The following is a 55,594-nucleotide window of genomic DNA, read 5'->3' on the forward strand; positions in this document are numbered from 1 at the left end:
AACGCTGGATCGTTTTGCCGTTCTTGGCCAAAAGTTGAGCTGGGCCCTTCTAGCAGCTCGGTATCATTCCTATCTAAAATCCACGGTAAACGCACATTCGGCAACCCTTTACGCAAATCAATCGTTGCATCTGGATCTGTATAGACACCCGAACAATCATAAACATACACATCTGGGTTTTTTTCTGCGCCAAAACTAGACGCTGTATCCGCTAATGATATTTTACGCATCGGCACGTTGATATCATCACGCGAGCCTTTAATATAAACTTTTTCTGAATTTGGCAAAGGCGTTATAGCTGCCTGCTGCAATGCTTCGGTTTTCTTCTGGAATTCTTCTGGAATGGCGCTCATAACGACCTCTTTGATGCACGTGTATTGATATTAGGGTAGCCTTCATCTTATCACACACTGCTATAATTAATTTCCAATAAAAAAGGCTTTATTACCCATATGAAAAAAATTTCTGCTACTGAACTAAGCTCACTGCTTGAGCAACCTAATCACTCCTTATTTTTGCTTGATGTTAGAGAGCCTAACGAGTTTGAATATTGTCATCTACCAAACAGCCATTTAATACCAATGCAGAGCATCCCTAATCGTCTAGATGAACTGCCAAAAGACAGCCCTATTATTACTATCTGCCATCATGGAATGAGAAGCCAACAAGTAGCTCAGTTTTTGCTCCAAAATGGCTTTACCGATGTTATTAACTTGACCGGCGGTGTTAATGCTTGGGCCGCTCAGGTCGATAATTCTATGCCAACTTATTAAGCTAATGGAAACCTTGCCAGACCTACTTAGCGCCCCATTAGCCGCTTTGTCAGTTGGGTTAAACCCTTCTATTCCGTCTGTTAAGGCAGGGTTTTACTTTGCCAACCCCAGAAACCGATTTTGGAAAGCACTCAATCAGTGCGGTTTTTTTGATGAACATATCGAGGCCAGTTTTAAAGGCTGCCAATACCTACACACTAAATACCGAATTGGCTTTACTGACCTAGTAAAGCGCCCAACCGCTGGCTGTGGCGACTTAAAAGCCCTTGACTACCGTAACGGTAGCTCTCGACTACAGCAACTCATCGACGATACACAGCCCGACATAGTTTGGTTCCACGGTAAATTAACCTGTCAAAAATACCTGCAATACAGCGAAGGCAAACCATCTGCCACCAGCTGGGGCCTGCAATCTTGGACGATTAACGCCAAACCCGTTTACGTATCACCCAATCCTAGCCCTGCAAATGCCGCTTTCTCACTAGCTGTTATTAGCGACAGCTATGCAGATTTTTTTAAACACTTATCATAACCTGCTCATGCTAACCGTTATTCAACGCGTCACTTATGCCAAGGTTACCGTTAATGATTGCCTCATTGGTGAAATTGGCCAAGGCATCGTCGCCCTTGTCGCCATTAAGGAAAACGATAGCGAAACCGAAGCAAAGCAATTGATTGATCGTATTTTATCGTATCGGATTTTTGCCGATAAAAACGGTAAAATGAACTTAAGCTTAAAAGATATTAACGGTGGTTTATTACTGATCCCACAGTTCACCTTAGCGGCCAATACCAAAAAAGGCGCTCGCCCCAGTTTTAGCTGCGTTGCAGCACCTCAACTATCAAAGCCGTTGTTCGAATTTACTACGCGTTATGCAAAACAACAATATGCCGCTGTTTCATGCGGTGAATTTGCTGCCGATATGCAAGTTACTTTATGCAATGACGGACCCGTCACATTTACATTAAAAACACGGAATGAAGATGGTTAAGAACCTGCCCAACATGCTAAAGTGTTGGCTGTTACTACTAGTCTCTTTACCAACATGATTTTTTTGAAAAAACTTCTTCCAAGTCTCGCTCTTTGTATTTTCCCTGTTTTAAGCATCGCCCAACCTATCGATTTGATGACGGCCTACAAACGTGCTCTTCAACATGATGCTGACATTCATGCTGCTTATAACCAGTTGCTATCCTCAAAAGAAGCAAGCCCACAGGCTTTAGCTGGGTTACTACCTAGCATTAACGCATCGGCGCTGTCTAACGATGTCCGCCAAGAAAGTGAAAGTAGTTTTTCGGGAACGGGGAAAAGCACAGACCAATTCCGTGATGAGGGCTTTGCAGTTTCCCTAAGACAGCCTCTTTTTAATTGGGCCAACTACACTCGCTACAAGCAAGCTAATAAACAGGTTTCTAGAGCCGAAGTAGAATATGAAATTGCGCAACAAGCACTAATTTTACGTTTAACCGAACGTTACCTTAACAGCCTTCAAGCCGAAGTAGCCTTAAACTTAGCAAACGACGATGTTAATGCTTTCACCCGTCAGCTTGAGCAAGCACAAGCTCGCTTTGAAGTTGGCCTTATCGCGATCACTGACGTACATAACGCCCAAGCTCGATATGATTTGTCTATTGCAACTCAAATTGCTGCACAAGATGACCTGTATTCTGCACAAGAGTCACTTCGAGAGATTATCCAAACCGACGAATTAGTACTGGCTCATTTAGCCTCTAGTTTCCCCTTATCTGCGCCTGAACCGAATGATATCAATCGCTGGGAAGAGTTTGCTGCCCTGCAAAACCTATCACTGGAAGTAGCTAAATACGATGTCAACATTGCTAAAAAAGAAATAGAGCTACAGCGCGCAGGCCACTACCCTACTGTAGATCTAGTCGCTTCTCACCAATATGCTGAAACCGGCGGTGGCAGCTTTGGAACTGGCTTAAGAAATGAATCCGATAGCATTGGCGTAGAACTAAATGTGCCTTTATTTGCGGGCGGAAGAACCAGCTCACTAACAAGGCAGGCAGCGTTTAACCATCAACAATCGTTAGATATCTTACAATCATTACAACGCACCACTCTAAGAAAAACGCGTGACGCATTTAGGGGCGTTACGGCCAACCTAAAACGCATCCAAGCCTTAGAGCAAGCCATTGTTTCAAACAAAAGCTCTTTAGATGCAAATGAAGTTGGCTTAGAAGTAGGGACCCGCACCATCGTTGATGTGCTTGATGCGCAAAGTAACTTATCACGAGCAAAACTTGAACTAAGCATTGCGAAAAAAGACTATATTCTTAATATTTTAAACCTTAAAAACAATGCTGGAACCCTTTCTGAGGCCGACCTTGGCATAATCAACAACTGGCTAGCACACTAGACACCGCTCATTATTAGCCGTAATAAAGAACACTAGCTACATAAGCATCATGGCGTTGCATTAAGTAACGCCATGTCTTTAATAGCCCATTTTTTGATCAGCCAAATAACAGCTGAACCGAACAAAACGCAGCCACTGGCCATAAATAATGAGGCATTATAATCACCCGTTGATGCTGCTAAATAGCCTGCGATAGTGGGCGCTATAATCTGCGGAACACCATAACTCATCGTTAACATACCCATCAGCTTTGCCGGCTTTGTCGGGTAAAATCGGCCCGCCATTGTCAACACAATGCTTACGATACCCACGAAAGTAAAACCATACAAAGCAGCACTTAATAAAGCAAACAGCAATGTATCGCTCAACGCGGGAAGCACGATACCTACCGCATGTATCAAAAATGCAAATAGCAGCGCATTCAAAATACCCGTTTTTCTTGAAATTAAATCCCAGATAATGCACGCTGGCGCGGCACAGGCGCCCAATACAAGAAATGCAATTTCACCTTGCCCCTTCAAAGCAGGCTGATTCTCGACTATTGCCACAATATACGTTGCGCTAATAACAAAGCCAAAACCTGCGCAAAAGTACACCAACAACATAAGCCCCAAGAACCGCTTACTGGGTGGTTTATCATCAAGAAGCTGCCCTTTTTCTGTTAGCTTGCTTGTAGCTGGAGGCGGTAACCATCGCCATGCAGGAATAGCTAACCCCGTCCCAACAAAACCGAGCAGCAACCATTGCTCTGACCAGCTGACTGACTTCGAGTATTCAAGTAATAAAGCTACAAGTACTATTCCTAACCCTATCCCAGAAAAGTGAATACCCATCTCGCTTCGATGGTGATGCCTAATCAACCAATTTAACATTAGGCCTGCGCCAATTAACAACCCGGCGGCCGTGCTAAAACCCGCAACAAAGCGCGAAACACCCCAAACCCAAGGGTTATCAGACAGCCCCATCATTATTGTTGTCATAATCGCAAGCAGTAAGCCTAGCCGGTAAATCCGGTCTTTAACAACGAGGTTTCCAACTAATGTCGCTGTTAACGCACCCAACATATAACCCACATAATTTATAGTCGCCAACCAACCCGCTAGCACCTTGGTTAATCCAGCCTGTTCAAACATGATAGGGATCATTGGCGTATAGGAAAAACGCGCAATACTCATTGTTAAGATCAGGCAAAAAATACCTGATGAAAGTACTTTAAAGCGGCTACTAACGAGACGCATTAACGATACTGACAATACGCTCTGCCACTTTATCCACCGCGCCTTTGTTTTGCTCAACAAAACGAAGGCCCTTCATTCCCATCTGATCTCGTTGCTCAGGGTGCTCGAGTAAGTCAACCACTTGTAATGCAAGTTCGTCCGCACCCATCACTTGAATCGCAGCGCCTTTTTTTAATAAGCACTCACTAATTTCGGTGAAGTTATGTACAAATGGACCAAAAAGAACCGGCACTGAATGAGCCGCCGCCTCAAGCATATTGTGCCCACCAGTTGGCACGAAACTACCACCAATAAATGCAACATCAACGGTTGCATAGTACAGTTTCAATTCACCCAAGGTATCCAGTAAAAACACGTCTGTTTTTACTGGCGATGATTTTTGCTCGCTTCGTCGCGTCACGGTATAACCACGTTTTTCACACAATTTTGCAACGGTGTTAAATCGCTCTGGGTGCCGAGGCACCAAAACTAACAAGCTATTCGGTAACTGTTTTTTAATTTGAGAAAAAGCATCCAATACTATTTCATCTTCGCCTTCATGCGTACTGGCAGCTATCCAACTAGGGCGCTGTTGAAACCAATCTCGCCTGATGACCTCTGCTTCTTCAAACAGATGGGCTGACATTTCTAGATCAAACTTAATATTACCTGGCACACTGATATTATTTTTATTTAAACCGAGATCAACGAACCGCTCTAAGGTCGCCTCAGTTTGCGCACAGACATGCGTAATATTCGCCAATGTTTGCACCATAAAAGCACCTAGTTTTGCATACCCCTTTGCAGACTTTTCAGAAAGTCGTGCGTTAACAATAATAGACGGCACAGCATTTTTCTGCGCTTGGTGAAGCATATTTGGCCAAATTTCTGTTTCTAGAATAATCGCTATGGCTGGTTTAAAACACCGATAAAAGCGCCACATCGCATCCGGCAAATCGTAAGGCAAATACACATGATGAACACGATAACCTAAAAATGCCTTTACTCGCGCAGAGCCCGTTGGCGTGGTTGTAGTAACCAAAATTGGCTTATCTGGATAAGCAGCTGCAATTTTATCAATCAGTGCAAAAGCTGCCTCTGCCTCACCGACAGACACGGTATGGAACCAAATAACCCCTTGCGGCTGACCTTTTTTATACCAACCAAAACGTTCTGCCCAACGGTTTAAGTATGCCGGTGCTTTGCGCCCACGGATTAACAGCCGTAAAATAAAAAACGGGGTCAGTAAGTACAATAAGACTGAGTACGCCAGTCGCATTAAACTAACCGGCGTTTAACCATTCCATGTAACACTTTACTCCTTCAGCCACGGTTTTGAATCTAACATCACAACCGGCCGCCCTTAACGCCGTTAAGTCTGCCTCTGTAAAGCTTTGATAATGTCCAATCAAATGGTCGGGAAAAGGAATGTAACTTAGGCTGCCTTTTTGGTGATAATCCAGTACGCCTTTCGCTACATCATTAAAAGGTTGGCTCTTACCCGTGCCACAATTATAAATTCCAGACACCGTTGGGTTATCCAAAAACCATAAATTCACGTCAACCACATCCGTCACATAAACAAAGTCACGTACTTGCTCACCATCTGCATAACCATCACAACCAGCGAAAAGTTTGATTTCACCTTTTTCAAGTAGTTGATTATTTAAGTGAAACGCTACACTCGCCATGCTTCCTTTATGCTGTTCACGGGGGCCATATACATTAAAATAACGCAGTCCAACTACTTGGCTTCTGGCCTCTTGCGGGCTTAATGCGTCTTGTGCTCTGACATATTGATCAAACAAGAATTTAGAATAACCATACACATTCAGTGGCGCTTCGTTGGATAAGTCTTCCTTAAAAACACGCCCACCGCCATAAACCGAGGCACTGGATGCATAAATAAACGGCACCTTATTTTCTTGGCAAAAATGGTAAAGGGTTTTCGAGTATTCATAATTGTTTTCCATCATAAACTGACCATCCCACTCAGTTGTAGATGAGCAGGCGCCTTGATGGAAAAGCGCTTCAATCTTAACCCCGTCGAGGTCCCCGCCTAATACACTATCTAAGAAATCATCTTTATCCATATAGTCGGCAATCCGGCCATCCACGATGTTCTTAAATTTTGTGCCGTCTTTTAAGTCATCAACGACTAAGATGTCGCTAATACCTCTAGCGTTTAAACCTTGCACTATATTGCTGCCAATAAACCCTGCACCACCTGTTACGATTATCATCTTCGTTTACCTTTTATCGCTTGTATCGCGTATATTTTTAATCAAATTGGTCGTTGAACAACCATCCACATAATCCAGCACATAGGTAGAACCACCTGCCTTGGCAACACAATCATGTCCTTCAATATCTTCAATTCGTTGATAGTCGCCACCTTTCACCAACACATCAGGCAAAATGCGACAAATATGCTCGCGTGGTGAATCTTCTGAAAAAGCGCAAACCCAATCTACACACGCTAATGCGGACAACATTTCTGCACGTGTTGCTAAATTATTAATCGGCCGCTCAGGGCCCTTTAAGCGAGACACCGAGGCATCATCATTCACTAAAATAATTAACCGATCACCCAACGCCTTTGCTTGCTGCAAATACCGCACATGTCCTGGGTGTAAAATATCAAAGCAACCGTTTGTTAGTACAATTTTTTCGCCATTCAAGCGCGCTGTTGAAATCGCTTCTGACAACTCATCTGCACTAACATAGCCGCGAGGCATGTCTTCTAAGGTGTGCAAAGTCGCCTGCAACTCTTGCTGAGTAATCGATGCCGTGCCTAATTTAGCCACCACTAAGCCGGCTGCTTGATTAGCCAATACGGTGGCTTCTGAAAAACTTGAGCCCGCAGCCAAGCATGCTGCTAATGTTGAAATAACCGTATCACCTGCGCCCGTCACATCAAACACTTCTTGCGCCTGCGTTGGTAAATGAATCGGCGGCTGTTGCGGCTGCAATAAGGTCATGCCTTTGTCACCACGGGTAACCAATAACGCCTCCAGCTCTAGCTCATTAAGCAAGGCAGCGCCACGAATAACGACATCCTCATCACTCTCACATTCACCTACCACGGCTTGAAACTCACTCCAATTTGGGGTAATTAACGTGGCCCCTCGGTATTTGCTAAAGTCTGTTCCTTTCGGGTCTATTAATACTTTTTTACCTGCTGCTTTTGCCGCAGCAATAAGTTGTGTTACAGACGCCAGCGTTCCTTTGCCATAATCTGACAAAATCACCACATCATGCGAGGCAAGTACCGCTGTATAGTGTTCTAGTAAGGCCTCTGCCGGCAAATCATGAAAACTGTCTTCAAAGTCCAAACGAATCAATTGCTGATGACGACTTAAAATGCGTAATTTGGTAATCGTTGGCTGATTAGCCAGTGTCATAAACTGACACACTACTTTTGCTTCTTCTAGCTGACTTTTTAACGATCTTGCTGCGTCATCATCACCGGTATAACCAAGAACTGACACTGCCGCATCCAAACCCGCAATATTTAACGCAACGTTTCCGGCACCGCCTGGGCGATCTTCTACATTTTTAACGTGCACAACAGGCACTGGCGCTTCTGGAGAAATACGCGAGGTATCGCCTTGCCAGTTTCTATCCAGCATCAAGTCTCCAACAACCAGTACTGACGCTTGGCTAAAATCAGGTAATTTCATCTTCGAATTCTTATTTAATAATCTACCGCCCATCATATCACGCAGCACACAAAGCAGAAAAAGCCTGCCCTAAATTAACAGATAATTTATAATTCAAGAAAACACGCATGAGGATACTCTGTTGAGCATTAAAATTTATCATAACCCACGTTGCAGCAAATCTCGCCAAACACTCCAACTACTTGAAGAAAAAGGCGTTCAACCAGACGTTATCGAGTACCTGAAGAAAGCACCTAGCCGAGCCGAACTAGAATCCATATTAAGCATGCTCAATATGGAGCCACGCGACTTAATGCGCAAAGGCGAAGCCATTTATAAAGAACAAAACCTAAAGGACAACAGCCTTAGCGATGAACAGTTAATCACAGCAATGCTGGAGAACCCTATTTTAATTGAACGGCCTATCGTCTTAGCGAATGGCAAAGCAGCAATTGGCCGCCCACCTGAAACCGTTCTGGAAATTTTATAAATGAACACCGAGGTCCTGGTTCTATTTTATAGTCGCCATGGCGCAACAGCTAACATGGCCAGTGTGATTGCTCGGGGCGTGGAAAGCATAGAAGGCGTACAAGCTAAAATTCGTACCGTGCCAGCCATTTCTAGCGTTTGTGAAGCAACTGAAGACAATATTCCAGCTGACGGTGCTTTATACGCCAACTTAGACGACCTTAAAAACTGTCACGGACTCATCTTGGGTAGCCCGACTCGATTTGGCAATATGGCTGCACCCTTAAAATACTTTCTTGATGGTACTAGCAACCTGTGGCTATCTGGCGCGCTGATTGGCAAGCCTGCTGCCGTTTTTACCTCAACCAGTAGTCTTCACGGGGGGCAGGAAACAACGCTCACATCAATGATGCTACCGTTGCTTCACCACGGCATGTTGCTGGCCGGGCTACCGTACTCTGAACCATCATTGTTAGAAACACAATCTGGTGGCACACCATACGGCGCCAGTCATCTAGCAGGCCCTGATAACTCGCGAAAACTAGATCAACACGAATCTGACTTATGCCTTGCTCTTGGCAAAAGAATCGCCCTACTCGCAAAAAAACTTAATTCATAATGACTTTACCCGGTAAAAAAGCAGCGTACTGGTTGCAACTACTCAGCTACCTTTGCTTAATTGGCTTCATAACCGCTTGGATCACCCTACTCGCGCCACCACAAACCTTCCCAGTAGCCTTGGTGCTTATCACCTGTGTTATCCCATTATTATTACCATTAAGGGGTGTTCTACATGGTAAAGAAAAGCCCGTTAACTGGGCGGCTTACTTAAGCCTGCTGTACTTTATACATGGCACAACCGAAGCGTTTGCAAGCTCAACTACTCGACTGCTTGGCCTTCTTGAAATTGTCATCAGCTTAACGGTATTTTTTAGCGCCTCTCTATATATTCGTCACATTAGCAAACATTAATGCACCCCCAACTGCCTCTGCCTTTCAAGTTAAAAGAAGCGTTTAACTTTGAGAGCTTTATTGCCACTGAGAATCAACTGGTCATTAAGTCCCTAAAAGATGCCGATGAACCGTTTATTTTTCTTTGGGGCGACATAGGAACCGGTAAGTCTCATTTATTACAATCGGCTTGCCAACGCCAAAGCCAACTGGGTGGCACAGCCAGCTATTTGCCAGCAAAAGAGCTACTGGGCACCTCGGCAAAAATACTGGAGGGCTTGGCGAACCTCGACCTAATTTGTATAGATGATATCGACATCCTATGTGAAAAGGCTGATTGGGAAGAGGCCTTATTTAACCTGTTTAATCAAATTAAACAGCAAACTGGGCGTTTAATTGTAAGCGCCACGGTATCGCCACAACATCTTCAGATCAGCCTTAACGATTTGCAAAGCCGATTAAATAGCGGCCTTCCACTTAACTTGGCCCCTCTTAGCGACGAAAGCACCCTACAAGCCTTACAAGCACGTGCTCAAAAACTCGGCTTAGAACTTAACCGTGAAACCGCTAACTATTTAATGACGCACTTTCCTAGAAATCTGCATACGCTCTGGAACTTGCTTAACACATTAGACAAAGCAAGCCTAGCAGCCCAGCGAAAGTTGACCATTCCTTTTTTAAAGTCCACGTTATCAAAATCGATATAAGCCATTATTGATTAAGGCTGTGTTCAGTTCGGGGAAATATGATATCGTTTTTAAAAACAAGGAGACGTTTCCATGAACAATTGGCTAAAACAAACGACGTTTATCATCGCTTTATTAACAACACCTCTTGTCAACGCAGGGCTTTTTGATTTTATTAAAGACATCGATACCAGCAAGCTCAGCATTCCAACATCCAGCCAACTTCCCGCAAATTTAAGTCAGACTGATGTTATTGCAGGACTAAAAGAAGCCCTTAAAAAAGGCACGACCGTTGCTGTTAACAATTTAAGCCAAGAAGGTGGTTTCTTGAACCATGAGGATGTAAAGGTCCCCATTCCAAGCAGCTTACAACCCATTGCCTCTTCACTGGAAATGCTTGGCCAAGGTCGTTTAGTAGACAGCTTCCAAGCCACGCTCAACAAGGCCGCCGAACAAGCAGCCCCTGAAGCGGCTACTATTTTTGCAAACACCATTCAAAACATGAGTATTGATGATGCGGCACAGATTCTCAATGGATCAGATACCGCTGCAACTGACTATTTCAAACAACACAGCTCCGAGCAATTACTTAACAAGTTCCTACCCATTGTTAAACAGTCAACAGATAGTGCTGGTGTTACCGCCAGTTACAAGCAACTTATCGCTAACTCAGGCTCGATCGGCCAATTAGTTTCCTCACAAACACCGGATCTTGACACGTTTGTTGCACAAAAAGCGGTTGACGCTATGTTTTTACGAATTGCCGAGCAAGAAAAGCTCATCCGTGAAAACCCTGCAGCCCGAACAACCGATTTACTAAAAAAAGTCTTCACCCCCTAACCAAAAACTAACCGAGGTATAAAATGGAAAACGTATTATCCGAAGAAACCCTTCTTCAAGTTCAAGAGCTACTCACCGTATACGGGCTTAAAATCATCGCTGCACTCGCAATATTTATTATTGGTAAGATGATTGCTAAGTCGATTAAGTCCGGCGTCATTAAAGCAATGAAAAAAGGCGGCTCAGACCCGATCCTTATTTCATTCACTACTAACATTATTTATACCGCTCTACTGGCTTTCGTCATCATTGCCTCACTGGGGCAACTGGGCATACAAACCACTTCCTTTATTGCCATCATTGGTGCTGCTGGTTTAGCGATTGGTTTAGCCCTTCAAGGCTCATTAGCAAACTTTGCCGCTGGCGTATTAATGATTATTTTTCGTCCCTTCAAAAAAGGCGATTTTATTGAAGGTGCTGGCGCTTCAGGTATCATCGAAGAAGTTCATATTTTCAATACCGTGATGCGTACTGGCGATAATAAAACCATTATCATTCCTAACGGCAGCTTAATGGGCGGAAATATTGTTAACTACTCAACCAAGCCAACACGACGTTTAGATTTAGTTATTGGCATTGGTTATGATGATGATATTAAGAAAGCAAAATCCGTATTAGACGAACTCATGCAAAATGAAACACGCATCTTAAAAGACCCCGCTCCAACCATTGGCCTACTCGAATTAGGCGATAGCAGCGTAAACTTCGCCGTACGCCCTTGGGTCAACTCTGCTGATTATTGGGGTGTGCATTTCGACTTACTCGAAAGCATCAAATTACGCTTTGATAGCGAAGGCATTAGCATTCCTTACCCACAACAAGACATCCACGTACACAATACAAGCGACGACAAGTAACGTCATTTAAAACGCTTACCAAAAGGGCTGGTTTACCAGCCCTTTTGCTTTTTGCAAAAAAATAACGGTAAGTCTCATTTAATATTGATTTATATCATAAACTTTACTATTGTGATGTACGTACTTTTTAACGCGCTTAGCGCATCACTTAACTACAAAGGCAATTATCATGGCACATGAATTACCCGCTCTTCCTTATGCAATTGACGCACTGGAACCTCATATCTCTCAAGAAACACTAGAGTTTCACCACGGTAAACATCACGCAACCTATGTTACTAAATTAAATGGTTTAATCCCTGGAACAGAGTTTGAGAACGCAAGTCTTGAAGAGATTGTCAAAAACTCTTCTGGCCCTATTTTTAATAATGCAGCACAAATCTGGAACCACACATTTTATTGGAACTGTTTAACGCCAAACAGCACTGAGCCAACAGGTGATTTATTGGCTGCCATCAATGAAGCATACGGTTCTGTTGACGCATTTAAAGCAGAGTTTACAGACAAGTCTGTTAATTTATTTGGCGCTGGCTGGTGCTGGTTGGTTAAAAATGCTGATGGCAAACTTGAAATCGTTCAAACCAGCAATGCGGGCACACCGTTAACCGCTGGCCAAACACCATTATTAACTTGTGACGTATGGGAGCACGCTTACTACATCGACTGTCGTAACGCTCGCCCTGCCTACATGGATAAATTTTGGGCATTAGTGAACTGGGATTTTGTTGCACAAAACCTATAGTCACGAGACATAATTATAAAAAGGCACCGAATCGGTGCCTTTTTTTATGTTTGCTTGTATAACTCACTGCTTTTATATTGATCATTGACGTGTCTCAATAGTACAAATAAAACCGCCGCCACCGGCAAAGCCAATAAGACCCCGGTCACTCCAAAAAACTGACCACCAACCATCACCGAAAATATGACCGTTACCGGATGCAAACCGATCTTATCGCCGACCAACACAGGGGTTAACACGAAGCTTTCTAAAACTTGTGCTACTGCAAACACTACTAAGATTGGCAAAACACCACTGACATCATGCAACTGAAAAACAGACGTAGCGCAGGCCAATACAAGCCCCACAATCAAACCTAGATAAGGCACAAAACTGACCAGCCCGATAATTAAGCTGATTAACAAGGAAAACTCCAGCCCCACTAGACTTAATCCAATATAGTAAATAACTGACTGGCTAGCCATTACTAAAAGTTGTCCCTTGAAAAAAGCGCCAAGAACAGCATCAACTTCGTGCGCAATACCCGTTAACTTATCTTCTAGCCGACGTGGAAACGAATGTTGAATGCGTTCTAATATCGCATTCCAATCGCGTAAAAAGTAAAACGTGACGAGTGGAATCAACAGCAGATTAGTCAGCGCCGACAAGAAAGCCATTCCAGACGAGCTGACAGAGCTCAAGATGCTTGCCACGACACTACCAGCACTGCCAATATTGTCTTGCAGAGTCTGTTGAATTTCATCTACATTCACGGAGCCATAGTGATTTAAACGAACTTGCAGCCACGGCAGCACCGTTTCTTTTACCCAACTGATAATAGCCGGTACTTTTTCAACCAAACTAGCAAACTGTTGCTCTATCAGCGGCACAAGCACGATGGCCACGCCTGCCAAAAGAGTAAAGATTACAACAAACACCAAGCTGACCGCCCATGATCGCTGCCACTTATGTTTTTCCAGCCACGTTGCCAGTGGGTCACCTAAGTAGGCTAATAATGCCGCACAAACAAATGGCATTAAAATGGGCAATAACACGTAAGCCAGACCAATAAAGGCAATGGCAACTAAATAGTACTTAGTGTTATCGTTTTTCATACTACTCCCGAACCTTCGCTTCCCATGCTTTAAACCCCCAGCTCCAAACATACTCCAAACCACTAATGACAGTAGTTGCAGCAACCGAATAAAGCGCAAACTCAATCCAACTGTGCGGTATAGGCACGATGCCTTGGCTGGCTATTAACAACACCAAATAAACGATCTGAAATGTCGTATTTAACTTACTAGAAAATGGTGGCGTGCCTTGAAACGTCTCAATCATCAAGTGATACGCTAGAGCGCCAAAAGACACAATGACGTCACGCAACAAAATCACAATAAATAGCCAAGCAGGCATTAAGCCTGTTAAGACGCATACTAAAAAGCAGGACACCAATAGCAACTTATCAGCTAATGGGTCTAGAAAAGACCCCAACTGGCTCGTCCAGTCATATCGCTTGGCTAAAAAACCATCTAATGCATCTGACAACCCAGCAATAATAAAAAGCGCCAAGGTCATCTGATACTGCTTGTTCCATAACAAATAGATGATTGGTAAAACTAATACAATCCTAATGACACTGATCAGGTTAGGAATATCGCGCCTATTCATTTAGTTGACTCGGTAGTAAAGAACTTTTTCCAATGGTTGAGCAGGCAAGCTATTGATATCGGCACTAACCGGGGCAACTAGTCTTTGAGAACTACCCAGTGACAAAACATCGTTCAATGCAATGGTCTGTATCAATACCGACTCATCACCTGTGATAACTAGGTTCAGCACCACCTTATTTCCCTGTAATTGCTCCCAGCTTAATTTTTTTACCATATCAAGTGATGATAAATAGCCTGTAGCGCGAGTAAATGCCAGCAGGTCATCAACTCCAATCAGCTCAATTGTCAGCTTTTTTTCCAAGCTGACAATACCCATCGGAGCGTAAATATCTGCTAGCTTTTCTGTCATTTCAATAAATACCGGCTGAAAAACAGTACTAACACCGGAGGATTTTTCCACCCCATCGTATTGCCGACCTTCACTTAGCCAAGTCCAGTTAAGCTGCCATATCCCGTTGGTTTTTAACAACCGAGCAAAGATTACCTGATTTGTACTATAACGTTGAGAAGCGAGCGCTATCTGCTCTGAAAAACCTGCCCTTATATCGTTAAAACTAACGGCTCTTTGATCTTCCAAATCTAACAAAGGTAGGGTCACTGCTAAGCCAGCATCTAACGACTCTTGTTTCAGCGCATCAGCCAATTCTTTGCCTGTGCTGCTATTGAGTATATAACGATCATTACCATCATCCACTGCTAACCATAACAACACATCCGGCCTATTAGCGCCCCAAACAGGCACATCAAACTGTTGCAAAGTTCGATCTAATGCAGTTTTTTGAAACCTAACGATCAACCAATATCCGTTATCTTGATCTCTTTTTTTATACTGGAACTGCTCTACATAGGAGCCAACATTCGATAAGGCTTCCAGTAACGGCGAATTATTCAATGTACTACGACGGCCAGAGACTTTACGTACTACTGTATGAAGCGCCTGTTTAATGGCCTGATTACGCACAGACTGAGACTGGTCATCAACTGCTACTTGCGCCGTGTATAGGCCCTCTAGCTGCACCGCATATGCCGGCACAGATAACAGTAACAATAAAATACTCACTAAAAAACGCATCATTACGCCCACACAACCTTAATTAATAATAAGCTATAGCATAATATAGTTAGCCCTATTACTGCCAACAATTAACTCAACTGATATAATCTAACTTTTTATGACCGAATACAGTTTATTTTGAACGATTCAAAGAATAGCCTAAGCTATAAAGACGCAGGTGTTGATATTGATGCCGGCACACAACTCGTCGAACGAATAAAGCCTATTGCTAAACGAACCCAGCGCGCAGGCGTCCTGTCAGGGCTGGGCGGCTTTGGCTCTTTATTTGAGCTACCACTCGATCGTTATAAAAAGCCCGTGCTTGTCTCCGGCACCGATGGTGTTGGAACAAAACTTAAATTGGCTATGATGCTGAACAAGCATGACACGATCGGCATAGACCTTGTTGCCATGTGCGTCAATGACATCATCGTAACCGGCGCTGAACCTTTATTCTTTCTCGACTATTACGCAACAGGCAAACTCAATGTAGACGTGGCCAGTGACGTAATTGCAGGCATTGGAAAGGGTTGTGAATTGGCCGGTGCCGCACTGGTTGGCGGTGAAACCGCCGAAATGCCCGGAATGTATCATGGCGAAGATTACGACTTAGCAGGCTTTAGTGTTGGTATTGCTGAAAAAGACAACATCATTGATGGCACTGAGGTTGCCGTTGGCGATATATTAATTGGCCTTGCCTCATCAGGCGCACATTCAAATGGCTACTCATTAATTCGCAAAGTAATCGAACTACAAGACGACCTAAATCAAACATTGGACAACAAACCTCTTACCGATGTTTTACTCGAACCAACGCGTATTTACGTTAAGACCCTACTTGATTTAATTAGCAAACAACCCATTCATGCCATCGCTCATATTACCGGTGGCGGCATCACCGAGAACTTGCCCCGCGTCTTACCTGACAATACAGTAGCCAATGTAAAACTAGGTAGCTGGCCAACTCTCGCGTTGTTCGATTGGCTTCAAGAAGAAGGCAATATTAGCGATGAGGAAATGCTTAAAACTTTTAATTGCGGCATCGGCATGGTCCTTTGCGTCGCAAAAGACAATGTAGACGCTGTTCTCGCTCAACTTGAATCAAGCGGAGAGTCTGCATTCATCATCGGCGATATTGCCCAAGCCGAGGGCGAACCCAAGGTTAACTACCTTTAATCATAATGAACTCCGACTATCGTATTGTCGTTTTACTATCGGGCTCTGGCACAACGCTCCAATCGATTATAGATACTGGCCTACCCGCCACTATTTCGGCGGTTATCAGTAACAAGCCCGGGGTTATGGGACTTAACCGTGCCAAAGAAGCCAGTATTCCAACCCATGTTTTAGATCACACCACTTATTCATCACGTGAAGCCTTCGATCAAGACTTGCAGCAACAAATTGATGAATACAAACCTGATTTAGTGGTTTTAGCTGGGTTCATGCGCATTCTTAGCGATGACTTTGTGAACCATTATTACGGCAGACTCATCAATATTCACCCCTCTTTGCTGCCAAAATACAAAGGCATGCACACACACCAACGGGTTATGGACGATGGCGAGCCACTTCACGGTAGCAGCGTACACTTTGTTAATACTGAGCTCGATGGCGGCCCTGTGGTTTTGCAAGCACGCTTACCGGTTCTTCCCAACGACAGCCCCGAGAGCCTTGAGCTTCGAATTAAAACGAAGGAACACCTTATTTACCCAACCGCCATTAGCTGGCTTGCCGAGGGACGAATTGAACTAAAAGGCAACGAAGTCTATATGGATGGAAAAAAAATGAGCGGCCCAGTCGTCATGGATTACATGTAATGTAAGCAGATGAATATATTACTAAAAAAAAACAGCCTATTTATTGTCGTCGTTTTTTTTAGTTTATTATCTACTCATACTTTTGCAGCTGACCAAACCCTTCCCACCTTTAAAGCCGAGTACAAACTAAGCCATAATAATATTGAAATTGGCCATGTTTCATTAAACGTTAAAATGTTAGCCAATGGCCAATATCAGCTTCTCTCATCCACTGAAACAAGCGGCTTGCTTGCCTTCGTACGTGACGATATCGTACTTGAAAGCAGTCGATTTGAGCTCACTGAACAGCAAGTAAAGCCTTTATCCTACGAATACCAACAAACTCTTGGCGATGACAAGAAAAACATAAAATTGCACTTTGATTGGCAGACAAAAACACTTACAAATTCGTCAAAAGGGCACGATTGGAGGCTAACGCTAAGCAACGGCGTCTTAGATAAAGCGCTTTTACAATTAGCCCTAATGCAGGACTTAAAAAACCCGGCCGAAAAGTCGTTGAGCTACCAAGTTGCCGATGGTGGAAAATTAAAAACCTACTCCTTTACTCAACTAGGCAACGAGCAAATTAAAGTAGCCGGAAAACAATACCAGACCATTAAACTTGCGCGTAAAAAAGACGATAAACCCTTGATTACCTATTATTGGTGCGCAAAGGAATTACATAACCTCCCCATTCTTTTACAGCGTAAAAAAACCTATGGGACTTTTGAAATGCGCCTGCTAAGTGCCCATTTTGACAATTAGCAACACAACGCCTCGTTAAGCTTTAGGTAATGTAACGCCAGTTTGTCCTTGATACTTACCACCGCGATCGCCATATGATGTTTCACATATTTCGTCGGCACCTAAAAACAATATTTGCGCGACGCCTTCATTAGCATAAATTTTGGCTGGCAAAGGTGTGGTATTCGAAAATTCCAAAGTAACATGCCCTTCCCACTCTGGCTCCAATGGGGTGACATTAACGATAATGCCGCAACGCGCATATGTTGATTTACCCAAGCAAATTGTCAATACATCCCGTGGGATCCTTAGGTATTCAACCGTTCTTGCCAAGGCAAATGAATTAGGTGGAATAATGCAAACATCCGACTTAATATCAACAAAGCTATTTTCATCGAAATTTTTAGGGTCAACCACTGCCGAATTAATATTCGTGAAAATTTTAAACTCATCAGAACATCGAATATCGTAACCATAACTCGATGTACCATAAGAAATAACCCGCCCCTCATCTGAGTGTCTCACCTGATGCGACTCAAAAGGCTCGATCATCCCTTTTTCATTCGCCATACGGCGAATCCAGCTGTCTGATTTAATACCCATAGCGAACCTAATTAATTAATAACAATGTTTGGAATTTTGCCACTAAAGTCTTTTGCTTTTACTGACAATGATGCGGCCAGTTTCCTAGCCATTTTTCTATAAATCACAGAAATTTGGCTGTCCGGGTCTAACGCAACGGTGGGGGTTCCAGTATCTGTGCTGGTTCGAATAGAGATATCCAACGGCAGCGCTCCCAAAAATTCAACACCATATTGTTGCGCCATCGCCTCGCCACCGCCTTGCCCGAAAATTGCTTCTTCGTGTTGGCAGTTTGAACAGATATGCAGACTCATATTTTCAATGATTCCGAGCACTGGAATATCCACTTTTTCAAACATTTTTAGGCCTTTCTTAGCATCAATCAAGGCGATATCTTGCGGTGTTGTCACCACGACAGAACCGGTTACAGGAACAGTTTGTGCCAAGGTTAAATGGATATCGCCGGTTCCCGGTGGCATATCAATAATTAAATAGTCAAGATCATCCCAATTTGTATCATTTAACAATTGACCTAAGGCTTGCGTAACCATCGGCCCACGCAAAATCATCGGTGTATCTTCGTCAACTAAAAAACCAACTGACATCACTTGCAGACCATGGCTTTCCATTGGCTGTATGGTTCGGCCATCTGGCGAACTAGGGCGACCACTAATACCTAACATGGTCGGTTGACTTGGGCCATAAATATCCGCATCAAGAATGCCGACACGTGCACCTTCTGCAACAAGCGCCAACGCTAAATTAACCGATGTTGTTGATTTGCCGACCCCTCCTTTTCCAGAAGCCACAGCCACCATATTCTTTACACCATTCATTAATTTAACGCCCTTTTGAACAGCGTGTGGTTTGATGATCCAGCTAATCGTTACCTCAACGCTGTTAATGCCATCGAGCTGCTGAAGATGCGCCGCAACCTCAGCCTCTAACTGCTCTTTAACGCCCGCAGCTGGGTACCCCAATATGAGCTCAACTCGAAGCTCACCATTGACCAGTGTTAAGTTTTTCAACGCCTTATTAGACACGATACTGTTACCCGTTAACGGGTCAATAAATTCTTTTAGGTGCTGCTCTATACCTGTTACTGACAATTCACTCATTTGTGCTCCAAATAGCCCTGCAATAAAACACTCTATTCTATACGTTTATTCGCAACTTTTGCGAATTTTAGGCACCGACTAAAAGCGCAAACCAAGCAACCATTTATAAGCCAGCCTCACATCATCGACAAGGGTTAATAAAATTATTAACACCTACGCGACTAATTTTAGTAGCATCTCCGTATCTCGTTTTCACAACACGTCTAACATCAATACTTTTAAGGACATCCATGAGCATCATTAAAAAAAGCGCCCTTAGCGCCCTTGTTATCACATTATTAACCCTTACAGCATGCACGCCAGAAGTTGGAAGTGACGCTTGGTGCACAGACATGAAAGAAAAATCTAAAGCTGATTGGACCGCTAACCAAACATCTGATTTTGCAAAAAACTGCGTTTTTAAATAACGTCATTTTAAATTCACAAACCGGACAACTTTTTTCATAAACTTAAAACATACCGTGTAAAGAATAAGCACAATGCCGAAGGCATTGTGCTTATTTTATGGGACAATACAGCCAAATAAACCAACGCCTATACAACACCATTTATTGTTAGGCTTACTTGCTCAACACTATCACCTTTATTTATGTCAAACGAAATAAGAAAAATTCTTGTTACCAGTGCTTTACCTTACGCTAACGGCCCTATTCATATTGGCCATTTAGTTGAATATATCCAAACTGATATCTGGGTGCGTTTTCAAAAACAGCGAGGACACACCTGTCATTATGTTTGCGCCGATGATGCACACGGCACACCCATTATGTTAAGGGCACAACAAGAAGGCATAACACCTGAGCAATTAATTGCAGACACATGGACTCAGCACAACGCCGACTTCCAAGACTTTAATATTGGTTTCGATAATTTTTATACAACCCATTCAGACGAAACACGCGACTTTGCCGAACTGATCTACAACCGCTTACATGAAAAGCAGCATATTCACAGCAAAACCATCACCCAAGCTTATGACCCGGTTAAGGAAATGTTTCTTCCTGATCGTTTTATCAAAGGCGAATGCCCAAAATGTGGTGCCGCCGATCAGTACGGTGATAACTGTGAAGTCTGCAGTGCAACGTATTCCCCTACCGATTTAATTAACCCTGTTTCAGCTGTTTCAGGTGAAAGGCCCATTGATAAAGAGTCAGAGCATTTTTTCTTTAAACTGGGCGAATTTGAAGCCATGTTAAAAGACTGGACTCAATCTGGTCATCTACAAGAACAAGTATCTAACAAACTAAACGAATGGTTTGAAGTGGGCTTGCAAGATTGGGATATCTCTCGGGATGCGCCTTACTTCGGTTTTGAAATCCCTAACGCACCAGGCAAATTCTTTTATGTTTGGCTTGATGCGCCGGTTGGCTACATGGGCAGCTTTAAGAATTTATGCGACCAAAATGGACTTGATTTTGACGAGTACTGGGGTAAAGACAGTAACACCGAGCTTTATCACTTTATCGGCAAAGACATTGTCTACTTTCATGCCTTATTTTGGCCAGCCATGTTAACAGGTGCTGGGTTTAGAACCCCAACCGCGATATTTTCTCATGGCTTTTTAACCGTTAATGGTGAAAAAATGTCAAAGTCTCGCGGCACCTTTATCAAAGCTCGCACTTATTTAGAGCACTTAAACCCTGAATATTTACGCTATTACTTTGCAGCAAAATTGAGCAACCGGGTTGAAGATATCGACCTTAACTTCGAAGACTTTAGCCAGCGCGTCAATACTGACCTTGTAAATAAAGTGGTAAACATTGCGAGCCGTTGCAGTGGCTTTATTAAAAAACGGTTTAATAATGAATTATCCGCTACGTGCTCCGAGCCTGAGCTATTCCAATCATTTGTTGAGGAAAACCACACTATTGCTGAACTGTACGAGTCACGCGAATACGGCAAAGCCATGCGCGCCATTTCTGCCTTGGCCGATAAAGCCAACCAGTATATTGACGAAAAACAACCATGGGTCATTGCTAAGCAAGACAATTGCGATGCTGAATTACACGACATTTGCAGTGTCGGCATTAATTTATTTTATGTTATTGCCAGTTACTTAAAACCCGTTGTACCAACGATGGTTGCTAAAGCTGAAACATTTATCAACGCCGGCGAGTTTGCTTGGCCAGATGGGTTATCGCCTCTAACCGCTCACACCATCAATAAATTCAAACCCTTGATGGCCCGTGTTGACGCAGATAAGCTCAGCGCTTTAATTGAAGCATCGAAAGAAAACTTACTCTCAACCCCTACTGCCGCAAAAAGCCCAGCGACTAAAAAAATTGAAAAGATAGCCAATACTATCGAGTTTGACGATTTTGCTAATATTGATTTGCGCGTTGCCCTTATTGAAAAAGCCGAGCACGTTGAAGAGGCTGACAAATTACTTCGTTTAACACTAAGTTTGGGTGATGAAAGCCGGCAAGTATTAGCAGGGTTAAAATCTGCCTATACGCCTGAGCAACTTGAAGGCCGACTCACTGTTATGGTCGCTAATCTTAAACCACGTAAAATGCGCTTTGGCGTATCCGAAGGCATGGTTCTAGCCGCAGGTCCAGGTGGTGATGAATTATGGATCTTATCGCCAGACAATGGCGCAAAACCCGGAATGCGCATTAAATAAAAACCAGTATGGTGCAAAAAGTTGAGCATTTAATAAAAAGCCCCTATAATTCTTAAATTGAATATTAAATACAATTTTCATTCTATCTGGTTATATGAGGCGCTAACAATCAACCATACGATTTGAACTAATGGCTATATACTAGTCAAAACCCTTTATTTACCCTATGTCTGAATACCTACTCATTTTAGTCAGCACCATACTAGTCAACAACTTTGTGTTGGTGAAATTTCTCGGCTTGTGCCCCTTTATGGGTGTTTCAAACAAGCTGGAAACTGCTATGGGTATGGGATTTGCGACAACATTTGTACTTACCCTAGCGTCCATTTGCAGTTATTTAGCTAATCATTATTTACTGGCTCCTTTAGGCTTAGAATATTTGCGGACCATTACTTTTATTGTTGTTATTGCTGTCGTTGTGCAAATGACCGAAGCTATCGTCCATAAAACAAGCCCCTTACTGCATCAGGTTTTAGGTATTTATCTGCCGCTTATTACCACTAATTGCGCTGTCTTAGGCGTCGCCTTATTAAGCGTTCAAGAAGAGCATAATTTTATAGAGTCTGGCTTATATGGCTTTGGTGCCGCTTTAGGGTTTTCTTTGGTATTGGTGTTATTTTCCACCATTCGAGAACGCATTACTGTGTCTGACGTGCCCGAGCCATTTAAAGGTAATGCTATTGCTTTAATCACTGCGGGCTTAATGTCAGTTGCCTTTATGGGCTTTTCAGGCTTGATTAAATTCTAACTCATGTCTTTTTTTATACTCATTATTTTATTCGCCGCACTTGGTATCCTTCTTGGGTATGCCGCTATTCGCTTTAAGGTAGAAGGTGACCCACTGGTTGATAAAATTGACGCTGTCTTACCACAGACTCAATGCGGTCAATGTAACTTCCCTGGCTGCCGACCATACGCACAAGCTATTGCCAATGGTGATGCTGACATCAATCAATGCCCACCCGGTGGCGAAGCAGGCATTATCGCCCTTGCAGACTTATTAGGGGTTGAACCCAAACCACTCAACGAAGAAAACGGCGTTGAGAAAGCAAACTTAGTGGCGGTTATTGATGAAAACACCTGTATTGGTTGCAAACTCTGTATTCAAGCCTGCCCTGTAGACGCTATTCTAGGTGCACCCAAACATATGCATACCGTTATCGAAGCAGAATGCACGGGGTGTGAATTGTGCGTATCCCCTTGCCCTGTTGAGTGCATAACAATGGAGCCTGTGGCAACAACCTTGTCCCTTTGGGAGTGGGAAAAGCCTAAATCTTCTGAAGAGAAAAACTCATGAAACTATGGTCATTTAAAGGTGGTCTACCATCGCTTGCCGACCATAAAAATGAGTCGGTCAACTTACCCATTGAAATAGCACCTGTACCAAAGCACTTAATTTACCCTTTAGGCCAGCACATTGGTAATGCTGCAAAACCGCTGGTTAACGTTGGCGACACTGTGCTACGTGGGCAAAAAATAGCCGAAGCGCAAGGCATGATCAGCGCACCGATTCATGCCAGCAGCTCTGGCACTGTAGTAAGCATTGCCGACCACCTAATCCCCCACCCTTCTGGTTTTTCTGCGCCCTCTATAACAATAGAAACTGATGGCCTCGATACCGAAGTAACGCCAACACCTCAGGCTGACTTCAAACAGTTAGCGGCTGAGAAACTGGTTCAACTGATTCGTGAAGCTGGGATTGTTGGCCTAGGTGGCGCCGCATTTCCTACCGCGATCAAACTTAACACGCAAAGCAAAGCTATCCAAATCGACACTTTAATTTTAAACGGTGCCGAGTGTGAACCTTATATCTCCTGCGATGATCGGCTATTAAAAGAGCGCTCCGATCGCATCGTAGAAGGCATTGAAATTCTGCTACATATGACCGGCGCAAAGCGTGCGATTCTTGCTATTGAAGACAATGTACCCGACACGTTTAAGACCGTTCAACGCACCATAGCCGAGCACCAAAACAGCATTATTAGCGCCGTTCAAATTCCCACTATCTACCCAACAGGTGGCGAAAAACAACTGATTCAAACCCTAACGGGTAAAGAAGTTCCCAGCGGCAAAATTCCTGCGGACATTGGCATTGTATCTATTAATGTTGGTACTGTTTACGCAGTTCAACAGGCGGTTATTGAAGGCAAACCGCTAACATCAAGAATTATCACCGTCACCGGAGAAGGGGTTAATAAGCCTCATAACCTTGAGGTTAGATTAGGCACGCCTATTAAAGCACTCATTGATATTTGCAATGGCTACACAAAATTTGCCGAACGCTTAATTATGGGCGGCCCAATGATGGGCTTTGCGTTGTTAAACGACGATATCCCCATTATCAAAGCAACCAACTGTATTCTAGTTGCCAGCAAACAAGAAGTAGTCACCGAAAAACAAGCCATGCCCTGTATTCGCTGCGGCTTATGCGCCAGCGTATGCCCGGTTTCGCTACTCCCACAACAGCTGTATTGGTATAGCCGTTCTGAGCAGCTAGAAAAGGCTGAAAAACTAAATTTATTTGATTGTATTGAGTGCGGCTGTTGCGATGTCGCGTGCCCAAGCCATATTCCATTGGTACAGCATTTTCGATATGCAAAAAGTGCCTTAAAAGTACAAAAGCATGAAAAGCATTTATCCAATGTGGCCCGTGAGCGCTTTGAAGCAAGAGAAGAACGTATCGCTCGTGAGAAAGCAGAACGCGCAGAACGTTCTCGCAAAAAGAAAGCAGCGTTAAAAAACAAACCTGCTAAGGAAGAAATTGATGCTGCTGTTAGTCGCTCAAAAGCCAAGAAAAAACCAACACCAGACGAGGGCTAAACTGTGCATTTTTTAACCTCTAACGCGCCCTTTATTGAACCGCAAAATAGTATTCAGAAAATGATGCTCTGGGTTCTTATTGCATTAGTGCCGGGCATCATTACGATGATTTGGCAATTTGGCCTAGGCGTTTTAAGCAATATTATTATCTGTGTTTCCACCGCCGTTATCACTGAGGCGGTCATGTTGAACCTTCGTAACAGGCCTGTACTCCCTTTTCTGTCTGACCTAAGCGCCGTAGTAACTGCCGTACTTTTAGCACTTGCCTTACCCACCATCGCACCATGGTGGATTCCGTGCATAGGTGCTTTTATTGCTATTGTTATTGCCAAACACTTATACGGCGGGCTCGGTTATAACCCGTTCAATCCAGCAATGGTTGCCTTTGCCGTCTTAATGGTTTCTTTTCCAAAAAGCATGACCGTTTGGATGCTGCCCTATTCAATGCTACCTGCCGATAGCAGCTTTACTGATCTACTACCCATTATTCTAGATCAACAACCTAAACAAGCACTAATTGACGCAATAACCGCGGCAACACCACTCGATGAAATGAAGACGCAGCTCAGCCTGAATCAAACCATCGGTGAAATACGCTCATCATCTATATTTGGTAGTCTGTCCGGTGAAGGCTGGCAATGGGTGTCTATTGCTTACCTTGTGGGCGGCCTTCTATTAGTATTTAAAAAAATCATTAGCTGGCATATTCCTGTCGGTTTGTTAAGTGGCTTGTTCACCATCAGCTTTGCTTTCTACCTACTGGAACCTAGCGTGACACCATCACCGTTGTTTCACTTGCTTAGCGGTGGCGCCATACTCGGTGCTTTCTTTATCGCTACCGATCCGGTTACCGCTGCCGCGACCTTAAAGGGCCGCTTTATTTATGGCGTTTTAATTGGCTTACTCACTTACATTATTCGTACATGGGGTGGTTACCCCGAAGGCATTGCTTTTGCAGTTATCCTTATTAATATGGCCGTTCCACTGATCGACCATTACACGCCTCCACGCGTTTATGGGCACCACTAATATGGCTAATAATAAAACATCAATTCTAAAGTCTGGCTGGGTGCTCGGCTTGTTTTCGCTAATTGGCATTGGGCTTGTCTCGCTCACTTATTCGATAACACATGAAAAAATTGCAGATAATGAGCGCTTATTTATTTTACAAAACCTACGTGAACTAGTCCCTGAAACGCTTCATGATAACGATCTGCTAACAGATACACTTCAAGTCGTAGACCCAAGTGCCTTTGGAAATAAACACGAAGTCACTATTTATAAAGCCATCAAAAACAACAAACTGATGGCCATCATTGCTTCACCGACCGCAGCGGATGGCTACAATGGCTCTATCAAACTATTGGTGGCTATTCGAGCGAATGGCGAACTAATTGGTGTTCGCGTGGTCTCACATCACGAAACACCGGGGCTAGGCGATGCCATTGATACCAACAAGAGTGATTGGATCTACGGCTTTAATGGACGTTCATTAAACAACCCTGTAAGCCGTTTATGGCAGGTTAAGAAGGACGGAGGTCGTTTTGACCAATTTACTGGCGCTACTATTACACCTAGAGCCGTCGTTAAAGCAGTGTTAAGAACCTTACAATATTATCAAGCCAATCAAGAAACATTAACAACCATTACCCAAGCAACTGACAATGGATAGTTACAAACAAATTTTAAAAAATGGTCTTTGGGATAACAACCAAGCCTTCGTTGCTCTACTAGGGCTATGCCCCTTGCTGGCAGTGAGTAATACCGTTATTAACGGTTTAGGGCTTGGGCTGGCAACCACCCTCACCCTCGTATTATCCAATGCTATTGTGTCTATTATTCGGCGACAAGTGGGTAGCGAAATTAGGCTGCCCGTTTTTGTACTCATTATTGCCTCCATTGTCACCGCCATTGAGCTGCTCATGAACGCCTTCTTTTATGAGCTATACCTCATACTTGGCATCTTTATTCCACTGATTGTGACCAATTGTTCCATTATTGGCCGCGCAGAGGCCTTTGCATCCAAAAACCCTCTTGGTACATCCGTGGTAGATGGTTTAGCTATGGGGCTTGGCTTTACTGCCGCTTTAGTTATTCTAGGCGCCGCACGTGAAATTCTTGGCTCTGGAACTTTATTTGCAAACGCTCATTTAATGTTTGGAGACGCGGCTAAAGACATGGTCATTTATGTCATTCGCGATTACGAAGGCTTCTTGCTCGCTATTTTACCGCCAGGAGCCTTTATTGGTTTAGGCCTACTTATTGCGCTAAAAAATGTTATTGATAAGCGACTTGCAAAACCAAGTACTCAAACAGTCACTTTATCAATGGACCCTGAAAAAGCCTGATTATAATTCGTGAGTAGCGTGGCACAGTCATGGGGGTCGGTTATTTACAAGCCAAAGTCAGTGCTGCTATTTGTCTTTATTTCGTTTATAGCCCATGCCATTGTTGTGGCTCTTGCCTATCAAACCGGTATTTTTTCAAGCGATGATATTGACAGCATTGCCACTAAGAAAATAAGTATTTCTTTGGCTGTGCCAACGCCAATCACTCCGCCAACACCCATTAAACCGCCTGAACCTAAGCCAAAGAAAGTAACACCGAAAAAAATTGTCACAAAGGCAGCTACGGCAAAAAAAGTAAGCCCAAAGCCCAAGAAAGTGGTCAAAAAAAAGGCACCCGCTGCAACGCCTAAAGTAACACCCAAAAAGGTCGCTTCTCCCCTGCCATCGCCAGTTAAAAAACCAGCCCTTTTTATGTCGCCACAGCCAACCTATCAACCTAAGCCAAAATACCCAAGCGTTGCAAGGCGAAGAGGCGTTGAAGGTTCGGTTATTTTTGATCTTTCAGTGGCTAATGATGGGCGTGTTACCCGAGCAATTATTATTCAAAGCTCTGGCTCATCTGCCCTTGACCGATCTGCCTTAAAAACAATTCAAACGTGGCGATTTCCTGCTAGCAAATTCAACTCTCTTTCCACCTATAAGCAAAAAATCGAGTTTCGACTGAACAGTTACTAAGCGCTTACCAGTCTAGCCAAATCGGTTTGCATACCGTTGGAAATGCTGACATTGCACCAATATCACTCCACTGACTCGATTGATGAAAATCCGAGCCACACGAAGCCAGTAAGCCTTTTTCAACACACAGCCTAGCCAATCTGTCCGTTTCTTGCTTGCTTTGCTGGCCAGAGACAACTTCCATCCCTCTACCACCTGCTGCAATAAAATCATCCAATAACGCCGACCGCTTAGTCCATGTCATTTTATACTTCAGTGGGTGCGCTAATACTGCCACCCCGCCTGCCTTTACTATCCAGCCGATAATGTTCGGTAACTCTGCCCAGCATTGTTTTACATCGCCCGGCTTTCCATCTCCCAAGTATTTCTTGAACGCCGTGGAGATATTCTTAACCACACCGAGTTCAACAAGATGCTGTGCAAAATGGGGCCGCCCAATCTGGCTATGGTTAGCAATTTCACTGACCCGATTAAAATCGATGGGGCCAACCAGTTTAGTTAACCGTTTGGCAATAATCTGTGCTCGATCAGCCCGTGCTTTTTCCTGCTGAGCGACCCCTTCTTTAATCGATGCACTATCGAGGCTTAAGTTCAAACCGACAACATGAACACCCACCCCTCGCCATTGCGTTGACAGTTCAACACCAGGAATAATCTTCAAGCCGTCATAACTGGCTGGCGACAATTGCTCATAAGCATCTACCGTATCATGGTCAGTAATGGCTAACATCTCAACACCCTTTGCTTTCGCCCGTTCAACCAAGTCATTGGGGGTTAATGTCCCATCAGAAATAAGGGTATGCGAATGAAGATCAATTTTTTTCATGCCATGAAGTTTACACCGTGAGGCAAACTTGAATGTTAAAATTGTTATTTATTGACCACAAACTTTTAACCATGCAGATTACTAAAGACACCGTTGTACGATTTAACTACATCTTAAAAAATGACGAACAAGAAATTATTGAGCGCTCTTCGGCTCAAGAACCCATCGCGTATTTACAAGGTCATGGCGGCATGATTCGTGGTGTTCAATTAGCACTTGAAGGCAAACAAGCAGGTGATAAGTTTAGCGTCAGTGTTGAACCAAAAGATGGTTATGGCGAACGTCTAGATAATTCAATTCAAAGCGTTCCAGTCAAACATTTAATGGGCGCTAAAAAATGGCGTCCAGGCATGATTGCCACCGTGCAAACTGAAAAAGGTCAGCACCAAGTCAACGTCGTAAAAGTGGGGAAATTTATGGCTAAGGTAGACACCAATCACCCCCTAGCAGGGCAAACGCTTCACTTTGACATTGACATTGTTGATGTTCGAGCCGCCACACAAGAAGAAATTTCACACGGGCATGCTCATGGCGCAGGCGGCCACCACCACTAAACGTGACCTCTACAGCCAACACGCCCATTTTATATTCATTTCGTCGCTGCCCCTATGCCATGCGAGCCCGCTTAGCAATAAAGCACGCTGGCATTAAAGTGGCCTTGCGTGAAGTTGTCTTGCGCAACAAGCCACCTGCCATGTTAGCGATCTCACCTAAAGGAACTGTGCCTGTGCTTCAGTTACCCACTGGTGAAGTCATTGATGAAAGCTGGGAAATTGTGCACTGGGCAACATCAATAAACGATAGCCAGTCCCTAAGGGGTTCTTCGGCGCGGGTTTTAGACGCTAACCGCCTAGTATCGCTGAATGATAATGAATTTAAACAACACCTCGATCACTATAAATATGCTGATCGATTTCCCGACTTCTCAGCGGAGCACTACCGTACACAAGCTGAGGCTTTTCTTAGCCTTTTAGATCAACGATTAGCAGCGCATTCTTTTCTACTGGACGATGAACCCTCGATTGCAGACATTGGCATTTTTCCCTTTATTCGCCAGTTTGCGCATGTAGACATTGATTGGTTCAAGCAAACCCCTTACCCGTATTTGCAGCGCTGGTTTGAACACTATCTTTCTTCTGAACTGTTTACTAGCATTATGAACAAATACCCAGCTTGGGAAGAAGGCCAAGATACTCTTTTGTTCTAACCCTTTCTTTTAGCTTCTGCCTAGCATAAGATTAAAACCCGCCACGGAGATAACCATGCGTTTCCTTACACACCAACTTCTAGTTCCATTTATAGTTCTACTAACCTTGGCAGGTTGCGCCGGTATTACCTATCATGCACAACCACCGCAAATCAGCCTTAATAATATTCAACTGGTTAACGCACAACTGCTAGAGCAAGAATACGCATTAACCTTACGCATTCAAAATACAAACGACTTCCCGTTTTTCATTAAAGGGCTTAGTTATCAATTAGAAATTAATGGATCAGAATTTGCGCACGGGGTCAGCAGCCAATCGGTCAATATATTGCCTTATCAAGAAGCCTACCTAACGGTCTCCCTCATCAGCAATACATTGGGCGTAATCAAACAACTAGAAACACTCTCTGGCACTAACAAGACTGATTTACACTTTCGTTTAACCGGTAAAGTCAGCCATGGCACCGTTAACATTCCTGCCTCTATGTACAGCTTACCCTTTGTAAAAGAAGGCACCTTAAACCTTAATACGCTCTTAAAGAAATGAACCAACCAGAGATCTTTGTACTCCAACTTACAACAGCCTTTAAAAAAAAGGAGACATCATGAAGCTGCTACTTCCAATCACCTTATCTTTACTATTAATCGCTTGTGCTGGCCCCAACCCATATGGCCCATCCAGCGAAGGCTACACCCGTAGTGAAGCTAATCAAACCTTACACGTCACAAATGGCATCATCCTTGATCTTCAGCCAGTCACCATCGATTCAGAAGGCAACGCCGTCGGTAAAATTGCCGGTGGTTTAATTGGCGGCATTGGTGGCAGCAGTGTTGGTAGCGGTCGAGGCAGTGCTGCCGCAGCCGTGGCGGGCGCAGTTGTCGGTGGTATTGTCGGCAACAAAGCCGAGGCTATGTATAACAAGGCCAATGGCGTGCAAATTACCATTCAGCTCGATAACGGCCAAGTACAATCCGTTGTACAAGAAGTTAACGAAAACGTTATGTTTAGAAAAGGCGACCACGTCAAACTGATTCGCAGCGCCTCGGGCAAAGTTCGCGTTATTCAATAAGCCTTAACGCCCACCCAACATGCCTTTAATTGCTGCCGGCAAATCTGCCGGTAGCAAAATGGTTTTTGCGTTATCTGAATTTGACATATCTTGTATTGCATCGACATATTTCTCACCCAGAATATACATCACCGGCAATTCCTTATCTTGAATCGCTTCAGCCACTTTAGTAATAGCCAACTTACTCGCTTCTGCCAATACTACTTGCGCCTCTGCATCTCGTCTTGATGCATCTAAACGACCTTCCGCTTCCAAAACGGCAGCGGCTTTTTCACCTTCTGCCCGAGTCACCGTTGCGCGACGTTGCCTTTCTGCAGCCGCTTGCTCTTCCATTGCATTTTGCATTGTGCCAGATGGGGTAATATCTTGAATTTCAACGGTTTTAAGCGTAATCCCCCAGTCTGAAATATCATCTGAAATAGCTTCTTTTAAACGTGCTTTAATTAATTCTCTAGAGGTTAATGCATCATCCAACTTCATTTCACCCACAATAGACCTAAGCGACGTTTGTACCAGGGTTCTAATGGCTAGCTCATAGTCTTCCACGCCATACACAGCACGCTCTGGCGCCACAATATTAATGTACGCAACCGCATTAGCAATAATCACTACATTATCTTGCGTAATCACCTCTTGGGAGGGAATATCCAACACAATGTCTTTCGTGGTAACACGATAGGCAACTTGGTCTATGTATGGCACCACCAAATTTAACCCCGGCCCTAATGTTTTATGAAACTTACCAAGGCGTTGCACAACAAACTTAGACCCTTGGGGCACCAATTTAACCCCCATCGCAACCGTTAAGAACACTAGCCCAAAAAATACCGCCGCTACAATAAGTCCTTCCATTGTTAACTCCTTTTTTTAAATTACGTTACTTTGTTAACCACAAGCGTATTACCCGAGGCTTCTTTAATCATCACTTTATCGCCGACTATCACAAGGTCTTCACAGATAAACTCCCATTCATCATCACCCAAAATAGGGGTCGTAAAACGTACATGCCCACGCGATGCTTCACTGGGCGCTTTAATCACCATTCCCGTTTCACCTGCAATCGCTTCTTGCGTAATACCCGCCTTAGTACGATCGATCATTTTGGGGCGCAAAAATTTAAACCAGCCCGCTGCAAAAACAACCGAAAAAATAGTCCAAATAAACAATTGCCAACCGAGCGTTAACGAGGGGACTAAGGCCAAAAAAGCAGCCACAACAACAGCACCCAAACCAAACCATAGCACTGTAAAACTGGGCACAAAAATCTCAAACCCCACCAGCAACATACCCAGCACTAACCAGTGCCAATAAACCAACTCAAGCTCCATCATCACTGTTCCTTTTATTTATTCGGCTTTACCGTGTTAGCTTAACTGATTTAATAGTACCTGTGGGTCGTTATAGTCATAGCGTAACAACCGGGTCTGTTCGCCCTGCTGTAACACGATACTTGGAAAGCTACTGGCACCCATACTTCTAGCCAATTTTATTTCCATCAATAATTGCTGCTGAGTACTCGAGTGATTCAATAAGGCCGAAAACTCGCTTCCATCAAGCCCTATCTCGCCAGCACATTCAATTAACACCTCGTCATCGGCTGGGTTTTTAGCCTGTAGATAATACGCCTGCTGAATCGCCAATAGCATCGGCTTTTCTGCTGCTCTATCCAGCATTCTTGCAGCAATTAATGCACGGCATGATGGATACGTTGAGCGCCGTGGCTTACAAACAGTCCAAAAGTCGTGATTAAACTCGGTACCTGGAACATGCTGCTGAATGCGATACCAGCCCTCACTAATTTTCTCTTGCAAGTCGGTAGCCATTGGCTGGTCACTGTCTGGCGCAAGCCCTCCTAATAAATAACGTACCTCAATAGAGCTGGGCAAACTAGACTGTATTGCGGCCCATGTTTTATTAAATGCCCAACACCAACTACACATTGGGTCATGTACGTAATAAAGCACCTTATCCATATAGCATCACCCAGTTGTTAATAATAGTTTGTAGCTGACGCAAGCCATCGGTCAGCGCAGCTGGCCCCGGTTGTAAAATATCCACCGATTTAATCTCAAACAGTTGGTTCGTTTTTACCGCAGGAATAACATCCCAGCCCTCACGCTCAGCCACTCGCTCTGGTCGAAACTTTTTACCGCACCACGAACCAATAATAATATCCGGTGCACGGTCAATTACCGTCTTAGGGTCGGCAATAATTCTCTCTTTACCCCCCGCTTGTTTTGATAACTCGGGGAAACAATCCACACCCCCTGCTATTTCAGCCAGTTCAGACACCCATCTAATACCAGAAATTAATGGATCGTCCCATTCTTCAAAATAAATGCTCGGTTTTCTCTTAAAGCCACTGGCTTGCTCAACACATTCTTTAATATTTTGTTGGTATTGATTAACCAGCACCGCCGCTTTTTCAGGCTCACCAATCAACGCGCCTAAGGTATGCAGCATGGTAAAAATTTCAGCCACTGAACGCTGATTAAACACATGCACCTGCAAACCAGCCCTAACAAGTTCAGCTGCAATATCCGCCTGCATATCCGAAAAACCCAGCACCAAATCCGGCTTTAAAGCCAAAATTTTATCAATTTTAGCCGAGGTAAACGCCGACACCTTAGGCTTCTCCTTACGCGCAATCGCCGGGCGTACAGTAAAGCCCGAAATGCCCACAATGCGCTGTTGCTCACCCATTAAATACAAGGCTTCGGTGGTTTCTTCGGTTAGGCACACAATGCGTTGTGCGCCGGTGTTTTTTCTATTCATTCAATCCCTCTAAACGTTCTAAGGGGCTAATCACCCCATCCATGTTTTCTTGTAATACATGGGTGTAAATTTCAGTGGTTTTAACATCCTTATGGCCCAATAATTTTTGCACCACACGAATATTTGTACCGGCTTCCAACAAATGTGTCGCAAACGAATGCCGTAAGGTATGACTCGTTACTCTTTTATTGATATTGGCTTTTTGCTTTGCCTCACGAATAGATTTTTGAATACCCGACTCATTAAGGTGATGACGCCTTATTTCACCATCTCGCGGGTCGACTGATAAATTCTTAGATGGGAATACATATTGCCACTCCCAACTTGAAGCTGCCTTAGGGTATTTTTTAGCCAGCGCACCCGGTAAGTAAACATTCGCTTCACCCGCTGCAAGATCTTTCTCAAAGAATGCCCTGGCTTTTTCTAGCTGTAACTTTAAATCCGTTACAACCGTAGCCGCCAAAGGTGTTTTTCTCTCATTACCACCCTTGCTATCTCTAATCATAAGATAGCCATTAGCAAAATCAATATCTTGTACCCGTAAGCGCGACACCTCCAATACCCTTAAGCCGCCACCATACATTAAACGAGCCATCAAACCCCTCACTCCCCGCATATGTTTTAAAAGCTCAACCACCTCACCTTTACTCAAAACAACAGGAATTCGCACTGGTTTTTTGGATCGTGCCGCCGAAATATTCTCCGCCACAGGCATATCAAGAACCTTTTTATACAAAAAAACAATCGCATTCATTGCAAGATTCTGAGAAGAGGCCGAATAGTTCTTATTCAGTGCCATATCTGACAAAAATGCCTCAATGTCAGCCTTACCCAATTCGTTAGGGTGCCTTTTATTATTAAAACGGATAAAAGCTAAGATCCATTTGATATACGACTCTTCAGTACGCAAGGCATAATGATGATACCGAAGAACTTCTCGAACCTGATCCATTAAACGTTTGGATTGTGGTCGAAAAATTGACTTATTCTCTGAAGGGCTATTGAAATTGGACATAACGTAAATTACCTCCTGTTTTTTCTTGATTATCGCATTACAGGGAATTATATTCCTTATAAGTAAAGAAATTACAGGGAGTTTTTATTCCCCTTAATAACTAGTTATGTGTCAAACGAACTAAGGAGAACGAAATGGCATTGGTGAAATGCAAAGAATGCGGAGAAGAGGTAAGCACTAAGGCAAAGACTTGCCCAAAGTGCGGGGCAAAAGCGCCGAAGAAAACATCTTTATTTACTTGGTTCGTCTTAGCATTCATCATTTTTGTTGTATACGCAGCCAACCAAACACCATCCACGCCTAGCAAGCCTAAGGCTTCAACGGCATCAAGCAGCCCACAGAAATCTGAAATTACAAAAAAGGTTGAGCCCCCGAAGCCTTCGTGGGTTACATCAACTTCAAAGGATGAAATGACGGGAAAATTTTCAGCCTACGCGCACTCCCCGACTGTCTATCCCTCAAAAAAAATGGAATTCCCATACCATGATGTAAATAGCTGGATGGGCGTTGGCTGCGATGCAAAAAGTGAGTGGGTTTATTTCGGCTTTAGTAGCGCTCCGAATTTAGCAAACGATGAAACCGAAGATGGTTACAACCTGATTCGCACCCGTATTAGGTGGAACGATACTGTCGAGAACGTATCACTGACCCAAGACTGGGGGGCTAAGTTCATACACTTCCGCAATGACTCTGCTGCGATAACAAAAATAGCTGCATCTAGCACAGCATTGCTTGAGCTTCAGTGGCACGGGCAGCAGCCGACGTATTTCAACTATTCTCTTAACGGCTCATCAAAAGCGATTTCAGAGATTAGGGCAAAATGTGCTGCCAACAAATAAATACACATAACAAGGCCATTAAATTCGCTCCCTACGGTCGCCGGACGCTCGCAAGCTCGCGCCGTTTATGGCGGCGTTAGGCGCCTTACTGAAGTAGGAGGAAATATGTCAGATTGTGGTTGTGGGGCAGAACAAGCGGAGAGTCTGGAAAAGAAAACTCTCATCATTCTGTTATCTATCAATGCATTTATGTTTGTTACTGAATTAACGCTGGGCTGGTTGGCGCAATCTACCGGGCTTATCGCTGACTCGCTAGATATGCTAGCTGATGCTACTGTCTATGGTCTGTCACTATATGCAGTTGGGAAAGGAGTCGTGAAGCAAGCAAAGGCGGCTAGAGTGAGCGGTTACCTACAAATAATTTTGGGGCTTGGCGTTTTATTCGAAGTGATCAGGCGTATGTTTTTTGGCAGTGAACCTCAAAGCACTCTTATCATTGTTGTCGGTGCGGTTGCCCTCCTGGCAAACATCATTTGTTTAATTCTCATTTCCAAGCACAAAGATAGCGGCGTACACATGCGCGCTTCGTGGATATTTTCAACAAATGATGTCATTGCCAACTTGGGGGTAATTATATCTGGTGTTCTTGTTGCCATCGTTGGCAGTCGCTATCCCGACCTAATTGTGGGAACAATAATATCAATCGTGGTGATTCGTGGCGGTATAAAAATACTACAAGATGCGGACCAAACTCAGAAATCTGGAAATCGCGCCTAACAAAGCGCTGCAGAGGGACGGCCAACGCTATGCACCTTTGTGCTGGTCGCTGCGCTCCCATTTTCGCACAAAGGTGCATAGCATTGTCCGCCCCTGAGCGCGGCGTTATGTTTCGTCAGCAATAAACACCCGAGTATATTTGTGAGATATTTTAATGATTGAAGTCTTAATTTTGGCAGTAGCACTGAGCATGGACGCATTTGCGGTTTCTATAGGGCTTGGATCAAAGCGTGTCAAGAAGACAAAGTCGCTAGCTATAATTGCTGCAATATATTTCGGGTTATTCCAAGCGCTAATGCCATTTATAGGCTACTTTGGTGGAAAAGGTGTGCTCGGCTGGGTTGAGAATTATGCACATTGGATTGCATTCTTCCTTCTTATAACAGTTGGAGGAAAAATGATTTATGAAGCCATTAGCGAGGGTGTTGAAGAAGATATTGCACAAATCACTCATAAAGTGATGCTTATTTTAGCTATTGCTACGAGTATAGATGCAATGGCTGCTGGGTTTACATTAAATCTACTCGAAGTCAACCCGATAGTTGCTTGCGGAATCATTGGTGTTACGACATTTATATTCAGCTTGGTTGGTGTGTTTATTGGTGCTAGAAGTGGGACATGGCTAGAAAGCAAGGCAGAGCTTTTGGGCGGTATAATACTCATTATAATTGGGTTGAAATTTCTGGTATTTTGAGACTCTGCAGTGAAGCCAAAAACACATAACAATCGCAGTCACAGCGACGGCTTTTTCGTTGCGGCTTCGCCTCCACTACAAAGCCGCGCGTGCTGCGGGCGTTATGCATGTGTATCAATTTTTGGAGAGCCTCCCATAATCTCAAATTTTTCTAAAAATGAGAGTGCAGATAGATTATTTTCATTTGAAAGTCCTTTGGATTTATTAAATTCTATATTTCCCCGTATCGCATCAAACATATTAAATTTTTCGTTCATAATAGGGTCTGACTCGGTGGGGTTCCGAAACGTACCGTTTCCAGTGGGAATTAACACCACGCTATGTGAAAAGAATACGGAGGAGAGGTCCGCGTCCCCAGATTTCATAAGTGCATTTGCCATTGCGCGGGCTTCGTTCCGAGACATGTTGGTTGGGTCAATAGTTTGAGCCAAATCTCTTAATGGGGTTGTTTTCTGTGGCTCAACAGCCTTCTCTGTCTTGCTAGGCTGCAAATTGTTGCCGCCTTTATTTACTTGTGTTGCCGCAGTTACATACGAAGAGTTATTAATTTGCATGTTTATCCCCTAGCCAAAATTATTATTCATTAATGAAGCAGGATTTATGCCAAATTAATAGCGAGAGCTTGGATGAAAAGCATAACAAGGCAATTAAACATCGTGCAACAAAAACACGTTGCACTGGACTCGCTATCGCTCGCCGTTTATTGCGGCGTTATGCATCAAAAACAAGGACAAACGCATGAGAGAATTGTTTTTTTTAACACTTGCCAACAACCTTCCCCGGTTGAAGATATTTGACAGAGTTCGATTTGTTGTTTATCGCATGGCGGGTCTATCAATAAAGGGTAAGTGCACAATCTGGGGGCCTCTTACTATTAGACCAATAGGAGGCTGCAAGAACATAGAAATTGGTAAGGGCTCGTTCATAAACACTGAAATTAGGTTTGGCGTACCCAAAGATAAGGTAATAATTGGAGCAAATGTTCAAATCGGTCCACGTGTAATGTTTGAGACCGTTAATCACGGCTTAAGGTACATTCCAGGAAAAGGAAGAGGAGGGTGGACAAAACCAATAATTGTTGAAGATGAGGTTTGGATTGGCGGTGGGTCCATTATTACCCAAGGTGTAACTGTAGGGCGCGGTGCGGTTGTTGCAGCTGGCGCGGTAGTTACCAAGGATGTCGAACCAAATACAATTGTTGGCGGAGTTCCTGCCAAATTTATACGAAATATCGAGAGTGATGCAGATGCATAACAAGGCGCTGCACTCGGACGGCAATTACGCTGCGCTCCATTGCCGCCGGTGAGCTTGGTCGTTAGTAGTAAAGGAGTACCCATGCAGTATGTCGAAATAGAATTAACTCAAGGGAATATAAATAACGATCATTTATATCTGTCATCTATCACCGAGTTTTTCCCAAGTGATTCTTTCGGTGGTTCCAATTCACAAGACATTGCTCCTGTTTTACTTGAGGTACATTTTGGTATCAATAAACCTGTAATTACTGATATTGCAGGAGACAAAAACATCTTTCGTAAGCGTTCTTGGGTTAAAGAGTTTTTTAAAACTCATAATATGACTGCCGGTGATAAAGTCATTATCGAAAGCACAGGAAGACATCGTTATCATGTATACCCTAAACGTAGTTAATTTACTGCTAACAAGTCATTAAAGCAGGACAAATAACAGTTGGCTTTTGCTCCTGCGTCGCTTATTTTAGCCAACATATTATTTGCCTCTTAACGAGGCGTTATGCTTCGGGCAGTTTGTAGTTTCCATCATTTCGCGGCCACAAGAAAATAGCATCCTTCGGAGGAATCCACCCTCTAGCCTTTGACCCTACAGGGTGAGCTATACAGTCTGATCGATTAACACCGTAAAGTTTTGGCAGTTGCCAAGCGCTTATATAGTGCCTATCACCATCTTTGGCTACTACCCCACCTCCGCTTAATACATAAATAGGCATAACAAGTATCTCCAGTTGACAAATAACCGTTCCGGCTTTGTCATTAAATTTAAAGTTTTCAGTAGCGGTTATTTGCTACTGAGAATCGGGCGTTATGTGTCTTAGGGAGGTCAGGTGATTGAAGTCGTATCTAAAGAAAACCTCAATGAGGTGTTGCCTTTAATCAGGCAATACCAAGAGTTTTACAAAGTAGCTGGAACAAAGGGTCAGGTCTTGCAATCATGCATTTGTGTTGATAGGGTCTGTTTATGGCTAGACCAATAAGAATTGAATATGCGGGTGCACTTTATCATGTGACCTCTCGTGGTGATCGACGTGAAGATATTTTCGTTGACGATGAAGATAGGTTGATTTGGTTAGAGGTTTTTTCTCAGGTTTGTCATCGGTTTAATTGGCGATGCCATGCATGGTGTTTGATGGATAACCACTACCATATTGTTATTGAAACAATTGAGGGGAATTTGTCACAAGGGATGCGCCAACTGAATGGAGTATTTACCCAAAAGTCTAATCGAAGACATGGGCGTGTTGGTCATGTTTTTCAGGGGCGATTTAAGGCTCTTCTTGTTCAAAAAGATGCTTACTTACTTGAATTATCACGTTATGTTGTACTAAACCCAATTAGAGCAGGAATGGTAACGGATTTGTCGGACTGGAAATGGAGTAGTTATCCGGCGATGATCGGTGTTGTTTCTAGTTCAAATTGGTTGGAAACGGACTGGATATTAAACAATTTTGGTCATTCTAGAAAAACTGCCATCAATAATTATGGAAATTTTGTCCGTGAGGGCGTTGGCCTGTCGCCAATATGGGCTGCTTTGAAGCGACAAGTTTTTTTAGGTGATGAGGCATTTGTTGATAAGGCGCTAACACGAATTGAAGGCATTGCTGGAGAAGGTGACCTTAGAGAAGTTCCAAGAGTACAGCGTAGGGCGCAAGCTAAACCTTTAAACTGGTATATGAAAAATCATTCCTCACGTGACGAGGGAATAGTTAGTGCATATGTCAGTGGTGATTATTTAATGAAAGACATTGCTGATGTGTTTAATGTGCATTATTCAACGGTTAGTCGAGCCATTAAAAAAGCGGAGATGCGTAATTGCAAGACCTGACCCTGTTTCCACGCTCAATAGGTTTTAGTTTTTATAGGCGATGCTAACAATCGTGTGCATTCAACACAAAACCACTGGCTGCATTTTACTTTGTTGTTGAGCTAGGTATTATAAACCCTGAAGTGAGGACGACCTCACCTCTCAATTCCGTTAGGGGACGGCCCCAAAGCTAATTGAGGAGTATTTATGAACTGGGTCATTTTATTTTTAGCGGGTCTTTTGGAGGTTGGCTGGGCCATTGGATTAAAATACACAGATGGCTTTACAAAGCTATGGCCTACTGTCGGCACAGTGTTTTCGCTAATTGCCAGTTTTCTATTACTGGGGTTGGCTCTAAAAAGCTTACCCGTTGGTACAGCCTATCCGATATGGGTAGGTATTGGTGCGGTAGGTACAGCGCTTCTAGGCATTTTTTTGTTTGCTGAATCCACTGATGTTCTTAAGCTATTCAGCTTAGCTCTAATTTGTGTTGGTATTGTGGGTCTTAAATTGGCCCACGGCTAGCCACAGCGCTACTCTTGAATAATAATTCGCTGCGCTCCCAACTTACCGCTAAGTGCGCCGTTATAGCGTTATAGCGTTATAGCGTTATAGCGTTATAGCGTTATAGCGTTATAGCGTTGAAAATTTTGCTCACTGTTGTTGAGTGAATCAACGCTTCGGTTGCATTTGCTCCCTAGCCCATGTTGAAAACTCATGTAATGTGCAACTTTCTGACGAACCTTTCCCTTCACCGTCTACCACTCGATATACGATGAGATAGAGGGATGGGTCTTGATGTTCTCGCCAATCGATCACTTGACGTACAGACCATTTCCTACCTGGCTTACCATTTGTATAAAATGCGCCCGGCTCTAGTACAAAGTCAGCCAATAACTCTTCGTGGTAAATAGCATCGGCTAAATCGACAATGTGTTTAATTTGTTCATCTCTGGCATCAACAACTATTTCAGAGCGTTTTATTGCTTCATGGATATGTTGCATTTTGATACGACGAGTATCTGGGTGGTAACCTACCCGTTGGTAGCGCATCAAACTTTGTGGGTACCTTCGCCAGCTGAAAAAATTATTAAAAAGCATGGCCACAGTAAACAATACGCAACAGTTAATAAGCGTTGGAGTAACGACATACCAGTAACCTAATTCATGTATGCTTGGGCCACCTATTACCGCTGCTAAGGCCGTTGCTCCGCCCGGGGGGTGTAAGCTTCTCGTAACATGCATAACTAAAATAGATAAAGCCACGGCTATGGAAGCTGCTAGCATAATGGAGTCGATAAACATCCAACACGTTACCCCCACAACAGCAGATAATAAATTGCCTACCAGAAAAGCCCACGGGGTAGACAGTTGGCCGTGTGGCACGGCGAAAAGCAATACCGTTGAAGCACCCATTGATGGCAAAATCGCCGCCGTGCCAGTTGCTCCGGTATAAAAGCTTGTAATATAAAAACAGCAAGATATCGCTAGAACCCCGCCGAATGTGGCAACCACCTTTTCAGAAGAAACCACGCCATTCTGAAGCCCAAGAAAACGAATTGGCGTCTGAAACATTTTTTTCTCACTCTACTATTAAAAACGCTTGGACTTATCGGCTAGATTCCACCCAAACAAGATAATTTTGGAGCGGGATAATAGCATTCTGTTTACACTGCCTACAACAAAGCACAACATCAAAAAATTTCTCACGGCTCTACAAATTTGCCGCTGAGTAAAATACTAGAGTATTAATGCCTTGCCACCCAACCAATAAACCTAAGGCTATAAACCGCAGCCGCCCAAAGCTCAAAGATGAAATTTAAAGTTTATGTGCACTTTTGTAGCGAATTAGCCTAAGCAAAATAAGCTTTATTAATAATTTAACGTTGTTTGAGTATGATTACAGAAAAGTTACAGTCGCCAATCTTTAGTTTTCTATGCCCCTTTAAGTTCATTTTCACATACGCCTAACCCACAGCTTAGTCGTTCTAACATTAGGCATAACGACCTTAGGTTTTTCACCATATAGTTTGTGGCTCTTTGCTGAAACTGATATGGGTTTTTGTTGGTACGTTAGCCGCCCCAATCTTAGTGTGCTAAATTACCCGAACCCTTAACAAAAAATCAATCCACCCGAAAAATGCGGCGGTTTATTTAAAGCGTTAGGCATACATGTAATACCTAGTTGACCATCATCTTGGGTATTACACAAAACCATCTGAATAATTAATTAAGGACAGAGTAAAAATGAGACCTGAAATAACTATTTCTTCACTAGACTCGGAAAGGCTATACGATCTAATTGATTCGTTGCCCAAAGGCAGTGTTGCAGGCATTAATGAATTAGAAGAAGAGCTCGAACGTGCGATAACTGTTGAGCCAAAAGAAGTTCCAGCAAATATTGTAACAATGAACTCTACGGTAAAGTTCTTCATTGAATCTACAAAAAAAGAATTTGAGTTAACGTTGGTGTATCCAAAAAACATGGACCCAAGCGGCAAAACAATTTCAATTCTAGCGCCTGTAGGGAGTGCTTTACTTGGGCTTTCTATCGGAGATGAAATTGAGTGGCCAAAACCAGGGGGTGGCAACCTGAAGGTTAAAATCACAGAAATAACTTTTCAACCAGAGCGATCTGGCGAGTATCAACTGTAAATGTATAAACGCCCTAACCAGCCGATTGCATCGGCTGGTTAGGGCACTATGTCTCACCCAATTACATAAAATAGCTTGGCTATCCCAAACTCGAAACCTGATGGGGAGGGTAATACAATGAATGACATCGCTAATGCAGACCTATTGATCGAACAAAACCCAGATGCGATGATTTTCGCTGATTTAAAGGGAATAATAGGCGTTTGGAATCAAGCCGCTGTACGGATTTTCGGGTTTTCAAAGGATGAAGCGCTTGGAGCAAGCCTTGACATCATCATTCCTGAGTCTTTGCGAGCGGCACATTGGCAAGGCTATGATCGCGCCTTGCAAGAAGGTAAAACAAAGTACACTGGACAATCACTACCTACTAAAGCAGTTCGAGCCGATGGCTCTAGCATTTACGTTGAATTGGGTTTTTCCATCGTCGTTGACCCTAATGGCTTGGTGTTAGGGTCACTAGCCAATGCCCGCGAGATCACCGCTAGGTATAAGCAAGAACGAGCAAACCAGAAAAGGATGCAAGAACTGGAAACGTTAGCTGGTAAGAAAGGCGCATAACAATACCAGGCTCTATTCTTCTTGCAGCTTTCTTGTGATGACTCGCTTCACAGGGCAACTAAAGACGGGTGTTAAGCTCTGGGAGAAACCGATTAAAATTAGAAAGGTTAAAGATAAAGATATTCAGGCAATTAGCACCATTTGCATGGATTCATTTTTAAGGTCAGTCGCTGAGACGCTTCCTGATGAAGATGAAGGCATTTCAACGTTTTCGACAATTGCTGCCAGCGAGTCTTTCCTTAATAGAATGACAGAAGATAACTTGATCCTCGTTGCCGAGATTCACGAGGAAATTAAGGGCATCATCGAATTAAAGGAAGGCCGTCATATTGCGATGTTATTTATTGACCATGAATACCAAAAGAAAGGTATTGGTAGAAAGTTAATTTTATCTGCTCTTGCTCACGCTAGCGGCTCCACTGTTACCGTAAGCGCTTCTTTACCCTCTGTTCCAGCGTATAAAAAATTTGGGTTTAAATGTAGGGGCGATATAGGCAAGTCTGCAGGCTTGATTTATCAACCGATGGAAATAAAGATTAACCCGCCAAGCTGTCGCCTCGACTAATGATGACATCAGCAAGCTGCCCCACCCATAGGAAAAACCCTATAGGTAGACACGCTTCTAATTTTATAATAAATCTAGTCAAGGTGCACCTCAATACATGCCGCCTGCGAAACGATCAAGTGGAGCGGCAATGATCCATTTACTTTAGTTGGTGCATCAAGTTTGGCTTAGCTTCACAATGGCAGAAAACAGAAAAATATATCTGCACTCTTTACACTCAACACTAGGAGCAAACATTATTATGAAATTTAAATTTTTCAACGCTTTAGCAGTCACTTTTTTAGTCAGCACCAACGCACTCGCTCTGGATGCCAAATTTGCTGACGCATCATGGGATGGCGTTAAAGTGCCTACAGGGCAGCAATGCCAGAAGTTTGGCGGTATTAACCCGGCGACACCTAAACTAATTATTAGCGAAATCCCCGCAGAATCTAATGCGCTCGTTTTAGAATACAGTGATCGTAATTACGAGTTAATGGATAACGGTGGACATGGGGTAATGAAATACACGATTGAGACAGGAAAAAGTCAGGTCGAAGTACCCTCTGTTTTAGGCCATACATTCGATATTCCTAAGGAGTTCACATTAATTGAAGCGCATCGTAGCCCAAAGTGGGACAAGGCAGGCGCTTATATGCCGCCATGCTCTGGAGGCAAGAATAATGAGTACTACGTAACCATCAAAGCAGTTAAAGATGACAAAGTGACTGCGACAACCGTTTTGGAAATGGGTAAATACTAAGAAGTTGTTAATTAGCATCTTATTGATTAAAACAACAAATATAAACCGCCAGCGTAATAAGCTGGCGGTTTATGCTAGCAATTAGACTAAAATTTGAATTTGATGCAGTAGAGGAAAATAATGAATAGAATGCACTTGATGAAGCTTCACGCGTTGCTAGCGGCCTTTATTTTGCCAGTTGCCGCCATGTTTATAGTTACCGGAGCGTTATATACTTGGAGCATAAAAGGCAGCTACACAAACGATGTTTATGAAATACAGCTGAGCAAACCCATCCCGTCAGATATCAATGAGCTAACCAACCTTGCTCAATTAGAACTCGACAAGCTGCATACCCATTACCCCGAGGGCAACCCAAGACTCAAAATTTATGGCAACCATTTTCTCCTCGAATGGACGGGCTCCTCTAAAGACGTGATTTTAGAACCAACGAATAATGAACTACTTGCAAAACTCACTGTTAAAAACACTACTTGGTACAGAAATTTAGTTCAGCTCCATAAGGCTAAAGGAGGCACCGCATTTAAAGTTTATGCTGTTATATTTGCTATTTCCATTGCTGCTTTACTGATTTCCGGCTTCATTATGGCCTGGCAAACTCCTCAACTTAAACGTGTTACTTTATTAACATCAATGATCGGCTTATTTTCTTTTATGCTTGCTGTATATTTAAGCTAAACAGCCTAACAAACGATGCAAGCAGCCCCTGTTTAACCAAACGTTATACTCCATAGCTAGCATCAGGTAGAGATAGAGGTAGATATGAAATTCTTAATTTTCTTGGGCACAGTCCGCGATAGCACTCCACCAACACCTGCGCGTTTGGGTGCACGGGTAGCTGAAGCCATTTTAGCCTGCCTGAAAAGTCGATATGACAAGCATGAAATAGAATTGATCGACGCTTTAGATTATTCGCTTGATACTGTCTTTAAGCCTCATTTTGCTTATCCAGAAAACAAGGCACCTGATGAGCTTAATAATTTAGCGGCAAAAATCGAGAGTGCCGACGGTTTTATTATGGTTAGCCCCGAGTATAACCATTCAATGAGTCCCGCACTTGCCAACCTGTTAAATCACTTTGGCAGCTCTTTATTTTCCTACAAGCCAAGTGCGATTGCTACCTATTCCGCAGGCCAATGGGGCGGTATGCGTGCAGCCATTGGAATGCGTACGTATTTGTCAGAACTGGGCTGTTTGCCTGTTTCCGCAATGATACATGTGCCAAAAGCACAAGAGGTTTTCAGCGAGAGTGGCGCTGCGCAGGCAGAGGTAGATGAAGACTCATGGTTCGACTATTTCGACCGAACCATCAAGCAATTGGTTTGGTGGGCCGAAGCCGCAAGGGAACAACGTGCCTACATTGACCCTCATCATTTAATCACTGATTTCAAAACAAAACCTTCACAGCGAAACGCTCCTTGACGTGATAGGCTCGATTCGTATTTGGCTTCGCTCTCCGTAAAACCTAAAGCAACACTACAAATGGTTTGCTAAATACTACCTTCAAGGCTATGCAGTTTTTTTTATTTGAGCCACCTCGTCTGCTTGAGGTTTGTTGGCATAGCTAATGCCTTCATCCATTATCAAGCAGGCATTAAAAAGGCCCAATTTTTTCGACGATAAAATTGAGTTTACCAATACGTCAAAAGCTCCTGAACTTAAGAGAAAAGGTATACCCTAAAACCCTAACGCACAACAATACATTAGCCTCAAGACCCTTATGAAAAACTGGTTCAAAAAAAACCTTGGTGATGCCATGTTGGCCTATGATCAACTAGAGTTAATCAACCAACACCTATTGTTAGCGTATACTCAGGCTGGCAAACCAAAAGAAATGGCTGCCTTTATTCGACATGAATCGGAAGGTCGCCTGCATTGCGACGTGAACATTTATTTCTCCCCAGTGTCTGCACACGTAGCTAAAGAGCTTGCTGCAGAACCATGCGAAAAACCCTCAGCAAACAGCCTAAGTTTGTTTGCCGGTTCTCAAGATTCTTGGCCAATACTGTTTCCCGAGCATACACGCTAATGACAAGCGATTGCTACACGACGCTAACTAAGCCAAACAAACTTTATTGGCAGTACTAGCTATTAAAAAACTATTAACAAGGTAAAAAGAATGGATGATTCAAAACAAAAAATTGCTCTTTTTATAGATGCTGATAATGCGCCCGCTAGCAAGTTTGAAGATGTGCTTAGTGAGGTTGCTAAATACGGCGTAGTCACCATAAGAAAAGCATATGGTAACTGGAAAAAAACCTCTATAAAGGCATGGGAGGACCTTTTACATGAATATGCTATTCAGCCAGTTCAACAATATGATTTATCGAAAGGAAAAAACGCGTCTGATATAGCCTTGGTTATTGATGCAATGGATGTCATGTATACGAAAGATATAGATGTTATGTGCTTTGTATCATCTGATTGCGACTTTACACCAATGGTTACTCGTGCCCTAGCAGAAGGCAAAGTGGTATTAGGATTTGGTGAGCGAAAAACACCCTCTCCTTTCGTTAACGCGTGCTCTAAGTTTTTATTTTTAGATCAAAAACCTGATAACAACGATACCGCACAAACAAAAACAAAGACTATTAAGTCTGACACCAAGTTAATAAATTTACTTCGGCAGGCCATTGAGGCCACTGAAGAAGATAATGGATGGGCGGCCCTTGGCCCCGTCGGCGCACATATTTCTAATAAAACATCATTCGATTCAAGAAACTACGGTTATAAAAACCTCAGCAGCCTTCTTAAAGCCATCGATTTGTTTCAACTCAAACGAGGGCCGGGCAATTCATATTTAGTAAAAGACCTACGAAAGAAAAAATAAATATAACAATCGGCTAAAAACAATAACGCCCTTGTGTTATTGCCCTGCAAAATTATGACTAAACGCGCACAGGATGACAAAAAAAATAGTATCTTTACTGTTGAAAAAATAATTAAAGGTCTATGCTGGTAAATATATGACTGAAAATTCTTGTAAAACGAAGGGGAGAAAACCGTATCTTGTAAATTAAAGCTTATGCAAGACATTGGGTTATGCAGGAATCTATTTAATTAATGCGTCAAATAGATAAAAGCTATCGTGATCATATAATCAATCGACTATACATATAGATGGATTTATTAGATGCTTGTTCACGCCACCTCCTAAGGTGGTAACGACTAACCAATAACTTGAGGAATACTTTATGTCAGAAAATAAATGTCCCGTCATGCACGGTGGTGCAACAGAGGTCAGCACATCAAATATGAAATGGTGGCCTAATGCCCTTAATCTGGACATATTGCATCAACATGACAGCAAAACAAACCCGTTAGACGAGAGTTTCGATTATGCTCACGAAGTAAAAACTCTTGACTTCGCTGCACTTAAACAAGACATGCTAGCGTTAATGACCGATAGCCAAGAATGGTGGCCGGCCGACTGGGGGCATTATGGTGGATTGATGATCCGCATGTCATGGCACGCAGCTGGTACATATAGAATAGCTGATGGTCGTGGTGGTGCTGGCACCGGTAATCAACGTTTTGCACCGATCAACTCTTGGCCAGATAACGTTAATTTAGATAAAGCGCGGCGTCTGCTTTGGCCCATCAAAAAGAAATACGGTAACAAATTAAGCTGGGCGGATTTAATCACTTACGCTGGCACTATTGCTTATGAATCGATGGGCCTAAAAACCTTTGGTTTCGCCTTTGGCCGTGAAGATATCTGGCATCCAGAAAAAGATACCTATTGGGGGTCAGAAAAAGAGTGGCTTGCTCCTAGTGACAACGAAAATAGCCGATATTCAGGTGAGCGAGATTTAGAAAACCCATTAGCCGCAGTTATGATGGGCTTAATCTATGTTAATCCTGAAGGTGTCGATGGCAAACCTGACCCGTTAAAAACTGCACACGATGTACGTGTTACTTTTGAGCGGATGGCAATGAATGACGAGGAAACAGTTGCCCTAACAGCCGGTGGTCACACGGTTGGCAAAACTCACGGTAACGGTAATGCAGCCTTGTTGGGCGCGGAACCTGAAGCCGCTGATGTAGACGAGCAAGGTTTAGGCTGGAACAACAAAACAACACGCGGTATTGGTCGTGATACGGTCACAAGTGGTATCGAAGGGGCTTGGACAACCAAACCAACTGAGTGGGACAACGGTTACTTTTCATTGCTTCTAAAATACGACTGGGAATTGAAAAAAAGCCCAGCCGGTGCATGGCAATGGGAACCGATTGACATTGACGAAGCAGATAAACCTGTTGATGTTGAAGACCCCTCTATTCGACTAAACCCTATTATGACTGATGCCGATATGGCCATGAAAATGGACCCTGAGTATCGCAAAATATCTGAGCGCTTCTACAACGACCCTGCTTACTTTTCCGAGGTCTTTGCTCGTGCTTGGTTTAAGCTAACACACCGTGACATGGGGCCAAAAGCACGCTATATCGGCCCTGAAGTGCCACAAGAAGACTTAATTTGGCAAGACCCTGTTCCTGTTGGTAACAGCAACTACGATGTTGAGGCTGTTAAAGCAAAAATTTCAGATAGCGGCCTAAGTATCAGCGAAATGGTGGCAACAGCATGGGACAGTGCGCGTACTTTCCGCCAATCGGACAAACGTGGCGGTGCCAATGGTGCGCGGATTTGCCTTGCTTCACAAAAAAACTGGGAAGGCAACGAGCCACAGCGGCTTAATAAAGTACTGTCTGTGCTTGAGCCAATTGCTAGCGAAACCGGTGCGAGTATTGCTGACCTAATCGTATTGGCGGGTAATGTGGGTGTTGAACAGGCTGCCAGTGCCGCCGGTGTAGAGGCTTCTGTTCCTTTTACGCCAGGCAGAGGAGACGCAACCGATGAGATGACTGACGCCGATTCATTTGCCGACCTTGAACCTATTCATGACGGTTATCGTAATTGGTTGAAACAAGATTATGCTGTTTCCGCTGAGGAATTGATGCTCGATCGCACTCAATTGATGGGGCTTACCGCACCAGAAATGACCGTGCTATTAGGCGGCATGCGCGTGATGGGCACCAACTACGGCAATAGCCAACATGGTGTGTTTACAGACCGCGTCGGCGCCCTTAGTAACGACTTTTTCGTGAATTTAACGGATATGCGTTATACCTGGAAACCAGCGGGTAAAAATCTGTATGAAATACAGGAACGTAAGTCTGGCGAGGTAAAGTGGACAGCAACACGCGTTGATTTGGTGTTTGGTTCTAACTCAATTCTGCGTGCTTACGCTGAAGTCTATGCGCAAGATGATAACCAGAAAAAGTTTGTTGCTGATTTCATCAAGGCCTGGGTTAAAGTAATGAATGCAGATCGCTTCGATCTAGCGTGATATTTATATTGCGGCTCCACGTTAAACCCCTTAACGGGGAGCCGTATAAACTAAGGAAATAAAAAAGGATTAAAAATATGTCAAATGAAGGCTATCACGAACCTATTAGTGAAATTACAGATGAAACAAGAGATATGCATAGAGCCATCACCTCCCTTATGGAAGAACTTGAGGCGGTAGATTGGTATAACCAACGAGTTGATGCATGCAAAGATGAAGAGTTAAAAGCCATTCTTGCTCACAACCGAGATGAAGAGAAAGAGCATGCTGCCATGGTTCTTGAATGGATTAGAAGAAAAGACCCAAGAATGGATAAAGAACTAAAAGATTACTTATTTACCGACAAACCCATCGCACATAAATAGGCAACGCCTAACTGGATGATTTAACTTGGACGGCGCAAAAATGCGCCGTCTGTTAATTTAAACAGCGTGTTGATTAAGGAATGATCGAACATGAATAATGAAGAGTATCACCTACATAACTACGCACACTACTTAGAGGCATGATCATGCAATCACGCAAAGGTTTTGCCATCATTATAAGCCTCATTTTTTCAGGGACACTCGTTGGTGCGCTACCTGGGCACTATTTCGGGAAACATAGCAACAAAAAAGCATAACAAGGCAGCTACATGACATGCCTTATTTGGTTTTCATCTTATAAAAAAATAGGGGTAACAGATGATTGAATCCTATGATTTCCTAAAATCTGTTCTCGATACCATTACAGAACATATTGTGGTGATAGATAGTCAAGGCGACATCTTATTTGTAAATAAGAGTTGGAGCTCATTTGGGCAAAACAATGCCTGTTTGATAGATGAAAGATGGAGCGGCGTTAATTATTTAAGCGAATGCGATAAAGCAGCGGCTATGGGCGATGACTTTGGCGTCAAAGCTGCCAGCGGAATTAGATCGGTTATAGCAGCCGATAAAAAAGAGTTTTACTTTGAATACCCATGCCATAGCCCTAATGAAGAACGCTGGTTTATGATGCGCGTGACCCCCTTCACTGTAGAGGGTGATCACTGTTTTGTCATTTCACACCAAAATATTACCGAACGAAAACTGGCCGAAGAAGAGGTTCTCAATTTATCGCGTATTGAGGGCTTAACGAATATTCCAAACCGCCGATACTTTAATGAATTTCTAGATAGTGAATGGAAGCGATGCCGCCGACTCGGGATGCCCATCTCACTGGCCATCGTTGATCTTGACCATTTTAAATTACTAAATGACACTTACGGACATCAGGCCGGCGATAGCTGTTTAAAATCAATCGGCCAAGTCCTAAAAAGCTTTGCCACAAGGCCAAGTGATCTATGTGCTCGGTATGGTGGTGAAGAGTTTGCGATAGTGTATGGAAACACTAGTTTAGATAAAGCACAGGTTTTGCTTAGTAAATTACTTGATGAGATTCTTTCTTTAAATATTCCTAATAAAAAAGCACCAACGCTTCCTATCTTAACTGCCAGCATAGGATTATCAACAATGCACCCAAACAAGGAAAATAACGAGAACGATCTCATTAAAGAAGCGGATGAACTTCTTTACTCTGCAAAGAACAATGGTAGAAACCAAGTTTCTTTTAAGCACATTGCACGTCCATAATCAGCTGTTTAGAAAACAGTGCAATAAAGATTCGCTCTTTTGGTGAATGGATTCTTTACTGACTGTTATTACCTCAACTTTATTCGCTGGGCTAGCGATGGCCTTAGGCGCTGCTATTGCCTGCTTTGAAAAAATTGCAAACAAATGGTTAGAAGAAGAGCTCAGGCACAGTGTGATCGCTTTTGGAGCAGGCGCATTATTATCCGCAGTTGCTTTTGTTTTAGTCCCCGAAAGTATAGAGGTACTGCCCCCTTTGTCTGCCTGCCTTTGCTTGCTAATGGGCGGGTTCAGTTTTTTATTTCTTGATATTTATCTTAAAAAAACCAACACTTCAGCAAGTCAATTAGCCGCTATGCTGTCTGATTTTATTCCTGAATCCATAGCGTTAGGAGCAGCCTTTGCAACGGGCAGTAGCAACGCCCTGTTACTGGCTGGCTTAATCGCTTTACAAAATATGCCAGAAGGCTTTAATGCCTATCGCGAATTAAACGCCACAGCTATTTATAAGCCTTATAAAATTATCATTACCTTTGCTGTGATGGCCTTGCTTGGCCCGATTGCTGGAGTGAGCGGTTATCTTTGGTTGTCTGACGAAATAATTATTATCGCTGGTATTATGCTTTTTGCTTCTGGGGGCATTCTTTATTCAATATTTCAAGACTTGGCGCCACAAGTGACTTTAGAAAAACATTGGGCACCACCCATGGGAGCCGTTTTGGGCTTTATGTTTGGTATGTTAGGCTTAATGATAACGACATAAACCATGAAGTTACTCTGTAAAAATCGCACCTTGCTGTGTTTATCTAAACGGAGCCTTTTTGCACAATCTGACCATTCGATTTAAAGCAATATAAGCATTATTAAAATGCTAACAATATTTAAATAGTAACTACACTGCGGTATAAATGGGGGCCAACTCACCAATAAATTAATCTGACCAAGCAACATAGCACAGTCACTAAGCGCGGTCGTTAAATGTCATAGGAAGTTTTAAATGAAAAAAGACATCAGCCATATCATGCGTTTTCTTGTTGCAAAACTCTTTACTTTTATATTTTTTGGGATGGCTTTAGCTATCATTTTTTCGCTCGCGCAAACAATTATTCAAGGCATTCTTGCAGGCAAAGATATTATGCAAATATTTTTGAGCGGAGTTAATACAGGGATTATCGCTTTAGCTGTTTTTGAACTCGCCTTGGTCATTAATAAAGAGTATTCCGGCGAAGAAGAACATGAAGATGCTGTTGAAAGTTTACGTAGAACCATTCCAAGATTTATTGGAACGGTTTGTATTGCGCTGTCTTTAGAGGCGTTGATTATGGTGATTAAATATAGCCAGTTAGAACTGGCTGGTAATTTATATTACCCCGTAGCGATTATTACAAGCACCGCTTTATTACTCGCTTCGCTGGGTGTTTTCTTACACTTAACTCGCAAAAATAATGGAACATCAGCCGTTCATGCAGATGGATAAGCTCAACGCCCCTTCGCCGTGTTTTTTTCACCCTTATTTAAAGACCTTGGCATAAAAAGGTAAGGAACACCATGCGAGCACATTACTTACAGCACGTTCCATTTGAGGGTTTGGGCAGTATTGCGCCTTGGCTTCAACAGGCGGGTTACAACATATCCAGCACACAGCTTTATAATTCTGAGGCATTACCCGACTTAACAGATATTGACTTTCTTATTGTGATGGGCGGGCCAATGAGTGCAAACGACCATCAACAATACCCTTGGTTAGAAGCGGAACAACAATTTATACAAAAAGCCGTTAAATCAGACCTTCCTGTTCTTGGTATCTGTTTAGGCGCACAACTTATTGCCAGCGCCATGGGCGCCAAAGTTTATCCACAGCCAAAAAAAGAAATTGGGTGGTTTCCAGTAAAGGCCATACAACCAAAGCTAAGCACCGTTTTCCAATTTCCCGATGACATTAATGCATTTCACTGGCATGGCGAAACCTTTACGCTACCTAAAGGTGCCATTCACATTGCAAAAAGTGAAGCTTGCGAAAACCAAGCTTTTCAAATTGGCACTAAGACCATCGGTTTGCAATTTCACCTAGAAACTACGCTTCAATCTGCACAAGCTCTTGTCGATAACTGTGGTGATGAGCTTGTAGAAGCTAAATACATTCAAACGGAGGATACAATTTTATCCGCACCTGAAGAACGGTTTCTTTCAATCAACCGCTTAATGGGCTGTGTGCTTAACTATTTACACACAAACCATGCTTAACCATTGTATGCTTTAACTTAACCGCACCACTATGCCGTTTGATTTCCACTAAAATTGCATTTAGTACGCCTAGTGCTTCCATGTTAAATTCATTGCTTTCAAGCACATCAACTCAAACAAAAAGATACGACGGCTATTTAAAATATGATGACAATTAAACCGAGTACAAATGATAGATAAATTACTGCACGACTTTTTAATTATTTGGGCGACAATCGACCCTATAGGCACAATGGCGCTTTTTGCTGCACTAACCGCAAAGCTTTCTAGCAAGGAACGGATAAAAACGGCCTACAAAACCATTGTCTATACCGTGCTAATTTTAGTCGGCGCCATTTTGGTCGGCCAAGTCTTACTTAGCGCAATGGGAATTAGCCTTATTTCATTTCAGGTTTCTGGCGGGGTCATTCTATTTTTATTTGGTTTACAGATGGTTTTTTCAAATAACACGCCCGAAAAAACAGGTGAACCTATGCACGACATATCTGTGTTTCCGCTGGCGATTCCTGCCACCGCCTCACCCGGGGCAATTCTGGCGGTTATCCTAATAACGGACAATAATATATACACCGTTCAAGAACAGATGATGACTACAGCAACGGTGCTTGTTGTTTTGGTAATTACGCTGCTTCTACTTCTTTTTTCAGGCGGGATCATCAGAATAATTGGCCACGGCGGCGCCTCTCTTTTAACACGAATCATGGGCATGATATTAGCCGCTTTATCGGTTGAGTTTATTATGGAGGCCATCGGAGTCGCAAATTGGGTACAGACAATGTCATGATAGTTTCGCTCGCCTTATGCCATTGATTGAGCCACTAACTACACAGGACTTTGAGGGTTGATTTCAACGTTACCAAAATGGGTTGAAGTTGGTGCCTTCATTCTGGCACTAGTAGCAGGCTTTGTTAATGCAGTCGGATTACTTAGTTTTGAGCATCAATCAGTCTCGCACTTGTCAGGTACCGCTACCTTATTAGGTACCGGCTTTTTAACATTGCCCTTTCAACATACCCTTCATTTACTGGGTATTTTATTGTCATTTCTATTTGGCTCGTCGATAGCTGGGTTTTTATTACATGGTTCAACGCTAAAGCTTGGAAAGCATTACGATACTGCATTATTTTTAGAATCTGCCTTGTTACTAGTAACCCTATTGCTGCTAACTAAAGGCTCATTTTATGGCCATTTTTTTGCTTCGATGGCTTGCGGTTTACAAAATGCATTAGCAACAACCTATAGTGGAGCGATCATTATCGGCTTTATATTGGGTGGTACCTTAGGCTCATTACTATTCTTAAAATACCATTTCATGGCATTATTGTTTCCAGCGAGTATCTGCCTGTTAATTTCTTTGGTTTATCGTTTATATTCTAAACAACACCATTAATATTAATAACCACCTGTCTATTTCTTGCTACACGCAAACCCTGCCAAAATAAGTTCGATACAAAAAGGAATCATAATGCAGCTCTCTGAAGTCATCCCATGGGGAAGGTCGTTAAGCGAATACAGGGGCATGTTTTCGTTATCAAAATCTGATCTTAAAAAAAGCATTGTTGGCTGTGGAGATGGCCCAGCCAGCTTTAATGCCGAATTATCACGCACCAATGATCAGGTTGTGTCTGTAGACCCTATCTATCAATTTACTGCCGAGCAAATACGCTCAAGAATTGA

Annotated in this window: 69 protein-coding genes and 1 pseudogene (2 of these 70 cut by a window edge); 51 read left to right on the plus strand and 19 right to left on the minus strand. The window is 43.2% G+C overall.

Annotated elements, in window-relative coordinates; genetic code table 11:
- Positions 1-353, minus strand: the 5' portion of a protein-coding gene (gene thiC, locus CPC19_RS00575) for a phosphomethylpyrimidine synthase ThiC (protein WP_016390377.1). It extends 1,513 nt beyond the left edge of the window; only the first 353 of its 1,866 coding nucleotides appear in the window; its start codon is at positions 351-353; the stop codon falls past the left edge of the window.
- A 99-nt stretch (positions 354-452) separates the two neighbouring features.
- On the opposite strand from thiC, the gene CPC19_RS00580 reads away from it, so the two are divergent.
- The 4 genes from CPC19_RS00580 to CPC19_RS00595 are packed head-to-tail and all read left to right on the plus strand — an operon-like array spanning position 453 to position 3,154.
- Complete coding sequence (locus CPC19_RS00580; protein ID WP_015004992.1) at positions 453-773, plus strand: rhodanese-like domain-containing protein; 321 nt, start codon at positions 453-455, stop codon at positions 771-773.
- A 4-nt stretch (positions 774-777) separates the two neighbouring features.
- Positions 778-1,305, plus strand: coding sequence for a mismatch-specific DNA-glycosylase (locus tag CPC19_RS00585; RefSeq protein ID WP_016390376.1), 528 nt, complete (start codon positions 778-780; stop codon positions 1,303-1,305).
- 7 nt (positions 1,306-1,312) lie between these two features.
- Positions 1,313-1,765, plus strand: a complete 453-nt coding sequence (dtd, locus tag CPC19_RS00590) for a D-aminoacyl-tRNA deacylase (RefSeq protein WP_020931856.1) — start codon at positions 1,313-1,315, stop codon at positions 1,763-1,765.
- Between the two features lie 54 nt (positions 1,766-1,819).
- Entirely contained in the window at positions 1,820-3,154 is a 1,335-nt protein-coding gene (locus CPC19_RS00595) for a TolC family outer membrane protein (protein WP_035850705.1), read from the plus strand.
- A gap of 47 nt (positions 3,155-3,201) precedes the next feature.
- On the opposite strand, the gene CPC19_RS00600 is transcribed toward CPC19_RS00595, so the two are convergent.
- From CPC19_RS00600 to hldE, 4 genes are read right to left on the minus strand one after another with little or no spacing between them, the layout of a single operon-like run.
- Positions 3,202-4,407, minus strand: a complete 1,206-nt coding sequence (locus CPC19_RS00600; protein WP_236610530.1) for a YbfB/YjiJ family MFS transporter — start codon at positions 4,405-4,407, stop codon at positions 3,202-3,204.
- Entirely contained in the window at positions 4,379-5,650 is a 1,272-nt protein-coding gene (gene waaA / locus CPC19_RS00605) for a lipid IV(A) 3-deoxy-D-manno-octulosonic acid transferase (protein WP_016390372.1), read from the minus strand. The genes CPC19_RS00600 and waaA overlap by 29 nt, the downstream gene beginning before the upstream one ends.
- Before the next feature lie 4 nt (positions 5,651-5,654).
- Positions 5,655-6,614 (minus strand): ADP-glyceromanno-heptose 6-epimerase, encoded by a 960-nt coding sequence (gene rfaD, locus CPC19_RS00610; protein WP_016390371.1) that lies wholly within the window; start codon positions 6,612-6,614, stop codon positions 5,655-5,657.
- A gap of 6 nt (positions 6,615-6,620) precedes the next feature.
- A complete protein-coding gene (hldE, locus tag CPC19_RS00615) occupies positions 6,621-8,054 on the minus strand; it encodes a bifunctional D-glycero-beta-D-manno-heptose-7-phosphate kinase/D-glycero-beta-D-manno-heptose 1-phosphate adenylyltransferase HldE (RefSeq protein WP_015004985.1) in 1,434 nt (477 codons plus the stop codon).
- Positions 8,055-8,175: 121 nt separating this feature from the next.
- Here hldE and arsC point away from each other — a divergent pair, with 121 nt between their 5' ends.
- The 7 genes from arsC to CPC19_RS00650 all read left to right on the plus strand — a co-directional run bounded on the left by arsC (position 8,176) and on the right by CPC19_RS00650 (position 12,577).
- On the plus strand, positions 8,176-8,523 hold the full coding sequence (gene arsC, locus CPC19_RS00620) for an arsenate reductase (glutaredoxin) (RefSeq protein ID WP_015004984.1): 348 nt from the start codon (positions 8,176-8,178) through the stop codon (positions 8,521-8,523).
- The gene (gene wrbA, locus CPC19_RS00625; protein ID WP_016390370.1) at positions 8,524-9,120 is read left to right on the plus strand and encodes an NAD(P)H:quinone oxidoreductase; all 597 of its coding nucleotides are present in this window, start codon (positions 8,524-8,526) and stop codon (positions 9,118-9,120) included. It abuts the gene before it with no gap.
- Complete coding sequence (locus CPC19_RS00630; protein WP_015004982.1) at positions 9,120-9,473, plus strand: DUF2069 domain-containing protein; 354 nt, start codon at positions 9,120-9,122, stop codon at positions 9,471-9,473. Before wrbA ends, CPC19_RS00630 begins: the two co-directional genes overlap by 1 nt.
- Positions 9,473-10,159 carry a DnaA regulatory inactivator Hda gene (gene hda / locus CPC19_RS00635; RefSeq protein ID WP_015004981.1) on the plus strand — a complete coding sequence of 229 codons (687 nt, stop codon included), beginning with the start codon at positions 9,473-9,475 and terminating at the stop codon, positions 10,157-10,159. Before CPC19_RS00630 ends, hda begins: the two co-directional genes overlap by 1 nt.
- 72 nt (positions 10,160-10,231) lie before the next feature.
- On the plus strand, positions 10,232-10,978 hold the full coding sequence (locus CPC19_RS00640; RefSeq protein WP_015004980.1) for a DUF4197 domain-containing protein: 747 nt from the start codon (positions 10,232-10,234) through the stop codon (positions 10,976-10,978).
- A 23-nt stretch (positions 10,979-11,001) separates the two neighbouring features.
- Positions 11,002-11,835 carry a mechanosensitive ion channel domain-containing protein gene (locus tag CPC19_RS00645; protein ID WP_016390369.1) on the plus strand — a complete coding sequence of 278 codons (834 nt, stop codon included), beginning with the start codon at positions 11,002-11,004 and terminating at the stop codon, positions 11,833-11,835.
- Positions 11,836-12,004: 169 nt separating this feature from the next.
- Positions 12,005-12,577, plus strand: a complete 573-nt coding sequence (locus tag CPC19_RS00650; RefSeq protein ID WP_015004978.1) for a superoxide dismutase — start codon at positions 12,005-12,007, stop codon at positions 12,575-12,577.
- A 44-nt stretch (positions 12,578-12,621) separates the two neighbouring features.
- On the opposite strand, the gene CPC19_RS00655 is transcribed toward CPC19_RS00650, so the two are convergent.
- From CPC19_RS00655 to CPC19_RS00665, 3 genes are read right to left on the minus strand one after another with little or no spacing between them, the layout of a single operon-like run.
- Positions 12,622-13,671: an AI-2E family transporter gene (locus CPC19_RS00655; RefSeq protein WP_016390368.1), complete on the minus strand. Its 1,050-nt coding sequence runs from the start codon at positions 13,669-13,671 to the stop codon at positions 12,622-12,624.
- Position 13,672: 1 nt separating this feature from the next.
- Complete coding sequence (locus CPC19_RS00660; protein ID WP_020931848.1) at positions 13,673-14,227, minus strand: CDP-alcohol phosphatidyltransferase family protein; 555 nt, start codon at positions 14,225-14,227, stop codon at positions 13,673-13,675.
- Positions 14,228-15,304 (minus strand): DUF2066 domain-containing protein, encoded by a 1,077-nt coding sequence (locus tag CPC19_RS00665; RefSeq protein WP_016390367.1) that lies wholly within the window; start codon positions 15,302-15,304, stop codon positions 14,228-14,230.
- Between the two features lie 117 nt (positions 15,305-15,421).
- Between CPC19_RS00665 and purM the strand changes: the two genes are divergently transcribed.
- Genes purM through CPC19_RS00680 form a run of 3 tightly spaced genes read left to right on the plus strand, consistent with a single transcriptional unit; the run spans position 15,422 to position 17,847 of the window.
- On the plus strand, positions 15,422-16,459 hold the full coding sequence (purM, locus tag CPC19_RS00670; protein WP_016390366.1) for a phosphoribosylformylglycinamidine cyclo-ligase: 1,038 nt from the start codon (positions 15,422-15,424) through the stop codon (positions 16,457-16,459).
- Positions 16,460-16,464: 5 nt separating this feature from the next.
- Positions 16,465-17,103 carry a phosphoribosylglycinamide formyltransferase gene (gene purN, locus CPC19_RS00675; protein WP_016390365.1) on the plus strand — a complete coding sequence of 213 codons (639 nt, stop codon included), beginning with the start codon at positions 16,465-16,467 and terminating at the stop codon, positions 17,101-17,103.
- Between the two features lie 9 nt (positions 17,104-17,112).
- Complete coding sequence (locus tag CPC19_RS00680) at positions 17,113-17,847, plus strand: DUF3108 domain-containing protein (protein WP_016390364.1); 735 nt, start codon at positions 17,113-17,115, stop codon at positions 17,845-17,847.
- 15 nt (positions 17,848-17,862) lie between these two features.
- On the opposite strand, the gene dcd is transcribed toward CPC19_RS00680, so the two are convergent.
- Positions 17,863-18,429 carry a dCTP deaminase gene (gene dcd, locus CPC19_RS00685; protein ID WP_015004971.1) on the minus strand — a complete coding sequence of 189 codons (567 nt, stop codon included), beginning with the start codon at positions 18,427-18,429 and terminating at the stop codon, positions 17,863-17,865.
- 11 nt (positions 18,430-18,440) lie between these two features.
- Positions 18,441-19,526: an iron-sulfur cluster carrier protein ApbC gene (apbC, locus tag CPC19_RS00690; protein WP_016390363.1), complete on the minus strand. Its 1,086-nt coding sequence runs from the start codon at positions 19,524-19,526 to the stop codon at positions 18,441-18,443.
- Positions 19,527-19,756: 230 nt separating this feature from the next.
- Between apbC and CPC19_RS00695 the strand changes: the two genes are divergently transcribed.
- The 9 genes from CPC19_RS00695 (at position 19,757) to CPC19_RS00735 (ending at position 27,992) form a co-directional block, all read left to right on the plus strand.
- A complete protein-coding gene (locus CPC19_RS00695; RefSeq protein ID WP_016390362.1) occupies positions 19,757-19,933 on the plus strand; it encodes a DUF3012 domain-containing protein in 177 nt (58 codons plus the stop codon).
- 182 nt (positions 19,934-20,115) lie between these two features.
- Positions 20,116-22,149 carry a methionine--tRNA ligase gene (metG, locus tag CPC19_RS00700; protein ID WP_016390361.1) on the plus strand — a complete coding sequence of 678 codons (2,034 nt, stop codon included), beginning with the start codon at positions 20,116-20,118 and terminating at the stop codon, positions 22,147-22,149.
- Between the two features lie 166 nt (positions 22,150-22,315).
- On the plus strand, positions 22,316-22,897 hold the full coding sequence (gene rsxA, locus CPC19_RS00705; RefSeq protein ID WP_016390360.1) for an electron transport complex subunit RsxA: 582 nt from the start codon (positions 22,316-22,318) through the stop codon (positions 22,895-22,897).
- Between the two features lie 3 nt (positions 22,898-22,900).
- The gene (rsxB, locus tag CPC19_RS00710) at positions 22,901-23,446 is read left to right on the plus strand and encodes an electron transport complex subunit RsxB (protein ID WP_015004967.1); all 546 of its coding nucleotides are present in this window, start codon (positions 22,901-22,903) and stop codon (positions 23,444-23,446) included.
- Positions 23,443-24,969, plus strand: coding sequence for an electron transport complex subunit RsxC (rsxC, locus tag CPC19_RS00715; RefSeq protein WP_016390359.1), 1,527 nt, complete (start codon positions 23,443-23,445; stop codon positions 24,967-24,969). Before rsxB ends, rsxC begins: the two co-directional genes overlap by 4 nt.
- A gap of 3 nt (positions 24,970-24,972) precedes the next feature.
- Positions 24,973-25,998: an electron transport complex subunit RsxD gene (rsxD, locus tag CPC19_RS00720; RefSeq protein ID WP_015004965.1), complete on the plus strand. Its 1,026-nt coding sequence runs from the start codon at positions 24,973-24,975 to the stop codon at positions 25,996-25,998.
- Between the two features lies 1 nt (position 25,999).
- The gene (rsxG, locus tag CPC19_RS00725; protein WP_035850695.1) at positions 26,000-26,641 is read left to right on the plus strand and encodes an electron transport complex subunit RsxG; all 642 of its coding nucleotides are present in this window, start codon (positions 26,000-26,002) and stop codon (positions 26,639-26,641) included.
- Positions 26,634-27,317: an electron transport complex subunit E gene (locus CPC19_RS00730; RefSeq protein WP_015004963.1), complete on the plus strand. Its 684-nt coding sequence runs from the start codon at positions 26,634-26,636 to the stop codon at positions 27,315-27,317. The genes rsxG and CPC19_RS00730 overlap by 8 nt, the downstream gene beginning before the upstream one ends.
- Before the next feature lie 18 nt (positions 27,318-27,335).
- The gene (locus tag CPC19_RS00735; protein ID WP_223253206.1) at positions 27,336-27,992 is read left to right on the plus strand and encodes an energy transducer TonB; all 657 of its coding nucleotides are present in this window, start codon (positions 27,336-27,338) and stop codon (positions 27,990-27,992) included.
- A 4-nt stretch (positions 27,993-27,996) separates the two neighbouring features.
- On the opposite strand, the gene CPC19_RS00740 is transcribed toward CPC19_RS00735, so the two are convergent.
- Entirely contained in the window at positions 27,997-28,818 is an 822-nt protein-coding gene (locus tag CPC19_RS00740) for a PHP domain-containing protein (protein ID WP_016390356.1), read from the minus strand.
- 32 nt (positions 28,819-28,850) lie between these two features.
- On the opposite strand from CPC19_RS00740, the gene CPC19_RS00745 reads away from it, so the two are divergent.
- Genes CPC19_RS00745 through CPC19_RS00760 form a run of 4 tightly spaced genes read left to right on the plus strand, consistent with a single transcriptional unit; the run spans position 28,851 to position 31,095 of the window.
- Positions 28,851-29,372: a peptidylprolyl isomerase gene (locus CPC19_RS00745; protein ID WP_016390355.1), complete on the plus strand. Its 522-nt coding sequence runs from the start codon at positions 28,851-28,853 to the stop codon at positions 29,370-29,372.
- Positions 29,373-29,374: 2 nt separating this feature from the next.
- The gene (locus CPC19_RS00750; protein ID WP_016390354.1) at positions 29,375-30,025 is read left to right on the plus strand and encodes a glutathione S-transferase; all 651 of its coding nucleotides are present in this window, start codon (positions 29,375-29,377) and stop codon (positions 30,023-30,025) included.
- Positions 30,026-30,080: 55 nt separating this feature from the next.
- On the plus strand, positions 30,081-30,572 hold the full coding sequence (locus tag CPC19_RS00755) for an LEA type 2 family protein (RefSeq protein ID WP_015004958.1): 492 nt from the start codon (positions 30,081-30,083) through the stop codon (positions 30,570-30,572).
- Between the two features lie 58 nt (positions 30,573-30,630).
- Entirely contained in the window at positions 30,631-31,095 is a 465-nt protein-coding gene (locus CPC19_RS00760) for a glycine zipper 2TM domain-containing protein (protein ID WP_016390353.1), read from the plus strand.
- Positions 31,096-31,098: 3 nt separating this feature from the next.
- On the opposite strand, the gene CPC19_RS00765 is transcribed toward CPC19_RS00760, so the two are convergent.
- The 5 genes from CPC19_RS00765 to CPC19_RS00785 are packed head-to-tail and all read right to left on the minus strand — an operon-like array spanning position 31,099 to position 34,885.
- Positions 31,099-31,947, minus strand: coding sequence for an SPFH domain-containing protein (locus tag CPC19_RS00765; protein WP_015004956.1), 849 nt, complete (start codon positions 31,945-31,947; stop codon positions 31,099-31,101).
- A 20-nt stretch (positions 31,948-31,967) separates the two neighbouring features.
- Positions 31,968-32,426 (minus strand): NfeD family protein, encoded by a 459-nt coding sequence (locus tag CPC19_RS00770; protein ID WP_236610529.1) that lies wholly within the window; start codon positions 32,424-32,426, stop codon positions 31,968-31,970.
- Positions 32,427-32,459: 33 nt separating this feature from the next.
- Positions 32,460-33,068, minus strand: a complete 609-nt coding sequence (locus CPC19_RS00775) for a DsbA family protein (protein WP_016390351.1) — start codon at positions 33,066-33,068, stop codon at positions 32,460-32,462.
- Positions 33,061-33,870: a cobalamin-binding protein gene (locus CPC19_RS00780; RefSeq protein WP_016390350.1), complete on the minus strand. Its 810-nt coding sequence runs from the start codon at positions 33,868-33,870 to the stop codon at positions 33,061-33,063. The genes CPC19_RS00775 and CPC19_RS00780 overlap by 8 nt, the downstream gene beginning before the upstream one ends.
- Positions 33,863-34,885, minus strand: coding sequence for an integron integrase (locus CPC19_RS00785; protein ID WP_016390349.1), 1,023 nt, complete (start codon positions 34,883-34,885; stop codon positions 33,863-33,865). Before CPC19_RS00785 ends, CPC19_RS00780 begins: the two co-directional genes overlap by 8 nt.
- Positions 34,886-35,019: 134 nt before the next feature.
- Between CPC19_RS00785 and CPC19_RS00790 the strand changes: the two genes are divergently transcribed.
- The 3 genes from CPC19_RS00790 to CPC19_RS00800 all read left to right on the plus strand — a co-directional run bounded on the left by CPC19_RS00790 (position 35,020) and on the right by CPC19_RS00800 (position 37,135).
- The gene (locus CPC19_RS00790; protein ID WP_016390348.1) at positions 35,020-35,724 is read left to right on the plus strand and encodes a zinc ribbon domain-containing protein; all 705 of its coding nucleotides are present in this window, start codon (positions 35,020-35,022) and stop codon (positions 35,722-35,724) included.
- 105 nt (positions 35,725-35,829) lie between these two features.
- A complete protein-coding gene (locus tag CPC19_RS00795; protein WP_016390347.1) occupies positions 35,830-36,441 on the plus strand; it encodes a cation transporter in 612 nt (203 codons plus the stop codon).
- Between the two features lie 154 nt (positions 36,442-36,595).
- Positions 36,596-37,135, plus strand: coding sequence for a manganese efflux pump MntP family protein (locus tag CPC19_RS00800; RefSeq protein ID WP_016390346.1), 540 nt, complete (start codon positions 36,596-36,598; stop codon positions 37,133-37,135).
- Positions 37,136-37,236: 101 nt separating this feature from the next.
- Here CPC19_RS00800 and CPC19_RS00805 read toward each other — a convergent pair whose 3' ends face one another.
- On the minus strand, positions 37,237-37,689 hold the full coding sequence (locus tag CPC19_RS00805; RefSeq protein ID WP_016390345.1) for a hypothetical protein: 453 nt from the start codon (positions 37,687-37,689) through the stop codon (positions 37,237-37,239).
- A 532-nt stretch (positions 37,690-38,221) separates the two neighbouring features.
- Here CPC19_RS00805 and CPC19_RS12065 point away from each other — a divergent pair.
- Both CPC19_RS12065 and CPC19_RS00815 read left to right on the plus strand, forming a co-directional pair.
- Positions 38,222-38,362: pseudogene (locus CPC19_RS12065) on the plus strand (DapH/DapD/GlmU-related protein); the annotation flags it as partial.
- Positions 38,363-38,470: 108 nt separating this feature from the next.
- Positions 38,471-38,785: a hypothetical protein gene (locus CPC19_RS00815; RefSeq protein WP_016390343.1), complete on the plus strand. Its 315-nt coding sequence runs from the start codon at positions 38,471-38,473 to the stop codon at positions 38,783-38,785.
- Between the two features lie 100 nt (positions 38,786-38,885).
- On the opposite strand, the gene CPC19_RS00820 is transcribed toward CPC19_RS00815, so the two are convergent.
- A complete protein-coding gene (locus tag CPC19_RS00820; RefSeq protein ID WP_016390342.1) occupies positions 38,886-39,101 on the minus strand; it encodes a hypothetical protein in 216 nt (71 codons plus the stop codon).
- Positions 39,102-39,349: 248 nt separating this feature from the next.
- Here CPC19_RS00820 and CPC19_RS00825 point away from each other — a divergent pair, with 248 nt between their 5' ends.
- Both CPC19_RS00825 and sugE read left to right on the plus strand, forming a co-directional pair.
- The gene (locus CPC19_RS00825; RefSeq protein ID WP_016390341.1) at positions 39,350-40,213 is read left to right on the plus strand and encodes a transposase; all 864 of its coding nucleotides are present in this window, start codon (positions 39,350-39,352) and stop codon (positions 40,211-40,213) included.
- 186 nt (positions 40,214-40,399) lie between these two features.
- Entirely contained in the window at positions 40,400-40,717 is a 318-nt protein-coding gene (gene sugE, locus CPC19_RS00830; RefSeq protein ID WP_016390340.1) for a quaternary ammonium compound efflux SMR transporter SugE, read from the plus strand.
- A gap of 147 nt (positions 40,718-40,864) precedes the next feature.
- Here sugE and CPC19_RS00835 read toward each other — a convergent pair whose 3' ends face one another.
- Positions 40,865-41,767, minus strand: a complete 903-nt coding sequence (locus CPC19_RS00835) for an HPP family protein (protein ID WP_016390339.1) — start codon at positions 41,765-41,767, stop codon at positions 40,865-40,867.
- A gap of 672 nt (positions 41,768-42,439) precedes the next feature.
- Here CPC19_RS00835 and rnk point away from each other — a divergent pair.
- The 17 genes from rnk to CPC19_RS00920 all read left to right on the plus strand — a co-directional run.
- A complete protein-coding gene (rnk, locus tag CPC19_RS00840; RefSeq protein WP_016390338.1) occupies positions 42,440-42,847 on the plus strand; it encodes a nucleoside diphosphate kinase regulator in 408 nt (135 codons plus the stop codon).
- 117 nt (positions 42,848-42,964) lie between these two features.
- Entirely contained in the window at positions 42,965-43,405 is a 441-nt protein-coding gene (locus CPC19_RS00845; protein ID WP_016390337.1) for a PAS domain S-box protein, read from the plus strand.
- Between the two features lie 37 nt (positions 43,406-43,442).
- Positions 43,443-43,970, plus strand: a complete 528-nt coding sequence (locus tag CPC19_RS00850; protein ID WP_016390336.1) for a GNAT family N-acetyltransferase — start codon at positions 43,443-43,445, stop codon at positions 43,968-43,970.
- A gap of 241 nt (positions 43,971-44,211) precedes the next feature.
- Positions 44,212-44,712 (plus strand): hypothetical protein, encoded by a 501-nt coding sequence (locus tag CPC19_RS00855; RefSeq protein ID WP_016390335.1) that lies wholly within the window; start codon positions 44,212-44,214, stop codon positions 44,710-44,712.
- A 120-nt stretch (positions 44,713-44,832) separates the two neighbouring features.
- Entirely contained in the window at positions 44,833-45,390 is a 558-nt protein-coding gene (locus CPC19_RS00860; protein WP_035850690.1) for a PepSY domain-containing protein, read from the plus strand.
- An 84-nt stretch (positions 45,391-45,474) separates the two neighbouring features.
- The gene (locus CPC19_RS00865) at positions 45,475-46,134 is read left to right on the plus strand and encodes an NADPH-dependent FMN reductase (RefSeq protein ID WP_016390333.1); all 660 of its coding nucleotides are present in this window, start codon (positions 45,475-45,477) and stop codon (positions 46,132-46,134) included.
- Between the two features lie 298 nt (positions 46,135-46,432).
- Positions 46,433-46,741, plus strand: coding sequence for a hypothetical protein (locus CPC19_RS00870; protein WP_015004940.1), 309 nt, complete (start codon positions 46,433-46,435; stop codon positions 46,739-46,741).
- A 90-nt stretch (positions 46,742-46,831) separates the two neighbouring features.
- Positions 46,832-47,542 carry an NYN domain-containing protein gene (locus tag CPC19_RS00875; RefSeq protein WP_015004939.1) on the plus strand — a complete coding sequence of 237 codons (711 nt, stop codon included), beginning with the start codon at positions 46,832-46,834 and terminating at the stop codon, positions 47,540-47,542.
- 364 nt (positions 47,543-47,906) lie between these two features.
- Positions 47,907-50,063: a catalase/peroxidase HPI gene (gene katG / locus CPC19_RS00880; protein ID WP_016390331.1), complete on the plus strand. Its 2,157-nt coding sequence runs from the start codon at positions 47,907-47,909 to the stop codon at positions 50,061-50,063.
- Between the two features lie 77 nt (positions 50,064-50,140).
- Entirely contained in the window at positions 50,141-50,428 is a 288-nt protein-coding gene (locus CPC19_RS00885) for an encapsulin-associated ferritin-like protein (RefSeq protein WP_015004937.1), read from the plus strand.
- 318 nt (positions 50,429-50,746) lie between these two features.
- Entirely contained in the window at positions 50,747-51,676 is a 930-nt protein-coding gene (locus CPC19_RS00890; RefSeq protein ID WP_016390330.1) for a sensor domain-containing diguanylate cyclase, read from the plus strand.
- 46 nt (positions 51,677-51,722) lie between these two features.
- Positions 51,723-52,436 (plus strand): ZIP family metal transporter, encoded by a 714-nt coding sequence (locus CPC19_RS00895; RefSeq protein WP_015004936.1) that lies wholly within the window; start codon positions 51,723-51,725, stop codon positions 52,434-52,436.
- Positions 52,437-52,670: 234 nt separating this feature from the next.
- Positions 52,671-53,150 carry a hypothetical protein gene (locus CPC19_RS00900; RefSeq protein ID WP_016390329.1) on the plus strand — a complete coding sequence of 160 codons (480 nt, stop codon included), beginning with the start codon at positions 52,671-52,673 and terminating at the stop codon, positions 53,148-53,150.
- A 71-nt stretch (positions 53,151-53,221) separates the two neighbouring features.
- Positions 53,222-53,917: a type 1 glutamine amidotransferase gene (locus CPC19_RS00905; RefSeq protein ID WP_016390328.1), complete on the plus strand. Its 696-nt coding sequence runs from the start codon at positions 53,222-53,224 to the stop codon at positions 53,915-53,917.
- 169 nt (positions 53,918-54,086) lie between these two features.
- Positions 54,087-54,701 (plus strand): MarC family protein, encoded by a 615-nt coding sequence (locus tag CPC19_RS00910; protein WP_016390327.1) that lies wholly within the window; start codon positions 54,087-54,089, stop codon positions 54,699-54,701.
- A 57-nt stretch (positions 54,702-54,758) separates the two neighbouring features.
- The gene (locus tag CPC19_RS00915; RefSeq protein ID WP_016390326.1) at positions 54,759-55,307 is read left to right on the plus strand and encodes a YoaK family protein; all 549 of its coding nucleotides are present in this window, start codon (positions 54,759-54,761) and stop codon (positions 55,305-55,307) included.
- Between the two features lie 75 nt (positions 55,308-55,382).
- Positions 55,383-55,594: the 5' end (the start) of a hypothetical protein gene (locus CPC19_RS00920; RefSeq protein ID WP_016390325.1), read on the plus strand. It continues 469 nt past the right edge of the window; only the first 212 of its 681 coding nucleotides appear in the window; the start codon lies at positions 55,383-55,385; its stop codon lies beyond the right edge, outside the window.

The sequence above is a fragment of the Cycloclasticus sp. PY97N genome (assembly GCF_002443175.1).
In the GTDB taxonomy this organism is placed as follows: Bacteria; Pseudomonadota; Gammaproteobacteria; order Methylococcales; family Cycloclasticaceae; genus Cycloclasticus; species Cycloclasticus pugetii.

Coding starts and splice junctions, on each gene's coding strand:
- CPC19_RS00580 (WP_015004992.1), top strand. CDS start 453: ATGAAAAAAATTTCTGCTACTGAACTAAGCTCACTGCTTGAGCAACCT.
- CPC19_RS00585 (WP_016390376.1), top strand. CDS start 778: ATGGAAACCTTGCCAGACCTACTTAGCGCCCCATTAGCCGCTTTGTCA.
- dtd (WP_020931856.1), top strand. CDS start 1,313: ATGCTAACCGTTATTCAACGCGTCACTTATGCCAAGGTTACCGTTAAT.
- CPC19_RS00595 (WP_035850705.1), top strand. CDS start 1,820: ATGATTTTTTTGAAAAAACTTCTTCCAAGTCTCGCTCTTTGTATTTTC.
- waaA (WP_016390372.1), bottom strand. CDS start 5,650: ATGCGACTGGCGTACTCAGTCTTATTGTACTTACTGACCCCGTTTTTT.
- rfaD (WP_016390371.1), bottom strand. CDS start 6,614: ATGATAATCGTAACAGGTGGTGCAGGGTTTATTGGCAGCAATATAGTG.
- hldE (WP_015004985.1), bottom strand. CDS start 8,054: ATGAAATTACCTGATTTTAGCCAAGCGTCAGTACTGGTTGTTGGAGAC.
- wrbA (WP_016390370.1), top strand. CDS start 8,524: ATGAACACCGAGGTCCTGGTTCTATTTTATAGTCGCCATGGCGCAACA.
- CPC19_RS00630 (WP_015004982.1), top strand. CDS start 9,120: ATGACTTTACCCGGTAAAAAAGCAGCGTACTGGTTGCAACTACTCAGC.
- hda (WP_015004981.1), top strand. CDS start 9,473: ATGCACCCCCAACTGCCTCTGCCTTTCAAGTTAAAAGAAGCGTTTAAC.
- CPC19_RS00640 (WP_015004980.1), top strand. CDS start 10,232: ATGAACAATTGGCTAAAACAAACGACGTTTATCATCGCTTTATTAACA.
- CPC19_RS00645 (WP_016390369.1), top strand. CDS start 11,002: ATGGAAAACGTATTATCCGAAGAAACCCTTCTTCAAGTTCAAGAGCTA.
- CPC19_RS00650 (WP_015004978.1), top strand. CDS start 12,005: ATGGCACATGAATTACCCGCTCTTCCTTATGCAATTGACGCACTGGAA.
- CPC19_RS00655 (WP_016390368.1), bottom strand. CDS start 13,671: ATGAAAAACGATAACACTAAGTACTATTTAGTTGCCATTGCCTTTATT.
- CPC19_RS00660 (WP_020931848.1), bottom strand. CDS start 14,227: ATGAATAGGCGCGATATTCCTAACCTGATCAGTGTCATTAGGATTGTA.
- CPC19_RS00665 (WP_016390367.1), bottom strand. CDS start 15,304: ATGATGCGTTTTTTAGTGAGTATTTTATTGTTACTGTTATCTGTGCCG.
- purN (WP_016390365.1), top strand. CDS start 16,465: ATGAACTCCGACTATCGTATTGTCGTTTTACTATCGGGCTCTGGCACA.
- CPC19_RS00680 (WP_016390364.1), top strand. CDS start 17,113: ATGAATATATTACTAAAAAAAAACAGCCTATTTATTGTCGTCGTTTTT.
- dcd (WP_015004971.1), bottom strand. CDS start 18,429: ATGGGTATTAAATCAGACAGCTGGATTCGCCGTATGGCGAATGAAAAA.
- apbC (WP_016390363.1), bottom strand. CDS start 19,526: ATGAGTGAATTGTCAGTAACAGGTATAGAGCAGCACCTAAAAGAATTT.
- CPC19_RS00695 (WP_016390362.1), top strand. CDS start 19,757: ATGAGCATCATTAAAAAAAGCGCCCTTAGCGCCCTTGTTATCACATTA.
- metG (WP_016390361.1), top strand. CDS start 20,116: ATGTCAAACGAAATAAGAAAAATTCTTGTTACCAGTGCTTTACCTTAC.
- rsxA (WP_016390360.1), top strand. CDS start 22,316: ATGTCTGAATACCTACTCATTTTAGTCAGCACCATACTAGTCAACAAC.
- rsxB (WP_015004967.1), top strand. CDS start 22,901: ATGTCTTTTTTTATACTCATTATTTTATTCGCCGCACTTGGTATCCTT.
- rsxC (WP_016390359.1), top strand. CDS start 23,443: ATGAAACTATGGTCATTTAAAGGTGGTCTACCATCGCTTGCCGACCAT.
- rsxG (WP_035850695.1), top strand. CDS start 26,000: ATGGCTAATAATAAAACATCAATTCTAAAGTCTGGCTGGGTGCTCGGC.
- CPC19_RS00730 (WP_015004963.1), top strand. CDS start 26,634: ATGGATAGTTACAAACAAATTTTAAAAAATGGTCTTTGGGATAACAAC.
- CPC19_RS00740 (WP_016390356.1), bottom strand. CDS start 28,818: ATGAAAAAAATTGATCTTCATTCGCATACCCTTATTTCTGATGGGACA.
- CPC19_RS00745 (WP_016390355.1), top strand. CDS start 28,851: ATGTTAAAATTGTTATTTATTGACCACAAACTTTTAACCATGCAGATT.
- CPC19_RS00755 (WP_015004958.1), top strand. CDS start 30,081: ATGCGTTTCCTTACACACCAACTTCTAGTTCCATTTATAGTTCTACTA.
- CPC19_RS00760 (WP_016390353.1), top strand. CDS start 30,631: ATGAAGCTGCTACTTCCAATCACCTTATCTTTACTATTAATCGCTTGT.
- CPC19_RS00765 (WP_015004956.1), bottom strand. CDS start 31,947: ATGGAAGGACTTATTGTAGCGGCGGTATTTTTTGGGCTAGTGTTCTTA.
- CPC19_RS00770 (WP_236610529.1), bottom strand. CDS start 32,426: ATGATGGAGCTTGAGTTGGTTTATTGGCACTGGTTAGTGCTGGGTATG.
- CPC19_RS00775 (WP_016390351.1), bottom strand. CDS start 33,068: ATGGATAAGGTGCTTTATTACGTACATGACCCAATGTGTAGTTGGTGT.
- CPC19_RS00780 (WP_016390350.1), bottom strand. CDS start 33,870: ATGAATAGAAAAAACACCGGCGCACAACGCATTGTGTGCCTAACCGAA.
- CPC19_RS00785 (WP_016390349.1), bottom strand. CDS start 34,885: ATGTCCAATTTCAATAGCCCTTCAGAGAATAAGTCAATTTTTCGACCA.
- CPC19_RS00790 (WP_016390348.1), top strand. CDS start 35,020: ATGGCATTGGTGAAATGCAAAGAATGCGGAGAAGAGGTAAGCACTAAG.
- CPC19_RS00795 (WP_016390347.1), top strand. CDS start 35,830: ATGTCAGATTGTGGTTGTGGGGCAGAACAAGCGGAGAGTCTGGAAAAG.
- CPC19_RS00800 (WP_016390346.1), top strand. CDS start 36,596: ATGATTGAAGTCTTAATTTTGGCAGTAGCACTGAGCATGGACGCATTT.
- CPC19_RS00805 (WP_016390345.1), bottom strand. CDS start 37,689: ATGCAAATTAATAACTCTTCGTATGTAACTGCGGCAACACAAGTAAAT.
- CPC19_RS00815 (WP_016390343.1), top strand. CDS start 38,471: ATGCAGTATGTCGAAATAGAATTAACTCAAGGGAATATAAATAACGAT.
- CPC19_RS00820 (WP_016390342.1), bottom strand. CDS start 39,101: ATGCCTATTTATGTATTAAGCGGAGGTGGGGTAGTAGCCAAAGATGGT.
- CPC19_RS00825 (WP_016390341.1), top strand. CDS start 39,350: ATGGCTAGACCAATAAGAATTGAATATGCGGGTGCACTTTATCATGTG.
- sugE (WP_016390340.1), top strand. CDS start 40,400: ATGAACTGGGTCATTTTATTTTTAGCGGGTCTTTTGGAGGTTGGCTGG.
- CPC19_RS00835 (WP_016390339.1), bottom strand. CDS start 41,767: ATGTTTCAGACGCCAATTCGTTTTCTTGGGCTTCAGAATGGCGTGGTT.
- rnk (WP_016390338.1), top strand. CDS start 42,440: ATGAGACCTGAAATAACTATTTCTTCACTAGACTCGGAAAGGCTATAC.
- CPC19_RS00845 (WP_016390337.1), top strand. CDS start 42,965: ATGAATGACATCGCTAATGCAGACCTATTGATCGAACAAAACCCAGAT.
- CPC19_RS00850 (WP_016390336.1), top strand. CDS start 43,443: ATGACTCGCTTCACAGGGCAACTAAAGACGGGTGTTAAGCTCTGGGAG.
- CPC19_RS00855 (WP_016390335.1), top strand. CDS start 44,212: ATGAAATTTAAATTTTTCAACGCTTTAGCAGTCACTTTTTTAGTCAGC.
- CPC19_RS00860 (WP_035850690.1), top strand. CDS start 44,833: ATGAATAGAATGCACTTGATGAAGCTTCACGCGTTGCTAGCGGCCTTT.
- CPC19_RS00865 (WP_016390333.1), top strand. CDS start 45,475: ATGAAATTCTTAATTTTCTTGGGCACAGTCCGCGATAGCACTCCACCA.
- CPC19_RS00870 (WP_015004940.1), top strand. CDS start 46,433: ATGAAAAACTGGTTCAAAAAAAACCTTGGTGATGCCATGTTGGCCTAT.
- CPC19_RS00875 (WP_015004939.1), top strand. CDS start 46,832: ATGGATGATTCAAAACAAAAAATTGCTCTTTTTATAGATGCTGATAAT.
- katG (WP_016390331.1), top strand. CDS start 47,907: ATGTCAGAAAATAAATGTCCCGTCATGCACGGTGGTGCAACAGAGGTC.
- CPC19_RS00885 (WP_015004937.1), top strand. CDS start 50,141: ATGTCAAATGAAGGCTATCACGAACCTATTAGTGAAATTACAGATGAA.
- CPC19_RS00890 (WP_016390330.1), top strand. CDS start 50,747: ATGATTGAATCCTATGATTTCCTAAAATCTGTTCTCGATACCATTACA.
- CPC19_RS00895 (WP_015004936.1), top strand. CDS start 51,723: ATGGATTCTTTACTGACTGTTATTACCTCAACTTTATTCGCTGGGCTA.
- CPC19_RS00900 (WP_016390329.1), top strand. CDS start 52,671: ATGAAAAAAGACATCAGCCATATCATGCGTTTTCTTGTTGCAAAACTC.
- CPC19_RS00905 (WP_016390328.1), top strand. CDS start 53,222: ATGCGAGCACATTACTTACAGCACGTTCCATTTGAGGGTTTGGGCAGT.
- CPC19_RS00910 (WP_016390327.1), top strand. CDS start 54,087: ATGATAGATAAATTACTGCACGACTTTTTAATTATTTGGGCGACAATC.